The following is a 57671-nucleotide window of genomic DNA, read 5'->3' on the forward strand; positions in this document are numbered from 1 at the left end:
AGGTGTATAGCCAAATTTAAAGTGAGTTTAAAAAGTAACAACACTTGGTTTTTTGAATAAAAAGATCAAGAAAACACAGCTGCCTGCTTGACCGGAACTTTCTAATGGGTGACCCCATTTGGTTTTTTTAGATCACTATCAAAAACCTCAGTATATAGACTGTTCAATATCTGCTCTTCTGAGAAAAGCAAATTTAAGGAAACCTGAAACTCCCTTGCCTTCCCTTCTATGAGTCTGGTTACATCGTTGTATACCGGAGCATAATCTTCTAGAACCATCCGACGCATTATCGCTCGATGGACGGAGCTGTTTGCATTCTTCGCCCTTTCCTTTCTAGCACCAATAGTTTGCCTGTACCCGACCACAAATAGTATTAACGATACAAGTATTCCGAGTCCTGTCTGTAAGTAACCATCCATCGGCTAGATTCCTATATTATTCGTAACGCCCCAAGCAGGGGATTTTATGAGTATTTTTCAGCGAGTAAAATTCCCGCTGACTTGGTTTGTTATACATCCGCCTTACAACCTCTTTTGCCAACGAGTTGGGTAAACCCCTTTGAATACAATATTCATGAATTCATCTTTACTAATAAGTTCTTTCTTGAGTTTAAAGCCATAATAAATAGCGCCTGATACTAGACAAAATATATACAGCGAGACTGCCAAAGCCAATATACACAAAGCGAATGCGGCCGACATTAAACCACCACTATAGCTACGAATAGGCACATCAGCCTCAATACCTAAGCTGGAAGCTATTACAAAGAACAAGTTGTACGCAATGATAATTCCTAAGGTGCAACCAACAGAACCTACTTTCACAGTCTGCGAATAAAAATAAGGCTTTAACTTCCTCTGACTATTTATAGCTCGGATTAAAATGTGACGTACCTCAAGGATGTATAACAACTTTATCTACGACATCTGTCGCTTTATAAAACCGACAAATGTCTATATATTACATTGCATTTATCTTAGCCCTCAAATAAACATCTGTAAACAACTAGTTAGCTTCGGCTCATACTTCATAAATGCAGAAATACCCCAAAATGGTGGAGATCAGTAATATTAGATAAAACACCAACACTGTACAAATAAACAGTATCGCTAAATATGCCATTTTTTTGCTTATAAAACATTCAGCTCACTGGCTGGTAATTTAGCTCGGTGGTTTTAATTTTTGCTGCTGTTGATTATGATGAGCGCACACCCTGCCTTTTTAAATCCATTAAGGATTATTTCATGTCTAGCTATAACGAATCTCCAGAGCAAATTACACAGGCCACTGAGGGCTATGTGATGCAGCAAACTATGTTGCGTATTAAAGATCCAAAACCGTCGCTGGCATTTTATGAAAACGTATTGGGCATGAAGTTGTTAGGTAAGTACGACTTTCCTGGTATGGAGTTTACCTTGTACTTTTTAGGCTATGAGCAAGATATGCCTAAAGGCGATGATAAACAAAAAACCCAGTGGGTGTTTCGCCGCCCTGCACTGATTGAGCTTACCCATAACTGGGGTACTGAAAACGACGACAGCTTTAGCGGTTATCACAGTGGTAATGAAGAACCAAAAGGCTTTGGCCATATTGGTATTAGCGTGCCAGATGTATATGCAGCGTGCGAACGCTTTGCTAAATACGATGTGGAGTTTGTAAAACAGCCAGATGGCGGCTCAATGAAAGGCCTTGCCTTTATTAAAGACCCAGACGGTTACTGGATTGAAATACTCTCGCCAGAGGGCATTACTGACATTATTCAATCGCAATAAAAAACATTAAACATAAAAAAGCCTGCAAATGCAGGCTTTTTGTTTACAAGTACTGTGAAAAACTTGAATTTTTTTAACGACGTAGTGCGTCTATTCGTGCGTCAAGCGGTGGGTGAGATGAAAACAACTCAGCCATGCCTTTACCACTGGCAATACCAAAGGCCATCATTGAGCCTTCTAATTGCGATGGGTGGTTTTGCTTTAATCGCTCAAGGGCTGAACGCATTTTATCTGCGCCTACCAACTGAGCTGCGCCGTTATCGGCTGCAAATTCACGTTTTCGGCTGTAATGGGCAACCACTATGCTTGCCAATACACCAAATAATACTTGGAATAACATATCGAATAAGAAGTAAGTCCAGCTGCTGCCGCCCTCTTCTTCATCGCTATTGATAAAGTTATCTACAATGCCAGCCAGCACTTTCGCGGCAAAAATAACAAAAGTATTAACCACACCTTGAATAAGCGTTAGCGTTACCATGTCGCCATTAGCAACATGCGATACTTCGTGCGCCAGTACGGCTTCTGCTTGATCTTGGCTCATGTTATGTAATAAACCCGTACTTACCGCCACCAACGAATTATTTTTACTTGGGCCGGTTGCAAAGGCGTTCATTTCTGGGCTGTCGTAAATCGCCACTTCTGGCATGTTAATGCCGGCTTTTTTAGCTTGAGCAGCCACAGTGTTTACCAGCCATTGTTCGGTTTCGGTACGAGGTTGGGTGATCACTTGCGCACCGGTTGATTTTTTTGCGATCCATTTCGACATAAATAACGAAATAAACGATCCACCAAAACCAAATACAGTCGCAATTAGTAAAATTCCGCCAAGGCTACGATGGCTTAAGCCCAGCGCACTCATTATGATTGAAAGCACCACACCTAATACCAACATAACCGCGAGGTTAGTTAATAAAAACAAAAATACACGTTTCATACGAGTTCTCCAAAAATAACATTTATTGCTGAGCGATTTACTATGTTTGATCGGCATTGAGCAATCACTGCGTTATGACACACTATGTCATAACGTCAGCGCTATTCTGTGACAAACTATGTCACAACACAAGGGTTATTTATGGATTTATTGATAATTTTTCAAGCAGGGTTTTATAAATTTGTAATTTAGGGGTTTGCTCTGTGTATGGGCTAATGGCAAGCAGTGGAAATGGTAAACGTGTTTTCAGTGAATCTAGGTTTGCTTGGTATTCATCCATAGTGGCATCAACTTGGTTAGCAATCCAGCCAATGCAATTAACACCCATACTTTGCATATGTGCTGCCGTGAGTAATGCATGATTTATACAGCCTAGTTTCATCCCGACCACTAATATTACTGGCAGTTGCTCTGCTTTTACCCAGTCGTATAAATACTCGTTATTATTAATAGGTAAAGCCCAACCACCCGCGCCTTCTGTTAACAGGTAATCTGCGCCTTGTTGCTTAACATGTTGATAAGCCATGCTCAGCTTTTCTACTGTTATGTTTATACCCGCTTGCTCTGCAGCTATGTGGGGAGCTATTGGCGGCGCAAATGCAAATGGGTTAATTATGTCGTATTTAGCGCTGACTGTGGCACTTTCCATTAGCATTAGCGCATCGGCGTTTACGAGCTGCTCAAACGCCATTTCACACCCAGAGGCAATCGGCTTAAAACCTATTGCGCGCTTTTTATGTTGTGCGAGTAACTTTAGCAGCAAACTGGTTACATGAGTTTTACCGGCGTCGGTATCGGTACCGGTAATAAAAAACTGGTTCATGGCATGGCCTTATTATTTTTACTGGGCTTTTTCTAATGATAACAATACTACATGGTAAGATACATGGGCTTTATTGTTTACAAGCGGATAGGCATCACAGACTTTTTTTAGTGCTGATTTAGTTAATAAACCACGACGACTTGTTGCATGATTTTGTGTGGTGGCACCAATGGCTTTAATCGATTTTATAGCCGCTAATGCACTGCTGTGTTGATCGGTATAAATGACTTTTTTTGAGGTATTGATCTTAAACCCTGCCTTTTCGACCGATTGGTTTATATTATTATGGCTTGCAAACTGATTAATATGATTATGTGAATCAAGCGCTGCAAAGGCGGTTTTTATCTCGTTTAATGACCCTGCAACAACCGTACAAATGTAAGCTTGCCCGCCTGGTTTTAATGCTTGGTAAAGCGAGTGCATTAAGGTTTCAAAATTAGCAGACCACTGCAGCGCAAAATTACTAAATAGCACATCAATACTATTAGCTTGCAGCGGTAAGTTATCCATATCGGCGCACAGTTTAGGGGTGTTTAAGGCACTGCTTTTTAGCATGTTAAAACTTAAATCTATGGCAACAACTTGGCCAAATAATGCCCTTAAAGCCTGAGTATTAACAAGCGGCCCTGCGCCTAGGTCAACACAGAGCTTTTTAGGGTTTGCACTAATGAGTTTAAATAAATCATTCGCCGCTTGTTTTTGCACATTAGCATGCAGGCTGTAACTGTTTGCTGCTTTTGAAAAGTTATGTGCTGTGGTTTTTTTTAAAGCCTGAGTAGCTAAATACACTGTAGTGGGGCTAAGTGGCTTAGTTTTAATTGCCTGCGGGCTTATCATGAAATGACCTTTTGTAAACTACCAACGAGTTGTTTTATATCGTCATGGGTGTGGGCTGCACTTAAGGTAATACGCAAACGCGAGGTATTGTGTAAAACAGTTGGCGGGCGAATAGCCGTTAGCCAAATGCCCTGCTGCTTTAGTTGCTCACTGGCTTTTAACGTTTGCTCAGCGCAGCCTAAAACAATCGGTTGAATCGCGGTGTTTGATTCCATTAACGCAATGTGCTGCTCTTTAGCTAGGCGTTTAAACAGCGCAATATTAGCATTTAATTTGGCTCGCCTGTCGTTGGCGTCTCTTATGCTGTTAATACGTGCCAAAGTATGAGCGGCAATAAACGGTGACATAGCGGTTGAGTAGGTATAATCACGATTAAACTGCAGCATGTAATCTATAAAATGCTGCGAACCTAATACGCACGCCCCACTACTCGCAACCGCTTTACCAAAGGTGATCACTAAAATATCGGGCAAGGTGTCGGCTGCAATTAAGGCTTCACAACTGCCAAGCCCCGATTTTCCTAAAACACCAAAACCATGGGCGTCGTCTATCATTAACCAGGCGTTATGCTGCTTTGCTAAGGTAAATAGCGCTTTAATTGGCGCGGTATCACCATCCATTGAGAACACACCTTCAGACACGATGAGCTTATTGCGCGCTTTTGATTTTTCTAGCCGTGAGCGTAAATGGTTTATATCGTTATGGTTAAAGCGTACTAACGCGGCGTTAGCGTGTAATGCGCCATCAATTAAACTGGCATGATTGAGTTTATCTTGAAAAATCGCACTGTGTTGCGCTGTCGCTTTATCTTGAAACAAGGCTTTAATAACACTGCTATTTGCGCTAAAGCCCGAATTAAACAACATGCCTGCCTCATAACCCAAAGCACTACATAAAGCTTGCTCAAGCGCTTGCTGTGGTTGTTGATAACCCGTTACTAATGCTGAGCTGTGGCTACCTAGTAATGGCGCGCTGGTTAACTCCACCGGCGAATCGCCAAACCCTAAATAATCGTTACTCGCAAAGTTAAGGTAGGTTTTATCATTAACCGTAATAGTACGCGCCGTTGCGCTTTGTACTACATAGCGTTTACGCAAGAGCTGCTGCGCTTTGCGTTCATCTAAATGGGTGTTTATAAATTCAAATGACATAAATGCTTTAACCTTCAACGCGATACTTTAAACCATTACCATAGTACTGAGCACTTTACGCTTCGTAAAACAATTCTGCGGTTGCTTTATCGGCCACTTGCGATGACAAAGACGCAGCAACGGCTTCATCAGAATAGTCTTCGGCTGTTTCAGGGTTCATCCCGAGCTTTTTAATTAATTGCATGTCGGCATCGGCTTCTGGATTTTCTGTTGTTAATAGTTTATCGCCATAAAATATAGAGTTTGCGCCTGCAAAAAAGCACATTGATTGCATTTGCTCATTCATCGCATTACGTCCTGCTGATAAACGTACATAACTGTGTGGCATCATAATACGTGCTGTGGCAATGGTACGAATAAACTCAAACTGATCTAAGTCATCAACATTTTCAAGCGGTGTCCCTTTTACCTTTACTAGCATATTAATTGGCACGCTTTCGGGCTGCTGGGGTAAATTAGCTAACTGCATTAATAACCCATAACGATCGCTTGCCTGCTCCCCCATACCCACAATACCGCCCGAGCAGACTTTCATACCAGCGTCTCGTACATTACCTATAGTATCAAGACGGTCTTGAAAGGTGCGAGTTGATATAATTTGCTCATAGTACTCAGGTGAGGTGTCGAGGTTGTGGTTATAGTAATCAAGCCCTGCACTGCGCAGTTCATGGGCTTTTTCGTTATTTAACATGCCTAAAGTCATACAGGTTTCAAGGCCAAGGGCTTTTACTTCTTTTACCATTTGCGAAATGTATGGCATGTCTCTGTCTTTTGGATCTGACCATGCGGCCCCCATACAAAAACGAGTGGCGCCTTTTTGTTTTGCTAACCGCGCTTGCTCTACCACTTTTTCTACTTCTAGCAGGCGTTCGCGCTCTAAATCAGTTTTATAATGCCCCGATTGCGGGCAATATTTACAGTCTTCTGGGCAAGCACCGGTTTTAATAGATAACAACGTAGAAATTTGTACTTCGTTTGGATTAAAATTAGCGCGATGAACAGAGGCGGCTTTAAACAATAAATCGTTAAATGGCATTTCAAATAAGGCTTTCACCTCACTGTGGGTCCAATCGTGTCGAACTGTTGCAAGCTCCATAATACTCTCTTTTATTTTTTGATCTTGGTGTTATTGGCTTAGAATACGTATTGCCGTACCATTGTCAACGAAGCTCACTTAGTTAAAGTTTACATATGAACATAAAACAAACAATAGACCTTGATTTTGATCGTCAGCACATTTGGCACCCCTACACATCAATGACTCAACCTATTCCGGTTTACCCCGTTACGCATGCAAATCACAATATTATTCACTTAGAAACGGGGGAGCAACTTATTGACGGTATGGCCTCATGGTGGAGTGCTATTCACGGCTATAATCATCCGGTTTTAAATGAAGCGATGCACGCCCAAATAAATAAAATGAGCCATGTAATGTTTGGTGGCATAACCCACCAGCCAGCAGTAGAGCTCTGTAAAAAGCTGGTTGCAATAACCCCGAGTAAGTTGCAAAAAGTATTTTTAGCCGACAGCGGCTCGGTAAGTGTTGAAGTGGCGATAAAAATGGCTTTGCAATATTGGCTTAGTCAAGGAGTAACCAGCAAACAAAAACTGATGACGCCTTATAAAGGCTATCATGGCGATACCTTCGCTGCGATGAGCGTATGTGATCCTATTAATTCTATGCACTCTTTATATCAAGGCTTTTTACCTGAGCATGTATTTGTGCCTGCACCAAAGACTCAGTTTGGACAACAGTTCGATAAACAAGAAGCACACCACCTTGCACAGTATTTCGAAGAACATCATCAGCATGTTGCAGCTTTTATCATCGAGCCAATTGTACAAAATGCAGGGGGAATGAACTTCTATCATCCTGAGTATTTAAGAACCGTGCGTGAACTATGCGATCGTTACGGTGTATTATTAATTTGTGATGAAATAGCCACAGGGTTTGGCCGCACAGGTAAGCTATTTGCCGTAGAACATGCTGATATTGAGCCAGATATTTTATGCATAGGTAAAGCACTCACAGGTGGCATGATGACGTTATCTGCAACATTAACCACAGATAAAATTGCCATTGGTATCAGCGAAGGTGAAGCTGGGGTATTAATGCATGGCCCAACATTTATGGGCAATCCATTGGCCTGCGCAGTGGCTTGTGCGAGTATTGATTTATTACTTGAGCAAGACTGGCAAGCACAAATAGCCCACCTAAACGATGCGCTGCAAGCATTACACCGTTGTAATGATCTTGAGCATGTTGTTGATGTAAGAACGTTAGGAGCAATTGGTGTGGTTGAACTCGATACTGTTATCGATGTAGCAAAGATACAAGCTTTCTTTGTTAGTAAAAATGTATGGATCCGCCCTTTTGGTAAGCTTATCTATTTAATGCCACCGTATATTAGTTGTTCAGGCGATATCACCACATTAGCTAACGCCATTTACGCCGCAATTGCCGGAAAACATTATTAGCATATCATCAAGACCCCAAATAATTACCCAACCTAATCGTAATTTGGGTAATTATTACCACTCAAACATATAAGCCATTTTGCTGATCATTTTCAGTGGAATGTTATGGCTATTACGTTTGGCGTACAGGTGTTGCATTGATTTGTCTTTTACTTCACCCACAATCACTTCTTTAACTTGGTAGCCTAGTGCAACAGCGGCTTGGCTATAAGCAATAAATTCCCATTTCTTGATGTTAGTATTATCAACAATAATAAGTGGGATTTCTTGCGCTAACGCATTTATAAAACGAGCTAAATTTAAATTGTGGTATTGCGACAGTTTGAACTTATCAAACTGATACTCCCCTTGCTCATTATAAAAATAATCATCGGTCGAACAAATTAAGTATTGGCTTTGATCGCCCGCTACCATTTCATCGGCTAGGTTTTGCGCATAATAAGACTTACCACACCCTGGTAAACCACGTAAAATAAAGACTTGTTTCATAATACCTATATGTTTAGCAAGTTAGTTTAAATATCGTAATTGCATATAATGCCACAAAACCCGTTTTTATCGCAGTGAAAATCGCCTTTAAATTTTGATCTAAGTTGTTTCTTATCACAAAAAATTAAAGTTCTAGGTTTTAAACGACAAAAAACCACAAAAATGCAAAAGAATAAGCAAAGAGTTACTTTTGAATGTTTTTTTATTTTACATTCAAAGGTAAGATACACCGTTCAAGTGCAATAGCGCACATATTAATGTAGGCAACTTATATCATTGGAGTGAAGATGAGCCACTTAGCGATTTCAGAGCTATTAAAAGGCAAGGTTGCGGTAGACAGCCAAGTAACAATTAAAGGCTGGATCCGTACACGCCGCGATTCAAAAGCAGGAATTTCATTTTTAGCCGTTCATGACGGTTCGTGTTTTGATCCTATTCAAGCGGTAGTACCTAATTCACTAAATAATTATGATGAAGTTACTAGCCTAACAGCCGGTTGCTCTGTGTCAGTTACTGGTGTTTTAGTACAATCAGCAGGCCAAGGTCAATCTTTCGAAATTCAAGCAAATAGCGTACAGGTACTTGGTTGGGTAGAAAACCCAGACTCATACCCAATGTCGGCAAAACGCCACAGCATTGAGTATTTACGTGAGCACGCTCACCTTCGCCCACGTACCAATATGATTGGTGCGGTAACACGTGTACGTAACTGTTTAGCGCAAGCTATTCACCGTTTCTACCATGAGCAAGGTTATTACTGGATCAGCACCCCTATCATCACCGCAAGTGACTGTGAAGGTGCAGGCGAAATGTTCCGCGTATCAACGCTTGATATGCAAAACTTGCCACGTACAGATAAAGGCGATGTTGATTACAGCGAAGACTTCTTCGGTAAAGAAGCATTCCTTACTGTATCAGGTCAGTTAAATGGTGAGACTTACGCCTCAGCGATGTCAAAAATTTATACTTTTGGCCCGACTTTCCGTGCAGAGAATTCAAATACTTCTCGCCACTTGGCAGAGTTTTGGATGGTCGAGCCAGAAGTTGCGTTTGCTGATTTAGAAGATATCGCCAAACTTGCTGAAAACATGCTTAAGTATGTGTTCAAAGCGGTGCTTGAAGAACGTCGTGATGATATGGAGTTTTTTGCTCAACGTGTTGAGAAAACAGCTATCACGCGCCTAGAAGAATTTGTTGAGAAAGATTTTGCACAAGTTGATTACACTGATGCAGTAGAAATTCTTAAAAGCTGTGGTAAGAAATTTGAATACGCCGTTGAATGGGGTGTTGACTTACAATCTGAGCACGAGCGTTACTTAGCAGAAGAGCACTTTAAAGCACCAGTGGTTATTAAAAACTACCCACGTGATATTAAAGCATTCTACATGCGCCAAAATGAAGACGGCAAAACCGTTGCTGCAATGGACGTTGTAGCACCAGGTATTGGCGAGATCATTGGTGGTTCACAGCGTGAAGAACGTCTTGATGTACTTGATGCACGTTTAGAAGAAATGGGCTTAAACAAAGAAGACTACAGCTGGTATCGCGACCTACGTAAATACGGTTCAGTACCACACTCTGGTTTTGGCTTAGGTTTCGAACGTTTAGTTGCCTATGTAACTGGTATGGGCAACGTACGTGACGTTATTGCCTTCCCACGTACCAAAGGCAGTGCAACTTACTAAAATGAGTTGATGCTCATTACTGCAATAGATTACTGCAAAAGCCAACCTTAGGGTTGGCTTTTTTGTTTGCTAAGTCAATCAGTCGACTTCCCTATTAGACCTTTTATTAATTGATTTTCTGTGCTTTATATTTAAGACTGAAAATTACAACTCAACAAAGGTCAATGGAATGAATTTAAAATCGCTATGCTATACACTCTTCGCTGTCAGTATTGGTTTTCTATATTACTTCGAGCAACTATCGATAGTCGCGGCGCTAATCATTGCAATTTTTACTGCTCTATTCGCTTTTACAGCCAAGTTAACTGACAAAAAACCAAACCCTGCGTCAGACATTAATAAACAGCCCCAACTCAGCAATGTTGCTCAAAACATCACAGTGGCAACCTCTCAAAATGCAATTGGTGCAGCAGAAGTCGGATTCTATGTAGATAGCCTAACTAAAGAGATTGATGGTTGTTACAGTGAAAGCGAATCGGTTAGCGCTGCAACACAGGCGTTATCCCATAACAGTAGTGAACTCACTAATAGTATCACCATCGTAAATGCAGCAATGTTGCAAACATCTCAGGCATCAACATCAGCAGAGCAACGCTTGCAAATAGCCACACAACAAATTGATTCGTTGTCTAACTCAATTACTAACGTCGCAAGTAAGTTAGATTTATTGTTAAAAAGTGCAACTGATATTCAAAGCATTACCCAAGTTATTCAAACCATTGCTGAGCAAACTAATTTACTGGCATTAAATGCCGCCATAGAAGCAGCACGAGCGGGTGAACAAGGCAGAGGCTTTGCTGTAGTTGCCGATGAAGTACGTAATCTTGCCAATAAAACCAATCAAGCCACTAAACAAATTGCACAGATGCTAACTGAGATCAATACTAATAGCGTGCAAACAAATGATGATATGAAACAGGTTTCTTTACAAAGTGATGAAGTGAAAACCGAACTCGAAAATGTTACCCAAGCATTTTTAACAATAAATCATGATATTACAGACTCATCATCAACCTTAGAAAACATGCAGCAAGCAGTATCTGCTTTTCAACAAGCAACCACACAAATAAATACCTCTGTATCAAGTATCAGCCACTTGCTAGCTGAAATAGCAACCAAAGGTAACTCAATTTCATCACAAGCAGCTATGTTATCGATAGGATCTGAAACCATCTTTAGAGAGCTCAGTAAAGTTGAACACAATGCCTTTTTTAAGCCTATACTCAATGCCGCAACAACGGCAAGCAATGCAATCGCGGTAAAATTTAATGAGTTGCTAGAAACGAAGCAATTAACTGAAAAGCAGTTGTTCTCACAAGAATATCAAGCAATTAAAAATACTAACCCCACAAAATATACAACACCATACGATACTTTAACCGATAAAATTTTACCGCCAATTCAAGAGCCTACCCTTGAAAATGACAAAATTCTTTTTGCTGGTGCCGTAGACAAAAAAGGTTACTTCCCTACCCACAATAAGCGCTACAGCCAGCCATTAACTGGCAATTACCAACAAGATTTAGTGAATAACCGCACTAAACGTATTTTCAACGATGCCACCGGCAGCCGCTGTGGTAGCCACACTGAGAGCTTTTTATTGCAAACCTATAAACGTGATACCGGTGAAATTTTACATGACCTATCAGTACCCATTTATGTAAATGGCAAACACTGGGGCGGTTTTAGAATTGGTTTTAAAAGTAGCTAAAAAGAAGCTGTAAGCCGTCAGCTGTAAGCGATAAGTATTAAAAACAGCGTTAAACGTATCATCGTAGGTTGTGGTTGAGAGCAACGAAACCCAACCTTAAAAATATTAAAGCTGAATAACAGCTTTGAGCAATTACCGGTCATTGAGATTGGCTAAATATAATAGTTAATTGATTGGTCAAACTGCTCTTTGTGTATATATTCATGATAATGAGCGACGCGCGCATATTGCTCTATTAAACTTCAGTTTAAAGCTTTAAAAAACTTAGTGGTAGTAATGCTTTAGGTTATTTGTTAAAACTATATTAAGTAGATAAATGAGCGTTCAGTCGGCAAAAGGCAAGGATTCGGGATTTGATGAATGAGAGAAAATTGAGCTACATATACAGTTTCAAGTGTAAAGACGATCTTGAACACTTCGAAAAGTTGCCAGAAACGATGCAGGCTGATATAGAAAAATACATTGTTAAAGTCATCACCGATTCTTTCGTTAAACCCGCCGATGAGGACTACGTAACTGCTCGATTTTTAGCGCAAAAAGGTATGTATCGTGCGTTCTTCTGGGCTGCGTCTCAAGCGCTCGAAAAATACTTAAAGGCTTTTCTCCTTATGAGGGGAATCGCTGTTAATGAAAAGCGGTTCCGTGGCCATCCCATTGTTGCCCTGCACCAAGAAGCCTGCTCAGTAGATAAGCAACTCTCAAGCGTTAAAACGAAACCTAATGAAGCAGTCAAGATTCATTCAGCTGTTTCTGAGTCAGTTGATATTTTCTCAGTATCAGATTTCATCAGTAATATTGAAGCTTATGGACATCCTGATAATCGTTATAACTCTTTCGGCGTCAATTTTAATTCTGGCTACTTGTTTGCGCTAGACAGCTATGTTTTCGGATTAAGGCAGTTGATTGGTGTGCCTTCGATACAAGAAAGCCTCAGAAAGATGGATCAAAGCCTTATTGAGGCATTTTACGAATACAACCCATGGTTTGAATCGACGAACATAGATTTCGTAGAAATCCCCAATGAAAATTTCATTATAAGTACCTCTATGGCAGTTACGACCTTGGATTTCCTCATTGGGACACATGCTCCACATGGGTCAAGATTCGTGCTTCAATGGCTTGGGAAAAAAATGAAATTACCTACGAAGGTGAGTCAGCATTTGAAGAAAGCTTAATAGGCTAGATGCGAGAAACGCCTAATCGGATAGCCGGAGGCCTCCAGCCCCTACACCACCCACCATGCGCTTTTCAATGGGCGGTTCATCTCCCGTAATGAATATTGATCCAAATATCTCTCAATGACACTAAACCTTGTAAAGTTAAGTAGTTATTGCCTAGCGCAATGTTAATTCCTTTTTTTGAGCTTCGACAAGGGCTTTCGCTTCCAAGCGCCTACTTTTGGTACTGGTGATACCACATGCTATGGCGAGTCGCTCACTAACACCCAATTTCATTAAACTGCGTACTTTGGGGCTATTCCTTTGGAAAGAGCGCCATTGCCGCCAGTAGCACATTATTACCCTACAGCGGCCGTTAGATCACATGACTTCGCTATTTTGTATTAGCTCGTCTTCCGCCTATGCCTCATATGATGTTTTTGTTCATCAGCTCGCACTTACTTTTATAAAGAATGCTAGCGGCTTCCTTCAGACTATCTCTCGCGATTTAGCCCTTGCCATTCGCGAGTGTCTATCGTTTAATAACAGTGTGCTATTTAAACGGTGATCTTCCTACAGAGGACTTTCACCTCATAAGTCAATGCCCATGCCGGGCGTACTGGAACTTAAACAGTTGGTTAGGTTCCGCTTGATGCGGCGATACGTAAATATGGAGTACGTGTGAAACATCTACTATTTTTATCTTTATCACTAATCTTAGCTGGTTGCGGAGTTACAGGTACAGCAAGTAAAACTGAGTTTCCATTGTTAACAAACGCTCCAGTATTTAGTGCTAACGTCAATTCAGTTTCAATCATAACAGATGAAAATACAGCTGATAACGAATCATATGGGGCTTTTAATTGGGGAAGTTTTGATACAGCTGACAAAAATACAATTCAGCAATCAATCTTAAATACTCTAAACCAAAATACTTCAAACGTATTAACAAAAGCTAAAGTGCACGCCAAAATTCACCGTTATTCGCAAGTTATTACAAATGCCAGTTATGCAAGCTTTGTTATTGTTGATTGGTGTTTAGAAGTAAACGGTGAAATTATTCGCGACGAAGTATTTTATGCTGGCCACAGCGATGAACTTAATATATTTACTGGAAAAACGTTAGGCTGGGCAAAAGGTCAAACCCACAAAGCAATTTCAAGCCGTATCATCAACCAGTCTATACAATCTTTATCTGATCCGTCTCTTAAAAGCGCTTACCCCGAAAATAATGTATTTTTAAATGCTAAAGATGCAGTGGCTGCTTTACCCACACAGCTTACTTCGGTTGTTGGTGCAGGTTTCTCAGGTGGTATGTATTATTATGTTGGTCCGACTACTGGTAATACTAACTTCAATCAAAAATCAGTTTACCAAAAGGTTAATTGGCAGCAAGAAATTCAGTAAGCGCAGCTTGCGTATAATCGGGTAGCCGGAGGTATATAACCTCCAGACCCCACACCACCCATCATGAGTTTTTCATTAGCAGGAAGTGCAATGGGCGGTTCATCTCCCGTAATGAATATTGATCCAAATACCTCTCAATGACACTAAACCTTGTGAATCTAAGTCATTGCCTAGCGCAATGTTAATTCCTTTTGTTTTTGGGCTTCTACAAGGTCCTTCGCTTCCAAGCGCCTACTTTTGGTTCTGGTGATACCACAGGCTATGGCGAGCCGTTCGCTGACACCCAGTTTCATTAAACTGCGTACTTTAGTGCGTGCTATTTTTTATAAAGAGCGCCACTGCCGCCAGTAGCACATTCTTATCCTACGGCGGATCCAGTGATCTAAATCCACCGTTAGCTAAAATTAAAATAAAGGTCAAAATAGACAGTCCAATGGCGCGACGACAGGTTTTTCTTGAAGGAATGGCAAACAACGTGGTTTTATAGAGCCGCTTTACTGAGGTGAAAAGCGAAATTTTACGGTCAACAAAGGCATGAAAAAACTGATCTTACGGGTTCAAACGAAAGTAAACTCCCAATACAACTGTATTGCTTAGTTCATAATATAGAAAAGCTGCAAACAGGCTGCATTAAAACCACTTAAGCCGTAATATAGCCAGTAAACCAACTGTAATACCTTGCAAAATGCCAATTAAGCAACAGCAAATCCTTTTTTATATTTTATGTGAAAGTCAGTTGTCGATTGAATCGAAATAGGAACTCGGCTATGGTTAATGCATCAATAAAAATAAATTAAAAACGAGTTATTCTACAAGCTCGTTAGGTGAAAAAGGAAGTTCAGTGTCTGCCAAAAAAGTAATGTTCGCTTTAGATATCGAAAACGGTTGGCCACCAGTAAGTGCTGAAGGTGCTTGGTGCGAGCGAGTTAATGGTAACTATAAGTTAGTTAATGCCCCTTTCTTTGTTCCTGATTTGGCTTATGGCGATATTTTTTCTGCTACTCCTGATGAAGTAAATGAGCATATATTTGAATTTAAAGTTGTAAAAAAGTCAGGTCATTCTGTTATCTGGGTTATGAATAATGATGGTATAGATACCACTTTTTTCATAGATATGCTTAAACGACTAGGTTGTAAAGTTGAGACTCTCAACCAGTTTTCTTTAATGTCAGTCGATGTACCGCCAGGACTAGATCTTGATGAACTAGATCCACTATTAGATTTACATGAAGAACAAGGCTTAGAATATGCTTTTCCAGTCTGGAGGCACGGTGATTAATTTAACCTAATCGGGTAGCCGGAGGTCTCTAACCTCCAGTCCCCACACCACCCATCATGCACTTTTTATTAACAGGAAGTGCGATGGGCGGGTCATCTCCCGTAATGAATATGTATCCAAATATTTCTCAATGATACTAAACCTTGTGAATCTAAGTCATTGCCTAGCGCAATGTTAATTCCTTTTGTTTTCGAGCTTCAACGGTAAGCGTATAGCTAGCAACACCTAGTTTACTCAATGTTCCAAGGTAACAGCGGCTCAAGGTTATTAGGCTGCTCAGTAAGGTGCCCAAGCAAGTAGAAATATAGTGCTAAAAACTGGACTAACATTGGCACTAAACGATAGCTGAGGCAAAAGCTAAGAACCTTAATTAATTATTTATGAGCAACTGTTTAAAAAATCAATAACGTCCTCTTGTAAGTCACAATACTCATCATCATTCAAATGCAGTACATCTAAGACTTTTGATTCTATAATACCCCATTGTGGTATAGGCGAGCCTCGTCTGACCATAGTCACTAAGTTTTCAGACATTTTCAAAATAGCAAAGCAGATTTGCTCATCTGTATCTGTCACCTCAGCAAGAATAGCTGCATTGTGGTGGTTGAGGATTAACTGACATATCTCTTTTGGTAAATGCCAACTATTAGCAAAATAATAGCCAACAACTGCATGGTTTGTTTTATATAAACGCTCTTCAATCTCAATAATAGTTACTTTGTCTGTTTGATTAGCGCAGTGCAAAGCGGTTAAATAATTATCATATTTTATTGCCATAGGAGGCACACCACAATCATGAAAAAGCCCAAGCGTATACAAGGGCTCTATGGCTATCTGTTTTTTAAGACGCTGACCTATCATCATGTTTACATTAGCAATCTCTGTTGAAGTATCCCAAAATCTTTCTAAGCTAATACAGCTGTTATCGGTTGCAAACATTTCTTTTAATTTCAAGCCCTGTGCAAGCACATTGACTCCGTCCCAACCAAGAAACATCACGGCTTGTTTTATATCAGACACAGTACGAGATAAGCCATAAGCAGGAGAATTTATTATTTTTAGTATTGCTGATGAAATCGCTAAGTCTTTTACCACTACCTTAGCAGCATCAGCAATAGGCGCATCGCCAGTTGCTATTAAATTTTGTAACTCAGTTAATATTTCAGGTTTAGGAGGAATAATAAAATTTCTATTTATATCTTTCAGTATCTGTTCGTTTATCTCAATCATGTATGTTTGATCCCTGAAGGTGCTTATCATTATAAGAACAAATAGATAATTAATAGTAGAAGTTCATCGCAACTATGACAACTAAAATAGGAAGCGCTAAATGAATTACAGCCCAATTCGTTAAGCTATTACTGACAAATAAAAAACTGTATATACATACAGTGCCACTTAAGGTGCTACTTTATTAACCAATTAAGTTATAAACAAAAACAGCAAGCCGAGGCTTGCCGTTTTATTACACTTAAAAAAGGTTTACTTACAAACGAATACCGCCGTCAATCTCAACCACGCGACCGGTGAAGAAGTCGTTTTCGATAATATACTGTGCTGTATGTGCAATTTCATCCGCTTCACCAAAGCGCCCTACGGGTGTTACTGCTAGCATGCGCTGCTTGGCTTCTGGTTTCATAGCGTCGGTCATATTAGTACGAATAACGCCCGGTGCAATGGCACCTACACGAATACCAAAACGGCCAAGTTCTTTTGCCCAACCAGTGGTCATCGCTACCACACCCGCTTTCGACGCAGCGTAGTTAGTTTGACCAATGTTACCTGCACGAGCAACACTCGACATATTAACTATCACGCCACCTTTACCCGATTCAATCATATGGCACGCAGCTTCACGCCCCGCTAAAAACACGCCGGTTAAGTTTACATCAATCACTGACTTAAATTGATCAAGGGCCATTTTAGCAACCACTTTGCCTTCTTTGGCTTTGATAAACATACCATCGCGTAAAATACCGGCATTATTTATCAATACACCAATATGACCAAAATCTGTATTGATGGTATTAAATGTATTTACCACCGCATCTTCATCAGTCACATTGGCAACATAGGCTTTTACAGTTACACCATGTTGGCTAAGCTCAGCAACTGCATCATCTAACAACGCTTGTTGCATATCAATTAACGCAATATTAGCACCAAGCGACGCAAGTTTATGCGCCATTGCAAATCCTAAGCCTTGCGCGCCACCGGTGATCACCACGGTATTATTTTTAATTTCCACCTGTTACTCCTTCGAGAATAATTTAAATATGGCACTAAAGTCTTCGCTGCCCGCACCTTGGTGTTGCAACATGGTATAAAGGTTTTTAGCCATTGACCCCATCGGGGTTACTGAATTACTTTGCTGCGCGGCTTCCATCGCAAGACCGAGGTCTTTAGCCATTAAATCAACCATAAAGCCTGGTTTATAATCATTACTAGCCGGGGCTGTGGCCATCACACCTGGGCAAGGATTGTAAAGCTCAAGGGTCCAGTTACGACCAGAGCTGGCGGTCATAATGTCGCTCAGCACTTTTGCGTCAAGGCCATTATTTATACCCATTTGAATTGCTTCACTGGTTCCCGCCATTAAAATACTCAATAGCATGTTATTACAAATTTTTGCGACTTGTCCTGCGCCAATATCACCTGCATGAAAGATATTTTTACCCATATCAGCAAGCACCGGTTGGGCCTTAGCAAATTGCTCATCGCCACCACCGACGATAAAGGTCAGTGTACCTGCCGTTGCACCGGCAACACCACCGGATACCGGCGCGTCAACAAAGTCGATACCATGTTCACTAAGCTCAGCGCCTACGTCGCGTGCTGATGCTGCATCAATCGTTGAACAATCAATTACTAACGTTGACTTTGCTAAAATATGTACAAGTCCGGTATCACCTAAATAAAGTGACTTAACGTGCTTACTGGCCGGTAGCATGCTGATCAATACATCAACATCCGTTGCACAATGTTTAGCATCATCCGCGGCGATCGCGCCATTTTCAGCAAGTAGATTTACGACCGTTCGGTTTAAATCAAACACCTTAACCTGATGACCCGCTTTAACTAAGTTGGCAGCCATTGGGCCACCCATGTTACCTAAACCAATAAAACCAATAGAAAGTGACATAACATTATCCTTGTGTAAGTTGTTTTAGTGGATGTGAGTCGTGATCCCAACGTTGAACAAAAAAACTCTCGACTAATTCATCAGGGATCTGTTCAATCGTTTTAAACTGCCAATTAGGCGCGCCGTCTTTATCAATCAGTAACGCACGAATACCTTCTTGAAACTCGCCGACTTCACCACAGCGAACCGACATACCCAGTTCCATTTGAAAGCATTCGCCTAAACTTTTACCTTTTGAACTAGCAAGTTGACGCTCAACTAAGGCGCAACTGAGCGGGCAACCATGCTTTAATGCTTTTTGCGCTCGGGTAAGCCACGTATCGTCAGTTTCTAGATTTAAGATATAATTTACTTTATCGCGTAGATCAGTAAGCTCACCCAATTTTTGAATGGTGGCTAAATGCGCCTTTACATTGCCTTTTGGCATACGCCCAGAAACATTATCAAGTTCGGTAAGTAAACTGGTCAGCTTCTCGTGATTCAATGAAGCCGTTTTACCCCACTTAATGCTGCACAATTGCTCAATCAGAGTGTCGTATTTATCCGCTTTGAGGTAGTGATCAGCTAATGCCACATACATTGCATCGTCACAATTAATAGACGCTGCAGTTAACCCCAAAAATAAGCCGACATGTTCAGGCATTTTATGTAGAAAATAACTACCGCCTACATCTGGGTATAAACCAATTGTTAGCTCAGGCATAGCAATCCGTGAGTTCTCAGTTACCACACGATGACTTGCACCCGCCATTAAGCCTAAACCGCCGCCCATCACAATACCATTACCCCAAACAAGGATCGGTTTATCATAACAATGAATGAGGTGGTCAAGGCGATATTCGTGAGCAAAGTAATCTTCTATTAGATTTGCCGGTTCACCACTGTTCATAGCATTATGCAGGCTGACTACATCACCACCGGCACAAAATGCTTTATCCCCTGCCCCTTTAAGTATCACCATCGCAACATTACTGTCAGCCGCCCATGCGTTAAGTTGCGGCGCTAATAATTTGATCATCTCAAAATTAAGTGCATTTAACGATTTAGGGGAGTTGAGCGTGGCAAAACCAATGAGTGAGCCGTTTGCAGCGCTCGCAGTTTCAAACACCACGGGCGCATCTGGTGAATTTAATTGCGTTAACTCAATCATTAGCCATTCACCCAATTTGCTTTGCGTTTTTCTAGGAAGGCATTCACCCCTTCTTGTTGATCTTGTGTATCAAACAAACCAACAAATAACTCACGTTCAAGCGGTAAGACATGCGCCATTGGCTGAGTGCGGCCCTTTTGGATCAGGGTTTTACAGGCACTAACAGCAACAGGACTTTGATCTGCCACTTGAGTAGCTAATTTAAGTGCCACAGCAAGACTTTCGCCTTGTGGTACCACTTCTTCAACTAAGCCGATTTGTAGGGCTTTATCTGCTTTTAGACGCTCACCACATAAGATCATACGTTTAGCCCAGCCTTCACCAACTAACCATGCTAGGTTTTGCGTGCCACCCGCACACGGTAGTAAACCTACTTTGGCTTCTGGTAGTGCCATTTGTGCTTGCTCTTCTGCAATGCGAATATCACATGCTAACGCCACTTCTAGACCACCACCCATGGCATAGCCATTGATCGCGGCAATGGATACACCTCTAAATGCAGTTAATGCTTCAAATGCGTCACCAAATACTTGCGACATAGTCGCTGCTACGCCTTTATCGCCACCAGCAAATACATTTAAATCAGCACCAGCACTGAAGAATTTTTCACCTTCACCGGTGATCACTAAGGAGTAAACATTTTTATTGTCATTGAGCTCATTTACCATATTTTTTAAGGCAATTAACGTGTCTTTAGTCCAGGTATTCGCTGGCGGATTAGACATGGTTAAAATCGCTACGTGACCTTCAATGGTTAATTCAATACTTGGGTTTGACATTTCGCGCTCCTTATAGAATATCGGCTGCTGATTCAGCTAAAATACGGCGTGCAATAATCACCCGCATGATCTCGTTAGTACCTTCAAGAATTTGATGAACGCGCACATCACGTACGTGGCGCTCCAGTGGGTATTCTTTGATATAACCATAACCACCATGAATTTGTAGTGCGTCATTACACACAGTAAAACCTACATCAGTGGCAAAACGCTTTGCCATGGCGCAATAAGTGGTTTTTTCGCTGTCATTATTATCAAGTTTAAAAGCCGCTAAACGCACCATTTGACGCGCCGCAACAAGCTCGGTATTCATATCGGCAATTTTAAATTGCAGCGCTTGAAAAGCAGCCAACGGTTTACCAAATTGTGTGCGTTCTTTTAAGTATTCACGGGCTGTTTCAAGTGCCGCTTGGGCAGTGCCAATTGAACAAGTTGCAATATTAATACGCCCGCCATCAAGGCCTTGCATTGCAAACTTAAAGCCTTCACCTTCTTGACCTAATAAATTATGAGCAGGTATGCGTACATCTTCAAAACTAATTAGTCGTGTTGGCTGCGCATTCCAGCCCATTTTTTCTTCTGCTTTACCGTATTCAACGCCTTTGGCATCAGCCGGTACTACAAACGCAGAAATACCCGCCGCACCTTCACCGCCAGTACGCGCCATAACTACTAACACTTCGGTCTCGCCTGCGCCTGAGATAAACATTTTTGAGCCATTGATCACGTAATCATCGCCATCACGAACCGCTTTTGTTTTCAATGAGGCTGCATCGGAGCCTGAACCAGGCTCTGTTAAACAATAAGAAGCTAGTAGTTCACCCATAACAAGTTGGTCACAATATTTAGCTTTTGTTTGCTCAGTACCAAAACTTGCAATCATCCAGGTCGCCATATTGTGAATGGTCAACATTGCGGTTGTAGCTGTACAACCCATCGCCAACTGTTCAAAAATAATACTTGAATCTAAGCGCGACAGGCCTAAACCGCCTGCTTCCTCTGGCGTATACAAACCACAGAAACCCAGTTCACCTGCAGCTTTAATGGTATCTTTTGGAAAAATATGTTCGCGGTCCCATTTTGCTGCATAAGGAGCCAGTGCTGATTCTGCGAATTGACGAGCTGTTTGAGCAAATGCTTGCTGATCTTCAGTTAAATTAAAGTCCATTGGAGACCTCTTGTTTATAATTGCGTTGTCAAATTAGATATTCGTGAAGAGCAACGAAGGCAATATTGTGTGTGAAATCGCCTTCGTGCCCCTCTTTTTTATTATGTGGAGTAAGTTAAATTAGTTATTTAAGATTAATGCTCATGTTTGGACCAGAGGCAATCTCGTCTTCAAACCAACGTGAAGTAATTGTTTTGGTCTCAGTATAAAAACGAATACCTTGCTTACCGTACGTATGCGTATCGCCATAGAATGAACCTTTCCAACCGGTGAACGAAAAGAATGGCAGTGGCACAGGAATTGGTACGTTAATACCCACTTGACCAACTTCAATCTCATGTTGGAACTTACGCGCAACCGCACCACTTGAAGTGAATAACGACGTGCCATTACCAAATGGAGAATCATTTATAAGCGCGATTGCTTCATCAAGCGAATCAACAAACATACACGCCAGTACTGGGCCAAAAATTTCTTCTTTGTATAAATCCATCTCAGTGGTGACGTCAGTAAATAAGGTAGGTCCTACCCAGTTACCTTTTTCATAGCCTGCAACAGTAAAATCAGAGCCATCAATTAAACACGTTGCACCTTGCTCTTTACCTTGTGCAATCAGTGACAAAATACGCGCTTTGGCTGCGGTCGATGTTTGCGGACCATAGGCTGCATCTTTGTCATCCCACACACCCGGGCGCACATTGGCAAAACCGGCTTTGATGTCTTCAACCCAGTCTTTCGCTTGGCCAACAAACACCGCCACTGAAATACCCATACAACGCTGACCCGCAGCACCAACAGAGGCACCAACAAGGTTATTAACTACATGTGAGCGACTTGCATCAGGCATGATCACCATGTGGTTTTTAGCACCGACACAGGCTTGTACACGTTTTAAATTAGCCGTGCCTTTAGAGTAAATGTATTCACCTACGCCGCACGAGCCAACAAACGAAATTGCGCGTACTGCGGGATCTTCTAATAAGCGGTCAACTTGTACTTTAGTGCCATGAACAACTTGTAGTACACCTGCAGGTGCGCCGGCTTCAATGAACAGTTCAGCGAGTCGCATTGGCGTCAGCGGATCTTGCTCAGAGGGTTTTAAAATAAAGGTGTTACCACAGACAATCGCCAGTGGGAACATCCATAGTGGGATCATCGCTGGAAAGTTAAACGGCGTAATACCCGCGCACACACCCAGTGGTTGCATGTATGAGTAAGTATCGATTTTACGGGCCACGTTTTCCATGGTTTCGCCCATCATTAAAGATGGCGCATTAGCTGCTTGCTCAACCACTTCAATACCACGCCAAACATCGCCTTTGGCATCTTCAAAGGTTTTGCCTAATTCATGGCAAATAATGGTGGCTAGTTCATCGTGGTGCTCTTTTAAAAGTGCTGCATACTTCATCATAATGCGCGCACGTTCAGTAATTGGCACGTCTTTCCAGCTTTTAAAGGTGTCTTTGGCAGATGCGATAGCCGCATCCATTTCAGCGTCGGTAGCACACGGTACTTGTGCTAACACTTCTTGGTTTGCTGGATTAATAACGTCAATCAGTTGATCTGATGTTGATTGAACAAATTCGCCGTTGATCAGTAATGGTACTTGGTGCATAACGCACTCCTCCCCAGAGGGTAATAAATTAAGCCGCAGTAGTTATTGTTAAAAGAGCCTACGGCTGTAAGAGTTTAAATTTAACTAATTTATAGTGCTTCAACCGCCAGTGCGACCGCCTCGCCACCGCCAATACATAAAGACGCTACGCCTTTTTTCAGGCCACGATTTTTAAGAGCATGGATAAGTGTCACTAAAATACGTGCGCCGCTAGCACCAATTGGGTGGCCAAGTGCACAAGCACCACCATTAACATTCACTTTGCTGGCATCAAGTTTTAATTCATTAATCGCCAACATTGTTACCATGGCGAATGCTTCGTTAATTTCCCATAAGTCAACGTCGTCAGTTGTCCAGCCTGCTTTTGCAAGCAAACTATTCATTGCGCCAACAGGAGCAAGAGTAAACTCACTTGGTTTTTGAGAATGGGTACTGTGCGCAACAATACGACACAGTGGCGTAAGCCCTTGTGCTTTGGCGTGCGATTCACTCATTAAAATAAGGGCTGCGCCACCGTCTGAAATTGACGATGAATTAGCCGCAGTGATGGTGCCGTCTTTTTTAAACGCAGCACGCAAACCGGGAATTTTTTCTGGGCGTGCATTACCTGGTTGCTCGTCAATGCTGATGGTTACATCGCCCTTGCGAGAGCTAATAGTGTGCGGCGCAATTTCATTTACAAAATCGCCATTTGCAATCGCTGCATTGGCTTTGGTCAGTGAATTAAGTGCAAATTCATCCATTTGCTTGCGGCCAATACCGTATTCATCAGCCGTATCTTGAGCAAAACAGCCCATCGCTTTATTATCGTATGCGTCTTCTAGGCCATCACTCATCATGTGATCTTTAATTTCGCCATGGCCCATACGCATACCGCCACGCGCTTTAGGAATAAAATATGGCGAGTTAGTCATGCTTTCCATGCCACCTGCAACCGCGCTGTTAATTGAACCGGCTTTAATTAAATCATGTGCAAGCATGGCGGCCTTTAAACCTGAACCACATACTTTGTTGATGGTCGTAGCGCCAGTACTGCGCGCAAGACCTGCTTTTAACATTGCTTGACGTGCTGGCGCTTGACCTAAACCTGCCGGTAATACACAGCCCATGATCACTTCATCAATAGCTGTATCGCTTAATCCGGTGTCAGCAAGCGCACTGGCAATGGCTGTTGCACCTAACTCAGTGGCGGCTGCATCACTAAGGGCTCCCATAAAACCACCCATTGGGGTGCGTTTTGCTGCTACAATAACAACGGCTTCGGTAGTCATAAAAAAGGCTCCATTTTATAATTGGCTATATTCATATGCAGAGATTAGCCAAACACTGTAATTTATAATCTGCTTATGAGCATACATAATATTTACGTTTACGCCAACGTAAATCTAAAATCAAGATTTTTGCGCCCAACGAAAGTGTAAACATATCTTTATTTTGCTGTAGCCTAATACAAACAGCGCCCCTGCAAGCTGCATTAATACAGGTTACACCTGCTATTTATGGCTTTAGGTTATTAGTCTAAAGTATAAGTTCTACAATCCACTTTACCTTTACGTAAACTTCACTTATATTGGAGTTATTCGAATGAGGTAAAAACACTATGAATCAAGATAATCAAACAAACTTTGCAAGTTCAGCCGCCGAACCGGCAAGCAATGAACAAACCTTTAGTATCAGTGAACTGGCTAAAGAGTTTGATATAACCACCCGCTCAATTCGCTTTTACGAAGATCAGGGCTTAATTTCACCTGAGCGTAATGGCCAAACCCGTATTTATTCAAAACGCGATAAAGTGCGTTTAAAACTTATTTTACGTGGCAAGCGGTTAGGTTTTACCTTAGCTGAAACAGGCCGTTTGTTTGAACTTTATGATGCCGATAAATCCAGCGCTAAACAGTTAGTGACTATGCTTGACTTAATTTCAGATAAAAAAGCTGATCTAAGCCAACAAATGGATGACATTAAAGTTGTCTTGATGGAATTAGTAACCGCAGAGCGTCGTTGTCGCGACACCTTAAATCAATTAGATGAATAACTAGTTTTAAACAATAACGATTAAATGACTATTCATTAACAGTCTCTCACACAGGAATGAATCATGAGCACTATTTCACTATATAAAGAAATGAACTTTGGCCTTGGCGAAACCGCAGATATGATCCGCGATCATGTAAACAGTTTTGCTAGCCAAGAAATTGCCCCTTTAGCTGAAAAAACCGATCTTGATAATGCGTTTCCTAATCAGCTTTGGCCACAACTTGGCGAAATGGGCTTACTAGGTATGACCGTACCCGAAGAGCTCGGTGGTGCCGGTCTTGGTTACCTTGAACACGTAATCGCAATGGAAGAAATTAGCCGAGCGAGTGCCTCTATCGGCCTAAGTTACGGTGCTCATTCTAACCTGTGTGTTAATCAAATTAATCGCAATGGCACGCAAGCACAAAAAGAAAAATACTTACCTAAATTAATTAGTGGTGAGCACATTGGTGCCCTTGCCATGAGTGAGCCAAACGCAGGCTCTGACGTAGTATCAATGAAACTTAAAGCCGAGAAAAAAGGCGATAAGTACATTTTAAACGGTAATAAAATGTGGATCACCAATGGTCCAGATGCGCATACTTTAGTGATCTATGCTAAAACTGATTTAACCGCTGGCGCTAAAGGCATCACCGCATTTATTGTTGAGAGTAATTTCCCTGGTTTTTCTACCGCCCAAAAACTCGACAAACTCGGGATGCGCGGCTCAAATACCTGTGAATTAGTGTTCGAAAACTGTGAAGTACCAGAAGAGAATATTCTTGGCAATTTAAACGAAGGCGTTAAGGTACTAATGAGTGGCCTTGATTATGAACGTGTTGTGCTAGCGGCAGGCCCGCTGGGGATCATGCAAGCCTGTATGGATATTGTAGTACCGTATATTCATGAACGTAAGCAGTTTGATACACCGATTGGTCAATTTCAGCTGATACAAGGCAAAGTAGCCGACATGTATACACAAATGAATGCAGCTCGCTCTTATGTATACACTGTTGCGCGTTCATGTGATCGCGGTGAAACGACCCGTAAAGATGCCGCAGGCGCAATTTTATATGCGGCAGAGCTGGCAACTAAAATGGCACTTGATGCTATTCAAATTCTCGGTGGTAACGGTTATATCAACGAATACGCCACTGGCCGCCTATTGCGTGACGCTAAGCTTTATGAAATTGGTGCCGGTACCTCGGAAATTCGTCGCATGCTAATTGGTCGCGAATTATTTACTGAAAGCCGTTAAGGATAAGCGCTATGACTATTTTAAAATCAAGCGTCAACCCTCACGACCCGCAGTTTTTGCAAAATCATAAAAATATGGCGGCACTGGTTGATGATTTACGCGATAAAGTAAGCGAGATCAGCCAAGGTGGTGGCGTAGCGTTAATAGAACGCCATGAAAGCCGTGGTAAAATGTTCGTGCGTGAACGCATTAGTACCTTACTTGACGAAGGTTCACCATTTTTAGAGATTTCACAATTTGCAGCCTTTGGTGTTTATGAGCAAGCGATTCCTTGTGCCGGTGTAGTTGCTGGTATTGGCCGTGTTAAAGGCGTTGAATGTATGATCATCGCCAATGATGCGACAGTTAAGGGCGGCACCTATTTTCCACTAACCGTTAAAAAACATTTACGCGCACAAGATATTGCCGAGCGGTGTCACCTACCGTGTATATATTTGGTTGATTCAGGTGGTGCCAACCTACCTGAGCAAGATGATGTATTTCCTGACAAACTGCACTTTGGTCGTATTTTTTATAATCAAGCGCGTATGTCGGGCAAAGGCATTCCACAAATTGCAGTCGTTATGGGTTTATGTACCGCAGGTGGCGCGTACGTGCCTGCAATGGCCGACGAAAGCATCATTGTAAAAGAGCAAGGCACAATATTTTTAGCCGGCCCACCGCTGGTAAAAGCGGCTACAGGTGAAGAGGTAACCGCAGAAGAACTTGGCGGCGCTGATGTCCACTGTAAAACATCAGGGGTTGCCGATCATTACGCTGAAAATGACGCTCATGCGTTATCAATTGCTCGCCAATGTATTGAACGAATTAATTATCAACGCCCTACTTCGCCAATATTAGAGCAAGTAAAAGCACCGCGTTATGATATTAACGAATTATACGGCATTGTTGGCACCGATCTTAAAAAGCCATTTGATGTTCGCGAAGTGATTGCACGTACCGTGGATGACTCTTCGTTTGATGAGTTTAAACGTTACTTTGGCGATACTTTAGTGACTGGGTTTGCGAAAATCTATGGTCATCCGGTTGGGATTGTTGCTAACAATGGCATTTTGTTTAGTGAGTCAGCTCAAAAAGGCGCGCACTTTATACAGCTGTGCGCACAACGAAATATTCCACTGGTGTTTTTACAAAATATTACCGGCTTTATGGTAGGTAAAAAATACGAAGCCGAAGGCATTGCTAAACACGGCGCTAAAATGGTGATGGCTGTTTCGTGTGCTGATGTTCCAAAATTTACCGTATTAATTGGCGGCTCTTATGGCGCAGGTAACTATGGCATGTGTGGTCGTGCGTTTGAACCGACTATGATGTGGATGTGGCCTAATGCGCGTATTTCTGTGATGGGCGGCGAACAAGCAGCAGGCGTTATGGCGCAAGTTAAGCAAGATGGTTTAGCCCGCAAAGGCCAAAGCATGACTGATCAGCAAATCAGCGAGTTTAAACAGCCGATTATCGAGCAATATGAGCAACAAGGTCATCCATACTATGCCAGCGCCCGTTTGTGGGATGACGGTATCATCGATCCAGCAGATACCCGAAGTGTGCTAGGTTTAGCTCTCAGTGCTGCAGCCAATGCACCAAAACGTGATTCGCAATTCGGCGTATTTAGAATGTAAGGACGTGAGTATGTCAGTAACACTACAAATAACTAAATCAAATGTGGCTGTACTCGTTTTAAGTCGCCCTGAAAAGCGCAATGCCTTTAACGAGCAAGTGATCCAAGAACTTATTCAATGTATAGAGCATGCTAATAGCTTAAATGTACGCGCCCTTGTTTTAAAAACTGAGGGAGAGCATTTCTCTGCAGGGGCTGATCTTAATTGGATGAAGTCCATGGCAAACAATGACTTCAGTGAGAATCTTGCGGATTCAAAACAACTTGCCAAATTAATGCATGTATTAGCCAGCAGCCCACTGCCAACGGTATGTGCTGTGCAAGGCGCGGCATTTGGCGGCGCACTGGGCTTAATTGCCTGTTGTGACATAGCCATATGCCAAGACAATGCACAGTTTTGTTTAAGCGAAGTAAAACTTGGCCTTATTCCAGCTGTAATCAGCCCGTATGTGATCAGAGCCATTGGCGAGCGCGCTGCACGTCGTTATTTTTTAACCGCTGAGATTTTTGATGCCCACACAGCCAAGCAATTAGGCTTAATTCATCAAGTAACCGGTAAACTTGAATGCGCGCTTGATCAACTACTCGAAACACTGATCAACAACGGCCCTGTCGCGGTTCGCGCAGCAAAACAATTGATCAACGATGTAGCTGGCCATGATATTAATGAACAAATCATAAATTTAACCGCAGAGCGTATCGCCAAAATTCGCGTATCTGAAGAAGGTCAAGAAGGGTTATCTGCCTTTTTTGAAAAACGCCCACCAAATTGGCAAAAATAGGGATCACCATGAGCACACAATCATTACAAAAAATTCTTATTGCTAATCGCGGCGAAATTGCCTGTCGGGTTATGCGTACCGCAAAGCAAATGGGCTTAACCACTGTGGCGGTTTACTCTGATGCAGATAAAAATTCACAACATGTAAAACTCGCCGATGAAGCCTACCATATTGGCGCAGCGCCGAGTAAAGACTCCTATTTGGTAGCTGATAAAATTATCCAAGTAGCACTGGATGCAGGTGCAGATTGCATTCACCCAGGTTACGGCTTTTTATCTGAGAACAGTGAATTTGCAAAGGCCTGTGAAGCCAATAATATTGCGTTTATAGGCCCACCAGCGAGCAGTATCGAAGCAATGGGCTCAAAAACCCGCGCCAAAGAAATAATGGCAGCCGCGAATGTACCATTAGTACCTGGTTATTATGGTGACAAACAAGATCCTGCGTTTTTACAAGCTGAAGCTGAAAAAATTGGTTACCCAGTGCTTATCAAAGCAGCCTTTGGTGGCGGTGGTAAAGGCATGCGCGTGGTTGAACATGCAAAAGACTTTATCAGTGCTCTACAAGGTGCACAGCGTGAGGCAATCGCCGGTTTTGGTAACGACTTAGTACTACTTGAGCGCTATGTTAATAAACCACGCCATGTTGAAGTGCAAGTGTTTGCTGATAATCACGGTAACTGTGTGTACTTAGGTGATCGTGATTGTTCATTACAACGCCGCCATCAAAAGGTGATTGAAGAAGCCCCCGCGCCTGGTTTATCTGACGAACTACGCAAAGAAATGGGCGAAGCCGCAGTACGCTGTGCACTTGCGATCAATTACCGAGGTGCAGGCACGGTGGAGTTTTTACTGTGTGGCGATGAATTCTTCTTTATGGAAATGAACACCCGGCTGCAAGTTGAGCACCCTGTTACTGAAATGGTGACTGGTGTCGATTTAGTTAATTGGCAAATTAACGTCGCCGCAGGTAACCCATTACCCATGCAACAAAGTGATATCCAATTACAGGGCCACAGCTTTGAAGCGCGTATTTACGCCGAAGATCCAAGCAATGACTTTATTCCTTGCTCTGGTACCATCAATGGCTTGTATATACCAGTTCAATCTGAGTATGTACGCATTGATACTGGGATCATGCAAGGGGATGAGATCAGTCCATTTTACGATCCTATGATCGCTAAATTGATCGTTCATGATGACTCGCGCGAGCAAGCTTTAGCACGATTAAGCACAGCCCTTGAACAATTTCATTTAGCGGGCTTTAGTTGTAATGTGAGCTTCTTACACACCCTTGCTAACCATGCAACCTTTAAGCAAGGCGCTCCTGATACTCACTTTATTGAAGAGCAAGGCGATGCGTTGCTTAAAGTTTATCAACAACACGCTGTTAGCAGCCGCATTATAGCTGCATTTAGCTATTTAACTGGGCTTAATCGTCAAGGAACTCAGAACGCATGGGACAGTCTAGCTGGTTTTAAACTCAATGCAGAAGCATCAATCAAGGTGCCATTCGTTGATAATGCGATCACTGCAACAGCTCATCAAGCGGGGTACACAGTCCGCATCGATGAGGTTGACTATACAACCTCTGGCAGTATCGACAATAACCTGTGTAGTGTATTTATCAATGGCAATAAACATATCGCCCATGTGGTTACTGCAGACAATACCATCACAGTAATGTACAAAGCATTGCAAACTACCTTTGATATTTTTGATAAACACTATATCAGTGATCACGAAAGCGATGCCCTACCGCTTGCAGCACCACTTAACGGTACCGTTGTAAAACACCTTATTGACGTTGGCAGCACCATCACAAAAGGTGATGCTGTGGTGATCATTGAAGCCATGAAAATGGAATATACGCTCACCGCCCCCCATGATGGTGTATTGCAAAGCTATTGTTTTGCAGAAGGTGCTCTGGTGAGTCATGGTGCCCTATTAGCAATTGTCAGCGATGAGAGCGCAGCAGATGAATAGTACACTACCAAGCCATGTTCGCATTGTTGAAGTGGGTGCCCGTGATGGCTTACAAAACGAGCGTGCAGTAACTACTCAAGATAAGGTAACCTTAATTAACGCTCTTGCTGATGCAGGTATTAAAGACATTGAAGCAGGCGCATTTGTATCACCGAAATGGGTACCACAAATGGCCGATTCCAGCAATGTGATCAGTGCGCTTGATTTACCTACGACTAATTTAACGGCACTTACGCCTAACTTAAAAGGTGCAGAAGCAGCCCATGCTGTAGGTATTAAAGAATTTGCTATTTTTACTGCTGCCAGTGAAGCCTTTTGTCAGAAAAATATTAACTGCTCAATTGACCAAAGCATAGCCCGCTTTACTGATGTAATGGCCTTTGCTAAATCACATAATATTCGTGTTCGTGGTTATGTTAGTTGTGTGCTTGGCTGCCCATACGAAGGCGATATCGATCCGCAGCGCGTACTACAAGTATGTCAAAAGTTATTAGACCTTGGTTGTTACGAAGTAAGCCTAGGTGACACTATTGGCGTAGGTACCGCAAAAAAGGTCGATGAGCTGTTGGACGTGCTACTAGCTGAAATTGATAAGTCATTGTTAGCTGTTCATTTTCACGACACTTATGGTCAAGCGCTCACAAATATTTACACTGCCTTAAAGCGAGGTATAGCAACGGTTGACAGTGCGGTTGCAGGCCTTGGTGGCTGCCCTTATGCAAAGGGTGCGTCAGGAAATGTTGCCACTGAAGATGTAGTTTACTTACTACAAGGACTTGGCATAGAGCATGGAATTGATTTAGAAAGACTGGCTAAAGCTGGTTGGGCAATTTGCACGGCATTAAATAAACAACCTGTGAGCAAGGTATCCTTGGCACTTAAAAATCAAACTACTGATCAATAGTCTATATTTAGCCTTAAATTAGTAGTCATATAATTACAAATAAGGAGTGGGCCCATGGCCGGTTTCGATAAAGTGGTTTCAAGTTATGAAGCTGCAATGGAAGGCTTAAAAGATGGCGATACCATTATCGCTGGTGGTTTTGGTTTATGCGGTATCCCTGAGGGGTTGATCAGCGAAATCAAACGTAAACAAACCAAAGAACTTACTGTGGTATCGAATAACTGCGGTGTAGATGATTTTGGTTTAGGTATTTTATTGCACGACAAGCAAATTAAAAAAATTATTGCCTCCTACGTGGGTGAAAATGCCCTATTCGAACAGCAATTGTTGAGCGGCGAAATTGATGTAGAGCTTACTCCGCAAGGTACGCTGGCTGAAAAAATGCGTGCCGGTGGTGCTGGAATTCCTGCTTTTTATACAGCAACAGGTTACGGTACGCCTGTGGCAGAAGGTAAAGATGTAAAAGAATTTAACGGACGCCCTTATATCTTAGAAGAATCAATCACTGGTGAGTTTGCCATTGTAAAAGCATGGAAAGCGGACCGTTATGGTAATTTAGTGTTTCGACACACGGCGATGAACTTCAACCCAATGGCCGCAACAGCAGGTAAAATTACCGTTGCTGAAGTTGAAGAAATTGTTGAACCAGGCGAACTTGAGCCAAGCCAAATTCACACCCCTGGTATTTTTGTTAATCGCGTGATCAAAGGTAACTTTGAAAAACGCATTGAACGTGTAACCACTCGCGATTAAGGAGCAATAATTATGGCATTATCACGTGAACAAGTCGCAATGCGCGTTGCACAAGAACTACAAGACGGTTATTACGTTAACCTCGGTATCGGTATTCCTACGTTAGTGGCAAACTACGTACCTGATAACATTGAGGTGATGTTACAGTCTGAAAATGGCTTACTAGGCATGGGGCAATACCCTACTAAAGCAGAGCTTGATGCAGATATGATCAACGCAGGTAAAGAAACCGTGACAGCAGCTAAAGGCGCAGCCATATTTAATAGTGCAGATAGTTTTGCAATGATCCGTGGAGGTCATGTAGACTTAACTGTTCTAGGTGCATTTGAAGTTGACCAAAACGGTAGTATCGCATCGTGGATGATCCCTAAAAAGTTGATCAAAGGCATGGGCGGCGCGATGGACCTTGTCGCTGGTGCAAAAAATATTATCGTTACTATGACCCATGCAAGTAAACATGGTGACTCGAAACTGCTAGAAAGTTGCTCTTTACCTTTAACTGGTGTTAACTGTGTGAAGAAAATAGTAACAGATTTAGCCGTGTTAGAAGTCAAAGACGGCGCATTTCATCTTTTAGAACGCGCACCGGGCGTGTCAGTTGATGAAATTATTAGTAAAACAGCAGGTAAATTACTTGTTGATGGTGAAATCCCTGAGATGGTTTTTTAATTTAACGCTCAGGTCCACCTTGTACCGACCTCATTCCCAGTGCCAATGGCGCTGAGTTACCCAAAATCCCTCGCAAGAGGGATTTTTTTTGGCTGCACCAATTTGTCACACAAATAGCGTATAATGCCCCATGATTGTGAAAATCACTGAAATTGCTTAAACATATAATTTAATAAGTAACGGAAATAACTTAATATATTAGCTATTTAAATACTTATAGCAGATTAAACAATCCAATAAAGTCTATTTATTAGGCATTCTGGCAAATATTACCTATTCCCATACTTTAAGCAGAGGTTTTTTGCAAATTGGGATAATAATTGCTTAACTAACGTTATTGAGAATTACTAGCAACGACTATGCAAACACCTATCAGAGGATTGCGTTCATTTTGTTTTGCGGCAAGAACGCTAAGCTTTAAAGAAGCCGCCAATCAGCTTTATTTGACTCCATCTGCTGTTAGTCATCAAATAAAGCAACTAGAAGAACAGTTAGGGATTGAGTTGTTTGAGCGCCAAACACGCTCGATCAGACTTACAGCTGCGGGGAAAAACTTTTATGACTCGGTATCACCACTTATAAAAGCACTCGAAAAAACCATTAACGAATTTAGTCAGCTGCAAGAAAATATAACCATCAGCATTACTTTGCCAGAGTTTTTTGCCAGTGAGTTATTAATGCCGAAACTGAGCGAGTGGACTGTTGAGCACCCTAAAACCAATTTACAACTAAACACCATGAAAACGCGTAAAGAGTTAACTAAACAAAGTGATTTATCTATTGTGCTGTCGTCTTCGAAGCCAATTGAAGGCGTTGTCCACGAGCTGTTTTCATTACAATACACACCGGCTTGTAATAAAGAAAATTGGCAACAGTGGCACAAAAAGCCACTTGAAGCATTACAACAAGTGCCGTTAATTTTGCACAAAGCGCGTCCTTGGGCTTGGCATCAATGGGCTGAACATGCAGGCCTTGATGACTTTTCACCCAAGCAAATTATACAAGTAGATAGTATGTTTGGTGTTGCCCGTGCAGCGCAACAAGGTATGGGTATAGCGCTAATTCCTTTGCCTATTAGTCAAACATGGTTTGACGAAGGCTGGTTGTGCAACTTTACTGATGAACCATTAGTAACCAAGGATAAATACTATTTAGTACAGCACTACCCTGGCGAGGCAAATGCACAGCTTGAGCTATTTATAAAATGGCTGCTAGACACATTTAAACACTTAAAATAAAGCGAATAACAGTGATGATCCGACATTAATTGTACTCTTATAATTTGATATACAACTCATTAAATACGATAAACCCAGCTCAATGGGTTTATCGTAAAAATAGTTTATTTTGAAGCCTTACTCTGCAATTTCCTCAGCCATTATTCTAAACTGTTAGGTGTCTTTGCGAGCGACAAAATCTAACACAGTTGCATTGATACAATAACGATCTTCACCTTTTGGGCCTTCACCTGGGAACAAATGCCCTAAATGAATACCCGTAGATTTAGATTTAATTTCAATACGTTGCATACCGTAACTATTGTCTTCATGCATGGTCACACTGTCTTTGATAGGGTGAGTAAATGACAGCCACCCGGTGCCCGATTTGAACCGATCCCGAGTATCAAACAGTGGTACACCACTGAGTTTGTCTATAAAAATACCATCCGGGGTATTTTTAAAAATATCGTACTGTTTACAAAACGGACTATCTGTACGGGCCTTAAATGCCACTGTATATGCTTCACTATCCCCTAATTTAAATGCGCCAAGTGCTTTATAAAACTCTTCGCTAGACACATAACCTTGGCGACCATAAACCTCTTTACCATCTTCTAAAAATAAGATTGTTGGGGTGGCCCAGGTCGCTGATTTAATCGTTAAACCATCAAGTTGATCGGCTTTACGATAAGTGACGGCAATGGTTCCTTGATAATCATTTAACACATCTTTTTTGAGTTTTTCACAATAAGGGCAGTAATCTCGTGAATCAATGATCACTATCTGCTTTCCTGCGAGTAAAGCCGTATTATCAACTTTATCATCACTGCGTTTTTCAAAAACAACGCCTGTTGAATGATCAGGGCAATAGCCATTAGGATTTTTAACTAAGTAGTCTTGGTGATATTCCTCAGCCGGAAAAAATACCGTTAATGGTTTTATAATGGTTTTTATAGAGCCATAACCAGCTTGGGTTAGTTTATCTTGATACTGCTGTTTTAATTCTTCAGCCAGTGCAGCTTGTTGCTCAGTAGTAGTTAAAATAATTGAACGGTACTGCGTGCCAATATCATTTCCTTGGCGATTTTTTTGCGTTGGATCATGACTTTCAAAGTAACTTTTTAATAACGTTGCAGCACTGATTATATTGCTATTGTAAGTAACCTGAACAACTTCAGCGTAATTATTTTCATCGAACTTGCGCGATGATTGGGTAATATTACGATAAGTTGCTTTAAAACCCTTACCATCTGCATAGCCTGACTTTGCATCAATTACACCAGGAAGCGCTTCATAACGTTTTTCTGCCCCCCAAAAGCAACCAGAACCAAGTACCATGGTTTCTAAATGCATTGTTGCTTGAATATCATTATCTTTTTCATTGTTAAGGGAAACACCATAACTTGCCGCACTGAACAAAATTGTTAAAGTGGTTAATTTAAGCCAATTCTTTGCTGCCAACATACTCTACCTCTTTCTATTTGTTGCTTCATTTTAGTAGACCTTGAAGCAGAACATATTATTTCAGGAATGTGGGTTATTTTATCGCTCATTATTGCGGCTTTACCGAATCCGACTTAACCTATGCGAATAAATGAGGTAAAACGTGTTTATTTAATAAAGGTACAAACATGAAAAACCTTATTGCTTTTTCTGCATTATCAATTGCCCTTGCACTTAGTACGCAAAGCCATGCTGCAGAGTTTAATTTTTCTTCCAAGCTTGATAGTAATGCACAAGCATTAGTGTTGTTTTACAGTGAGGATGGGAGCAATACCGCATTTAACTCAATCAATAAAAAGTTCAATGCTCAATTACAGCACGCTATTGAAAATGAAAGTTTTAGTGGCAAATACGCCAGTACTGTTGAATTAATTGCACCTTATAATAGTGACTATAAACGCGTGCTAATTGTTGGTACCGGTAAGCAAGATAAGCTTGATAGAGCGTTAATGACCAAACTAGGTGGTAATATTCATGCGCGATTAATGAGCAGTAAAACAACAACTGCTGCGGTTGCATTCGATGACGTTGAAGGCGTAAACAATAACAGTGTACTTAGTGCTCACTTTGCACACGGTGCAAATTTACGCGACCATCGTTTTGAAAAATATAAACAAACTCCGAACACTCACACTGTCAGTTATCATTTTGACGTTAGTAATTCCAAGCAAACAAAACGTAACTATTCTGAACTTGAAAGCATTCAAGCAGGAGTGTTTTTAGCACGTGATTTAACCTCAGAAGTGGCCAGCGAAATGACTCCTGTTGACTTTGCTAGTGCGGCAAAAGAGCTTGAGTCTCTAGGTGTAGAAATCACTATTTTAGAGCCTAAGCAATTAATAGAACTAGGTATGGGGGCACTTGAAGCTGTCGGGCGTGGCAGCGAACAAGGCGCTCGCTTAGTCGTTGCACATTACAAAGGCTCAAACGCGACCCCTATTGCTCTGGTTGGTAAAGGGATCACCTTTGACTCTGGTGGTTATAGTATCAAAACAGGCGCATCAATTGCGCGTATGAAATCTGATATGGCTGGCGCCGCCGCTGTACTTGGGACTATCAAAGCAATGGCGCTTGCAAAAGCTGACAAAAACATTGTTGTCGTTATGGGTATGGCTGCCAATATGGTGTCGCAATACGCTGTTGCCCCTGGTGATGTGGTTCGCACCGCAGAAGGTTTAAGCGTTGAGATTGTTAATACTGATGCAGAAGGACGCTTAGTATTAAGTGATGCAATGTGGTATGCACGTGAATATTTCAAGCCGGAGATCATGATAGACGTTGCCACCCTTACCGGCTCTAAAATCAAAGCCGTAGGTAACGATTATGCGGCGGTGTTTTCTGATGACGATACGCTTGTTACGCAACTCACTTTAGCTGGAATGCAAGTAAACGAAAACCTATGGCGCTTACCGCTGGGATATAAAGAAACCTTAAGTTCAGACATTGCCGATCTTAAAAACCTAGGCTCAAGTGGCCCCGGAGCAACAACGGCCGCCAGCTTTTTGCAACATTTTGCTGGTGAAACTCGTTGGGTACACATAGATATTGCAGGTAATGCACTAGCAACTAAAGGAAAAGATGAAATTTCACCAGGCGGCACAGGTTATGGTGTGCGCTTGCTCAGTGAGTGGCTGTTAAGTAATTAGCAGTAAGCTATTATAACTTAATGCATTCTACTAACATCATTAGTTGTTATAACAACTGTGGCATTATCAAACACCTACTCTAAGCAATAGTGAGTGATATGCCACAGTTTTTTATAGTCTGACTCACATATCTAGTTTACGTGTATTAGTCCAGAACATTCCATAACCAAACTAATGTGTTTGCGCTACACTGGGTAATGTTAATATTGCAAGGTTGTTAACTAGTCGCATCGCTATAAACATTTCATACGTTATATGCTAGTTTGAGGTATTCAAGAATAATAAATACATTTGGCTATGGATCAACAAACTATCTCTCCAACTATTAGTGTCCTCAGTAATAACAGCATATTGCTTGATGCCACTGCCCTAAACGATGACAGTCTGAGCATTCAAAAAAAAATCTGGGCACTAGTGCAACAATGCAACACCAGCGACGCCTTTATAGATGTAGTACCCGCAATGAACTCGCTGACAGTTTATTTAATAGACCCTACTTCGCTTGCTCACTGGCAAGCTCAGTTAGCACTTTGGTGGGCAAATATAAATCCGCACTACTATCAGGGTAAGCATCATAAAATTATTACCCAATACGGTGGTGACTATGGCCCAGATCTAGACTATGTAGCTGAGTATCACAATTTATCGCCACAACAAGTAATTGATATACATAGCCAAGGGCATTATCAAGTATTGTTTTTAGGCTTTCAGCCAGGCTTTGCATATTTGCACGGTCTGAATAGTCAATTACATACTCCGCGCAGAGCACAGCCGCGAACTCGAGTGCCCAAAGGTTCGGTTGCCATTGGCGCTAATCAAACCGCGATTTACCCAGCTGATTCGCCCGGTGGGTGGCATATTATCGGCCACAGTGATTTTGCATTATTTGACAGTGAAAATACTCCACCATGCGCAATACAACCGGGCGATACGCTGCAATTTGTTACTAAGGAGTCGGTATTATGATCACCGTAATAAAGCCCGGAATGCAAATGACGATTCAAGATCTCGGCCGTCATGGCTATCGTCATTTAGGAATTGCCCAATCTGGTGCGCTTGACCCTTATGCAATGATCATTGCCAATCGTTTAGTGGGCAATGATGACAATCAAAGTGTTATTGAGATCACTTTAGGCTTAGCGCAATTACAGTTTAAATGTGCCACTGTTATTGCGCTGCATGGCGCTGATATGCAAGCAAAGCTTGATGGAGTAAGTATTTATCCCGGCTGGAGTTACCCAGTAGAGCAAGGACAAACACTGACATTTGCCACCGCTCGGCAAGGTTTTCGCAGCTACCTCGCAATTAAAGGCGGCATTGATTGTCATGCAGTGATGAATTCAACAGCCACCGATATTGCAGCAGGTTTTGGTGGCCTAACGGGCGCGCCTTTACAAGCCAATGATCAAGTCCCAATCACGCCATTTGATGGCAATTGGCCGCAACGTGGTGCGATTGCCCCCGCTAAGCGCAGTGTGATCCGCGTCCATTCAGGCCCACATCAACAATTACTATCACAACAATTTAGTGATTTTTTTGCCCAGACGAAATGGCAAGTCAGTCCGCAAAGTAATCGTATGGGAGTAAGGCTCAGTACTGAGCATAATCAATTAATGCATACACATTCATTGCCTTCTTTAGCTGTTAGCCCGGGCTCTATCCAACTACCCCCCAGTGGTGAGCCTATCGTATTGCTAAATGATGGCCAAACAACCGGAGGATACCCGCTACTTGGTACTATAATAAGTGCGGATCAACACCAATTTGCACAACTTAAACCTGGTGACTTTGTAATATTTGAATTCGTCAACCTAGCAGCTGCAAATACTGCGCAGCGAAAACTTGACGCTCACCTACAACAATTGACTATTGCACTAAAAAACTTGAGCATCAGATAACCAATCACTAAATAAAAGCTCAGCTTAATAAATAATAATAAACACAGCACAGTGTAGGAACTATGATGTTTGATCTTAATTATTGGCCATTAATTGGCATTCCAGTGGTTGTGCTAGGATTTGCCTTGCGCTTTAACCCACTGATTGTAGTAACCGTTGCTGGCCTTGCAACTGGTTGGGCGGTAAATTTAGATATCCTCACCCTTTTGCAAACCTTTGGCGAGAAGTTTATGAACTCTCGTCAACTGGCCAGCTTTATTCTTATTTTACCCGTTATCGCACTGCTAGAGCGCTATGGTTTACAACAGCATGCGAAAAACTGGATTGCACAAATTCAAAGTGCCACCAGCGCACGTATATTAGCCCTGTATTTTATTGTTCGAGAATGCTCAGCAGCCCTTGGGTTATTAAGCCTTGGCGGTCAAGCACAAACTGTTCGTCCATTATTAGCCCCCATGGCATTAGGTGCCGCGACCAATAAACACGGTGAGCTGCCAAAACCCATAAAAGACATGATCAGCGCCCATGCAGCTGCCGTTGATAATATTGCGATGTTCTTTGGAGAAGACATTTTCATTGCTTTTGGTGCTGTACTATTGATGGATGCCTTCTTAAAGGAAAACGGCATTGCCGGTATTGAACCGCTGCATATTGGTTTATGGGCTATTCCGACCGCCATTGCCGCACTCATTATTCATTTATTTAGATTATCTCGTTTAGAAGCAAAAATAGCTCTGGCTGTTGCTCACTACAAACAGCAGGAAGTGTGATGAGTAAAGTACTAACAACCGATGTAACTAACTCAAACGCTACAATTATCACCATTGAGAACATTTATTTATTAATTGGTCTCGTTGTGATGTTTTTAGTTGTTCGAACGCTGCAAGACACAAACCATCCAAAAAGGCTCACCACAGCATTATTTTGGTTGTTATTTGGTAGCAGTTTTTTATTTGGTGATGTATCTATTGCCTTGTTCGGCAAAGCCAACACTTATTTATGGGTTGGTGTGAGCGTAGTATTAATTGCCCTGTTAGCGGGCTTAAACCTAGTGAACATGGGCAGTTATCAACCACTCACTGAGCAGCAACAAACACAATCGGCCTCTCGCCTAGGCAATAAATTATTTGTTCCCGCATTAATGATACTCGTGATCACGGTATTACTGACTGTTTCTTTTGATGGTATCGCAATTGGTGATTATTACTTACTTGATCAACGTCATTTAACTCTCGCATCGCTCACTATAGCGTGTGTGTCTGCGCTACTTATTGGCTGGAAAATTACTGGGGGAAATCCGATTGAAGCTGTCACTGAATCCCGTCGGCTGCTAGATTCTATCGGTTGGGCAGCAATACTGCCACAAATGCTAGCAATGCTTGGTGGCGTGTTTATTGTGGCGCAAACAGGAGACTCAATTAAAGAGTTGGTTACTTTATTTATAGCGCCAGAGAATCGTTTTATGCTGGTGGTGCTGTATTGTGTTGGCATGGCGTTATTTACCATGGTGATGGGAAATGCGTTTGCTGCATTTCCGGTAATGACTGCGGGTATTGCTATGCCTTTTTTAATCGAAGGTCATGGCGCCAGCGCCGCACCACTGGTAGCAATTGGGATGTACAGTGGTTACTGTGGAACGTTAATGACGCCAATGGCAGCAAACTTTAATATCATTCCAGCGGCATTACTCGACCTAAAAGACAAATACCATGTTATAAAGGTGCAAATACCTACTGCGCTGGCCTTATTAACGGTCAATATTATTTTAATGTATATGGTGGTTTTTAATGACTAAACTGACATCAAGCATGCCCTGCGTATTGATAACTGGGTTTGCACCATTTGGCGGCGAATCGCTCAATCCGTCGTGGCAAGCGGTAAGCAAACTCGACGAACATTTAATCGCTAAGCACCGAGTAATAGCCCTTGAGCTACCGTGTGAGTTTAATACCTCATTAGAGGTGCTTTATAAAGCCATAGAGCAGCATCATCCGGTTCTAGTATTATGTATCGGCCAAGCCGGTGGCCGCAGTGAAATAAGCATAGAGCGTATCGCGATTAATATTGATGATGCCCGAATTAAAGACAACGCAGGAAAGCAACCCATTGATCACCCCGTCGTCAATAATGCCCCTGCTGCTTATTTTGCACAATTACCTATCAAACGCATGTTATTAGCACTGCAACAAAGTGAGATCCCAGCCGCCATTTCTAATACAGCGGGTACATATGTGTGTAATCACGTTATGTATGGTCTATTACATCATATCAATGAGCATGAACCACACATCAAAGGGGGCTTTGTACATATCCCTTATTTACCAAGCCAAGCTGTGCACCATAATGGCGCACCGAGTATGAGCGAAGAAACCGTGCTAAGCGCGTTAAAAGTAATGATCAACGAAGCTATTGTTGCAAAACAAGATGTAAAAGTCGCGGCTGGCACCACCCACTGACCAATTTGGTGCATCAGCGGCCATGCTGGTGCATAAATTATTCTGAAAATATTGTAAAAGCTATGTGACTTAGTTAATTATTTCTGTTAAAACAAACGTGAATGGTTAGGTATTATGACCTAACTAACACACATGATAGGAATGAGGAGTTACTATGTGTTCAATTTTTGGTGTATTAGATATAAAGTCTGATCCCGCTCCATTGCGTACGCAAGCAATTGAAATGTCAAAATTATTACGTCACCGCGGACCTGATTGGTCTGGTGTATATTCATCAGATAAAGCGATTTTAGTGCATGAACGTTTAGCCATTGTTGGTGTCTCAAGCGGTGCACAGCCTTTATACAACCCTGAAAAAACTCATATTCTAGCGGTTAATGGCGAAATTTATAATCACAAAGAACTTGCCGCTAACCTTGAAACCGATTTCACTTTTCAAACTCAATCAGATTGTGAAGTTATCTTAGCGTTATACAAACAGAAAGGGCCTGAATTTTTAGATGATCTGAACGGTATTTTTGCTTTTTGTTTATATGACGAAGAACAAGACGCTTATTTAATTGGCCGTGATCATATTGGTATTATTCCACTTTATACAGGCCACGATGAGCACGGTAACTTTTATGTTGCCTCAGAGCTAAAAGCACTTTCACCAATCTGTAAGCATATTGAAGAATTTCCTCCTGGACATTTTTTATGGAGTAAAGATGGTCAATTGCGCCCATATTATGCCCGTGATTGGCAAAGCTTCGATGCAGTTAAAGATAACAGCGCAAAAGCCGAAGACGTCAAAGATGCACTTGAAGCCGCCGTTAAACGTCAATTAATGTGTGACGTACCTTATGGCGTGTTGTTGTCAGGTGGTTTAGATTCATCCGTTATTTCAGCTATTACCCAACGTTTTGCAGCAAAACGTATTGAAGATAATGATGAAAGCGATGCATGGTGGCCTAAGCTGCACTCTTTCTCGGTTGGCCTTGAGGGCTCCCCAGATCTAGCGGCTGCACAAAAAGTAGCTGATATGATAGGAACTGTTCATCACCCGATTATATTTACGATTCAAGAAGGGATTGATGCCCTACGTGAAGTTATTTATCACATTGAAACCTACGATGTAACTACGATCCGTGCTTCTACTCCGATGTACTTAATGGCTCGCCAAATCAAAGCGATGGGTATTAAAATGGTGCTCTCTGGTGAAGGCGCTGATGAGCTATTTGGTGGTTACTTGTACTTTCATAAAGCACCAAATGCACAAGAGTTTCATGAAGAATTAAACCGTAAAGTATCTAAACTGCACATGTTTGATTGCTTACGCGCAAATAAATCAATGGCGGCATGGGGTGTAGAAGCCCGCGTTCCCTTCCTTGATAAAGAGTTTGTTGATGTTGCTATGCGTATCAACCCTGAAGCTAAAATGTGTAAAGATGGCAAAATTGAAAAGCATATTTTACGTGAAGGCTTTGACGGCTACTTACCTGATGAAGTGTTATGGCGTCAAAAAGAGCAGTTTTCGGATGGTGTAGGCTACAGCTGGATTGATACATTAAAAGAGTTTGTAAACGAGCAAGTAACCGATCAAGAGCTTGAAAACGCAAAATTTAAATACCCTATTAACACACCTGATTCAAAAGAAGCGTATTACTACCGTACTATTTTTGAATCTCACTTCCCAGGTGATGCAGCCGCTAAATGTGTACCACACGGTAAGTCAGTCGCCTGTTCAACGCCTGAAGCGTTATTATGGGATGCATCATTTCAAAATAATGCCGATCCATCAGGTCGTGCCGCAGGTATTCATAACGACGCCTATGCACAAAAGAAATAATAAGCCTAGTCGCTTATTAAATCTGGCAATAACTCACAGACTGCACAAAGCCCCGCGCTTTGTGCAGTCTTTTGCTATTGAGCAAGTTTTTAACGATACAGCGAGACGCTGTAAAGGTTCGTCTGCGTTAATTGTTATTTATAAAACAGGGTTAACAACTCGACTAATGCAGCGCATTGCAAAAAACACCGCTCAGCCCGCCACCGTATTTTTAAATCAAGCCAATATCAAAAAAAATCGATGCCCTATTCGTTGGTTTAATCACAGCCATGAGATCAGCCGCTGTGGTCATGGGACACTCGCCGCTGCACTGTTTTTAAAAAAATGGCAAGGGTTTAGCCCAAACACTTTTTATACAAATACAGGGGAAGTATTTAAAATCAGAATACATCAACGCGCACTGCAACTACAATTAGCCACCATTGATAGCACCGAGGTACAAACAGAGGTTCTGCTGCAACAAGCCATTCCTACCTCAATAGTGCAAAGCTATAAAACAGCAAAAATTAACGGCTACAGTACTGTGATGATTAACAGTGATCAGCCTTTAAAAACACTCGCGATAAATACAGCACAATTACAATACTACCCAAATGCAGTGATTGTATTGCAACAACGCCAAACAGCTAATCAAACCACACAGTGGCATTTTCGATATTTTGCTCCTTATTATGGCGTTGATGAAGATAGCGCTACAGGTTCAGCCATCAGCATTATTGCCCCCATAATCAAACAATACACTGAACAAACACATGGCCAGCTTTTCCAAGATTCTGTTTTCGGAGCAACCATTAATTACCGTTTAAAAGATAACAGCGTCATTATCAGTTAAGCCACTAAATTTGACGGTGTATTTTCCAAGCCCTGCATAGTCAATTTCAGTATCAACATCAGTGTCTAACTCAATAACACCACAATATGAGCCTGTTATGAGAATTTGGCCAGCAGCGAGCGTGATCCCACACTTAGCCAGATAATTTACTGCCCAATAGATTGGTGTTTGTGCCAGACCACATGGATGCTTGCCAAGATAGCTATGACACTGATTATTTTGTGTTATCGCGATAGTAATATGTGCCGCATCATAAGCTGCTTGCTTATTAATTTTAGGACCAAGTAACACCCCTTGGTTACTTAAACCATCCGCTAACTTTGCAAAGTGATTTGCTTGATACGCTGTAGAGAAACGGTTTTGGATCAGCTCAAGTGCCATATGCGTGTCACTCACCGCGTGGTCAATTTCAGCTTCGCTATAGCTGGCCTGCTTTGGCATATTTTGCGCAAACACAAAAGCAATTTCAGGCTCTATCCGTGCCTTGTTTTGTTCAGTATATAATGTGCAGATTTGTGCAAATGATTGCGGCGGCTTTAATATTGGAGCCAAAATAATCGCACCGTTATCAAGTGGTAATAGGCATTTCCAACCAAATACTTGGCCCTTGTTTAATGCAATCATCAATTGTTGAACAGCTAAACTATCTTCAGTGCTTGTTAATGCTAATTGTGGCGGTAAATCTGATTGTGGCGCTGCACTTGTGCGTTGTGCAAATAAATGTGCTGCAATCGTTTTTAATTTAGTAGAACTGTCCACACTAACCTCTTCGTAATAAGGTTTTATAATGGCTACACCAGCAGCCGTAGGTTTAATGTAGTATTTATACTATTAAAAAATCAATTTGCGCAGCATTTTTAGCTAAGTACAGTTAAATAATAAATTATGGACTGTGCATTGTTTAAATTGGCCTTAATAAACACAATGCAAAATACCCCTGCTCGTCTTGCCACGTTTGCTCTAAACGTAATCCAGCTTGGGCGCTAAGTTCAGTAAATGCCTGTAGTGCGTATTTATGGGAGTTTTCTGTATGGATACTCTCACCTTGAGAAAAGCTAAATGATTCGCCATTGACGGTGACTGTTTGATCACAGTTACTGATCAAATGCATTTCAATACGGCTTAGTTTTTCATTAAACCGTGATTGGTGATTAAACTGGCTAAGATCAAAATCAGCATTTAACTCAGCATTAATACGCTGGAGCAAGTTTTTATTAAATGCCGCGGTGACGCCTTGTTTATCGTCATAAGCATCAAGTAATACTTGACGGTCTTTGAGCAAATCAATGCCAATCAATACATAACCGTTAATACCACATAACCGATGGAAATTTTTCATGATCTCAATGGCTTTTAGCGGTGAAAAATTGCCTATTGTTGAGCCTGGAAAATACACGAGGTTCGTTTGGCTATCCAATTGTGTTTCACGGCTTAACTGCTTTACCATTTGGCTATGAGTAAAATCCCCCAACAACGGCGAAATAGCTAACTCAGGAAATAATGGAGATAAATGAGCCAATGAGTAATTAAGCATTTCATTAGAGATCTCAAATGGCACAAAACTTTTCACATTCACTAAGTGCGCTAACAAATAAGCAATTTTTTTACCCGAGCCACAGCCCGGCTCTATGATTGATAAGTTATCAGGAAGCAACTTGGCAATTGCTTGGCTGTGCTTGGTTAAAATGCTCAGCTCTGTGCGTGTCACGTAGTACTCATCAAGCTCAGTGATCTGCTCAAACAAAGCGGCCCCGTTATCATCATAAAAATATTTACAGGGTAGATTCTTTTGTTGCTGTGACAGTCCCGCAATAACATCGTTTAAAAAGCGGTTATCAATGTCGGTTGTCATTAATGTTGTTACTTGGCTCATGCTCAATCCTTAGCGAGTCTAATACCACTGCGCATCCACGCTTGGTGTGGGTAATAGAAATTGCGATAAGTTAGTCTTAAATGATTTTGTGGGGTAAGTTTACAGCCACCGCGCAGTACCATTTGGTTCGCCATAAATTTACCATTGTATTCCCCTGCCACGCCTGCTATTGGCTTAAAGCCTGGGTACGGTAAATAGGCACTGTTTGTCCACTGCCAACAGTTGTCGGTCAGCTGGGTGATAGTTTGCGCCGCATTACTGTTAGCAACGCTTTCCCATTCAAATTCGGTTGGGAGGCGTGCTTGTGAGTAATGTGCAAAAGCGTTTGCTTCGTAAAAGGTAACATGGCTTAGCGGCTCATTTAGCGCCAAAGGCTGTAATCCAGCTAATGTAAATTCAAACCACTCATTATTTACTTTATGCCAATAGAGTGGCGCAGTTTGCCGAGCATTATTTATCTGCGCCCAACCGTCACTGAGCCAATGCTCTGGATTTTGATAACCACCGTCTTGTATAAACGCTAAATACTCACCATTGGTAGTTAACCGGTTAGCAAATTTAAATGGCTGAATAAGCACTTGATGAGTTGGCCGTTCATTGTCGTAGCTGAACGTTTGCTCAGTTGCACCAATATGTGCAGTATGCTTTGAGAATGCCACAAAGCTAAGAGGACTGGCTTGCGTAACAGGATTTTCTATACGGATATTGTTAGTGTCACAATAAGCAGGAAACAACGGATTAACTGAAAAGTTATATTGAATGTCCATCAGCATTAGTTCTTGGTGCTGTTGTTCATGGTTAAGTCCTAATTCAATAACTTGCTTTATTGACTCGCTACACGGTGCACTCAGTAATTCAATCACCGCCCGGTCAACATATTCTCTATAGGTAATCACGTCATCTAAACTAGGCCGCGATAAACTCCCTCTGCAGGCACGCTTAAATTGTTCACCTATACCGTTATAATATGAGTTAAATAAAGTTTTAAATTTAGGATTAAATACTGTGTAGTGAGAGCTATGTGCAATTAGCAAAAAAGTTTCAAAGAACCACGTTGTGTGCGCAAGGTGCCATTTACTAGGGCTTACATCTGCCATAGCTTGTAATTGGCAGTCTTCTGCTGATAACGAGTTTATTAACGTCACGCTGTGGTGTCGAACGCGATGATAATGCTGAGCTAATTGATGCTCATCAGCCGTGTTTTTAGTGTTCTCTTTGCCATGGTTACTCATAGTAATGACTAAATTCCTTATCGCTACTGATCAATGATATAGCTCATCTAATGTTAAATCATATTCATATTACGCTTTCATTACTGCGACTATAAAACGTCAATCTCGTGCAACTGCCTTTTACAACTACAAAAAATAATAGCTCAATTAACCACAAAAAACAGCCGCGATTACTTTAACAATCAAACTAATTTTTGACCTTTTGCGAATTATGTACTTTTATATAAAAACATAAAAATGGTTACAATGGCCATATAAGCCGCTATTTAACAACAAAATCATTTACATTTGGTATTTAACTCATACACTAGTAGCTGTATGATCATCTTTTAAATTAGTTAGTCTTCAAATAAATTAAAGTATCAATTATTACCTAACCTGAACTTTGCTTTAAAAATTTACTAACGTAGTGATTTATTATCCGAAGCTTCAAGTTACTTAGACTAATTAAATTAGGTATGTTGCTGGTAACAAGCAGCTTGTTAGGACAACAAAAGAGGTATTGCATGAGCGAAAATCATGACAAATATAGTATCGACAATACGGATTACACCGTAGGTCAGGATAACGTGCAAAAATGGGGATTTGATATACACAACCCTGTTTTTGGCATCAGTGCGGGCCTGATTGTCATCTTTTTAATCGCCATTCTCGCTACCGATCCACAAACTGCAAAAGCAGCACTTGATGGTGTGAAACTCGATATAATTAATAATTTTGATGCCTTGTTTATGTGGGCTGCAAACTTCTTCGTTATTTTTTGTTTAGCACTGATTGTTTCTCCTTACGGAAAGATCCGTTTAGGAGGCAGTGATGCTAAGCCTTCATATACTCGTGTTTCATGGCTCGCTATGTTATTCGCCGCAGGCATGGGTATTGGCTTAATGTTTTGGGGGGTAGCTGAACCGGTTGCATATTTTACTGGTTGGTATGAAACACCACTGAATGTAACAGCCAACACCCCAGAAGCTGCAAAACTGGCAATGGGGGCAACTATGTTCCATTGGGGCCTGCACCCTTGGGCTATTTATGCTGTAGTTGGCTTATCACTATCATTCTTTACATATAACAAAGGTTTACCACTGTCTATCCGGTCAATTTTTTACCCTATATTGGGCGATAAAGCATGGGGCTGGCCTGGTCATATCATTGATATTTTAGCAGTACTGGCAACTTTATTTGGCTTGGCAACATCATTGGGGTTAGGCGCTCAGCAAGCGTCTGCGGGGATAAACCACGTGTTTGGTCTCGAAGGTGGCATTGGCTCACAAATACTCGTTATTGTTGGCGTTACCCTACTGGCTATTATTTCCGTTGTGCGCGGCATTGATGGCGGTGTAAAACTCCTTAGTAATATCAACATGCTAATTGCTTTTGCCCTATTGGTATTTGTTTGCTTAGTTGGCTTTGCTGTTGCGATGGGTAATATTCCTACCACCTTTATGGGTTATGTAGAAAATATCATTCCATTAAGTAATCCACATGGCCGTGAAGACGAAACATGGATGCATGGCTGGACTGTATTTTACTGGGCTTGGTGGATTTCGTGGTCACCGTTTGTAGGCATGTTTATCGCTCGCGTATCACGCGGTCGTACTATTCGTGAATTTTTGATTGCGGTATTACTTATTCCAACATTGGTTACAGTTTTATGGATGTCAATTTACGGCGGTATTGCAATTGATCAAGTAGTCAATGGTGTTGGCGCACTTGGTTTAAATGGTTTAACCGATGTCCCTATGGCTATGTTTCAAATGCTAGATGAATTACCTATGTCTAATATTTTGTCTGTAATTGCTGTGCTATTAGTTTTAGTGTTTTTTATCACTTCATCTGATTCAGGGTCATTAGTAATAGACTCCATCACTGCTGGCGGGAAAATTGATGCGCCAGTACCACAACGCATATTTTGGGCATCTATTGAAGGTGCTATCGCAGCCGCGCTACTGTGGATTGGTGGTACACAAGCAATCGAAGCACTGCAAGCAGGTGCGGTCTCTACCGGCTTACCATTTACAATCGTCTTGCTGTTTATGTGTTTAAGCCTTATTTTAGGTCTGAGAACTGAGCCGTTACCGGCTAAATAAACGCTATATAAAACCACAAACGCCGCAAATTTGCGGCGTTTTTTTATTTAAGCTTGTTAGCCAAAGTTCAGGTTAAGAAATTTTTAACTCCATAATTGCGAGATCGGTGTATCTTCTCGGTAATGGTGACTCAATTGTGCTTGTAACAGTTCAGCCGTTGCTAAAGCGTCAGTTAAAGCGTTATGGTTTTTATACACAGGTAACGAATAGCGCTGGCGACAATCACCTAATCTAAGCGATCCTAACTTAGAATTAAATAACCAACCTAGCAAACCCTGCCTGGCTTTTAAGGCTTTTCGTTCAATTTCCATGGTATCAACCAAAGCAAAGTTGATCCCCTCGTTAAGCCTAAGTAACAGTGCAGTATTTAAGAAGTGCCGCTCAATCGCGCCATAGTGTACAACAACCACTTTACCACTGAGTGCTTGCAATAATGGCTCAATAATATGATTAAAATCCGGGGCATCGTCAATTTCTGAATGCGTTATGCCATGTATTACAATGGATCCCTCGTTGAAATTACGCCTAGGGCGCACCACCCAATGGCGACTATCTTTGCAATATATACGCTGTAAATTAAAAGGAATTAAACCAACGCTGACAATATCATCACTAGTGCTATCTAAACCGGTTGTTTCAAAGTCCATTGCAACAAATGGCACATCTTTAATTGCTGCGAATTTATCGCTAAAAGCAGCTCCATAAAAACGTTTGATAGTGTCATTTTGAGCGCCGCTTAATAAATTTTTATAGCGTGTTGCCCAGTCAATCATTGCTTGCTTTTTGAAAGCCATAAATTACTTCACCCCAGAGTTTGCTGAGTAACTAAATTTCAAATAGCTTTGTGCTTTTTCTAAAATTGCAAAAGCTTCTTTTAAGTTACGCTGCTCAAAAGGCGATAATAAATGAGGGTCTAAATCGTTGTCGGGTTCTTCCCCTTGTTCAATTTGCCATGCTTGGTGACGGATCCGCATCATGGCAATATATTCTAGCGCATCTCGCAAATCTTGTGCTTTGCCTTGCGGTAGGAGCTTGGCTTCAATAATATCTTCTAAGCGTTCGAACGAGTTTTGCTTACGTGATCCAACCGCCAATGCGTGAACACGAATAACATCTGAAAGCGGCGCTGTGCCTCTGCGCTTTAAATTCATAGAACGTTTATGCTGACCGTTGTGCTCCATAACAAAGCCTTTAAAAAACCCCAATGGTGGGGTTCTGTTGCGAGCATTTGCAGCCATATTAGCTAAAAATACGCGATTAACTTTACTTTGTTTGGCAATAAATATTTTAAGCTCATCGGCCCATTTGGTTTTACCCCACACCCCGTCTAAATCAAAAAATATGGAGCTATTTAGTAAGGCTTGCGGTTTAGGCAGCTCTATCCACTGAGCAAATTGCTCAAACCATTGTGCACGTGTTTTTCGCCATTTTTTAAATGACGCCATTATTTCGCCATCACAATAGGTATAACCGCATTGAGCTAAACCATCACAAACAAAATCGGCAATATTTTGAAAATACGTATCATGAAGTTCATCATCATAATCATCATCTAGAATGAGCGCGTTATCTTGATCAGTAACAATGAGTTGCTCATCCCGCGCCATTGAACCTAATGCGATAAAACAGTATGCAACCGGCGGCGGCCCATACTTTTCTTCGGCTAATACCAGTAACCTTTGTTTAAAAGTGCGGCCAATCACAGCCATTGCCGTGCCAATCATATGCGAGTTTGCATCTTCATTTACCATCCGTACAAACACATTCGGCAGCTGGCGTGCATAGTGGGTTAAATCTTCAATCGATTGCTGCGCAAGTATTCCACGTACCAATAGCAAGCTGCTTTGTGATTCATAGCGTAAAATATCAGAAAGAGAAATAACCCCAATTGGACGGCGTTTTTGCACCACCGGTAAGTGATGTAAGTTATCACGTAGCATCGCAAGTACAGCTTCGAAAACATAGGCATTGGCATCTAATAAAACCAAGTTTGTAGACATTATTGTATGCGCGGGTGTGTCAAATGCCAGCCCATGAGCAATGACTTTGGTACGTAAATCTTTGTCTGTGATAATACCAACAACTTGACCATCATCTTCCTCTGGGTCGTCGTTAATAGGTTTAGTACTATCAGTCACTAAAACCGATGACACCGATTCATCAGTCATAAGCTGGGCAACTTGTTGCACCGTCGAATCAGTATTAACTGTTACCACATCACGGTGGATCAGCGATTTTACTTTTGCCGTGGTTAAATCATTACCATCGGCTTGTTCAACAATTGCCTGATGTAAACGAACATTACCATCCGTTTCAAAATAGTCAGCAAATGAATCAAATTCGTCGCAATAGCGGTTAAATAGTTCAACATTAATGCAATACACTAGCGTATCTTCAAGTGCTTTAGCTGGAAAGCGAACCTTGCGATTCATCAGTAAACCCATCTGCCCAAATATACCGGCAGTGGTTAAACGATTATCCAGTTCCCCATTACGTCGATACATTTCAACAGAGCCGCTTCTGATCACATAAAGATCGGCGATATCTTGACCAAATAATAAAATATCGGTGTGCGCTCTAAAGTAGGCGACTTCAACCTGTTGCGCGAGCTCATTGATTGCTTTACTCGGTAGGCTGTCAAAAGGCGGGTGTTGTGCTAAAAACTGCGCGATTTCTACTTGTTCGGCTTGCATAAAAAAAACCTGTTGGGGATAGCTTTCCCAAGTGTGAGCCTAATTAACTTATTTTTCAAAGATAAATAGTTAATTAGGCTATTTTAATTGTGATTTACTCTACCTTATCAAGCTCCTGCGCAAGTTGCTTACTTTCATCACCACGGGGGGTAGTAAAGCGCGCTAAGCCCAAGTAAATTACCGGTGTTAAATACAACGTAAATAGCACCGCTAAAGACAAGCCACCAAACACGACCCAGCCAATCGCATTACGTGCCTCAGCCCCCGCTCCGGTTGATAATATCAGCGGCAGTGCACCTAGTAAGGTTGATATCAAGGTCATAGTAATTGGTCTTAAACGTACTAATGCTGCTTGCTCTACAGCTTTACGAACTGTTAAACCTTGGTCGCGCAATTGGTCAGCAAATTCAACTAACAAAATCGCGTTTTTCGCGATTAAGCCAATTAACATCACCAAACCTATTTGCGAGTAAATATTTAACGAAGTACCAGTTAAATACAGCGCTAAAATTGCTGATGTAATACCAAACGGTACTGTTACCATCACCACCACAGCACTATTAACATTTTCAAACTGTGCGGCTAATACTAAAAATACGATTAAAAATGCCAGTATGTAAGTGATAAATACTTCATTAGAAGTTTCTTCAAAGGTTAAAGCTTCACCTTTAAATGCCAAGCTAATGCCACTTGGTAGCGTTTGCTCTGAAATATCACGTAATTGCGATACCAGCTGTGCAATACTCATGTCCGCCGGCAGTTCCATATCAAGCTCGATAGCACGACGCTGTGCGTGGCGTTCAAGCTCGGCGGCAACACCTTCTTCTGTAATGGTTGCAACGCTACTCAGTGGTACTAACTGACCGTTATTTGCACTGATATATAAATTAGCGAGATCACTGGGATCTTTAATGGTTTGATTTTGTGCTTGCAGAATAATCGGTACCGATTGGTCACCAATATTTAAATCTGCAATATCATCGCCATTTATCGCAGCACGCAAGGTGATTGATATATCACTCAGTGACACTCCTAATTCCTCTGCACGACGTCTATCAATATTAACGCGCAATTGCGGCTGTGATGGCTGATATGAAATACGCACGTTGTCAATCGACGGGATAGTCTGCTCAACCTGGGCAGCAAAATCTTGTGCGGCCTTATAAATCTGCAGGTAATCTTGCCCTAATAGTGCCAGCTCAATACCGCCACCTTGACCGCGTAAATTTAAACTATTTGACCCAGACGGATAACCTGCCGCCCCAGGAATATTACCCAGCGGACCTCGAATTTTATTAATGATCTCTTGCTGTGAAAAATGACGCTCATCCCAGTGTTTTAAAGGCACGGTAATAAACACAATATTTGGATCCCACTGCCCTACAACAGTATAAATAGATTCAATTTCGCCGCTTTGCACATACGGCAGCAAAATATCTTCCATTTGCATTGCTTGACGGTCCATAAAATTCAAACCAACACCGTCAGGGCCCCGAGCAAAGATACGTATTTTTCCGCGATCTTCTGAAGGCAGTAATTCATTATCTAAATTGAGATACAAAGCCCCCGAACCCGCAGCGACTAATATACTAGCTATAAACGTAAGCCACGCATGATCAAGCACCCAATGAATGGTTTTAGTATAAATATTAGCAAGCCAATGACCTATTTTAGCAAATGGGTGTTTACCACCTTGTTTGAGTTTTAGCTTTGAGGTGAGCGCTGGCACTAATGAAAGCGCTACAAAGCTTGAAATGATCACCGCTCCCGCAAGTACCCCACCAAACTCTCTAAATAATCGCCCTGCTGTTGAGGGTAAAAATGCGATAGGAACAAATACCGCCGCTAACACCGCTGTCGTTGCGACAACAGCAAAAAACACTTCTCGCGTGCCAATTACCGCAGCAGCACGGCGGCCAAGGCCTAAACCGCGTTGACGTTGAATGTTTTCGCTGACCACAATCGCATCATCAACAATCAACCCCGTTGCTAACACTAATGCCAGCAAAGTAAGTATATTGATTGAAAAACCCAGTGCCCATATCAACGCTAATGAACCAACCAAGGCAACAGGAATTGCAAATGCAGGCACTAAAGTCGCGCGCCAAGAGCCGATAAATACCCATAATGTAATGATCACCAGCAGCACAGTTAACACCAGTGAGTAAATCACCTCATCAACTGAGCTCCTGATAAATTGGGCATCATCAGAAGTTAAAGTAAATTTCAGCTCCGGAAAACGCGTTTGCATTTTTGCTAATAAACTTAATACTTCGTCAGATATTTCAATGGTATTTGACTGTGCTTGACGTATAACTTCCATGCCAATCACTGGCTGGCCGTTTAAGCGCACCATAGAGCGAGGATCCGCAGGACCAAAATACACCGCCGCAATATCACCAATACGCGTACCATCACGAATAATAATATCGGCCACTTGCTCAGCGGTAATTGAGGTTGCATCTGCGCGCACTATAATTTGTTGATCCGTCGATTTCAAACTACCGGCAGGTACGTCAAATGGCGCTTGGCGCAGTACTTGGGCTACATCAGGAACGGTTAAATTAAAACTGGTTAATTTAAGTGGATCAAGACGCACCCGTAAAACACGTTTTCGGTCACCATTTAAACGTACATCGGCCACACCTGGAATGGTTAAAAACTGCGGTGCTAAATCAACCTCAACCAGTTCAGTCAACGCTTCAAGGGCTATGGTATCGCTTGATACGGTTAGCGATACCACCGCCTCAGCATCATTATCAGCCTTGATAATAGAAACGCGCTCAACTTCTTCTGGCAACTCCCGTTGTACACGTGCTACCGACTCACGGGTTTCATTCGCAGCATCATCAAGGTCAACACCAGCACGAAACTCAACAACAATCCGTGCATTGCCTTCTTCACTTTGTGCGCGAATAGTTTTTACACCACTTACGCGGGCTACCGCCCCTTCAAGTTTACTGGTTACTTCGGTATCAACAGTCTCTGGAGAGCCCCCAGGAAATGAAGCCGACACCGTGATCCTTGGCGTATCAACATCAGGCAGTTCACGAACTTCAACCCCAGCAATGGCTGCAATACCCGCAATAATGATCAGTAAATTAAGTACTACAATAAGCACTGGGCGGCGAATGGCCATTGAAGGGAGATCTTGCATCATAGGTTGTTGTTTCATACCTACTCCTGCGCTGCTGCAAGCGGCTTGATATAATTAAGCTCTTGCGCTGGGCGTAAACGTTGTACGCCTTCAACTACCAAAATATCGCCTTCGTTTAAAGGCCCAGATACGAGCAAACGACCCGCTAAACGTTGCTGGATTTTAACATCAACTCGAGTTGCCTTTTGCTCAACACTTTTCCATACATAGGGGCCGGTTGCCCCCCATAAAAGCGCAGCTTCAGGCACTGCAGCTAAACTCTGCCCTAATACCTCAATATGTACTCTAAAACTCATACCCGGTAAAAATTGTGCTTGTGCATTATCCAGTTTTGCTTTGACACGCAGCGTACGTGTTTGTGGATCAATGCGTGAGTCAAGATAAGCGACTTGCGCATTTATCGCATCGCTTCCTTGCCACGGCATCACAGTCACGTTACCGCTAGTTCTGAGCATTGAAATAGCTGACTCTGGTGCATTAAAATTAATGTATAACGAACGAGTATCATCAATACTGGCGATGGCTGTTTGAGTGGTAATTCGATCGCCAACTTCGACATCCGTTAACCCCATGGTGCCACTAAAAGGCGCTCGTACTTGGCGATCTTCTAATTCGGTTTCGGCTTTAGTCACCGCAACCTTAGCTAACTCATACACAGTTTTTGCATCATCTAGATCGCTTTTTGGCACCGCGCCTTTAGCATGACTTTGCTGTAAACGTGTTTGTATTCGTTCACTATCTGCAAGCTTTATTTTCGCTTCATTAAGCGCCGCTTTTTGTCTGCGCGAATCGAGCTCTAACAAAATAGTACCTGCGGTTACCTGATCACCGGGTTTAAAATGCACAGCCGTCACTTTATCCCCCACTGCAGGATAGAGGATAACAGAGCGAATCGCTTCAGCATTACCAACCGCTTGAACTTGCTCTTTTGCACGTTCCATCGCAACAGGTTCAACAATTACGTTAGCAGCAAATGCCGATGGCATTACCGCTGAACAAGTAATAAAAACACTGACTAAAAGAACTCGTAATTTCAAAAAGATCACCTAATTAATTATTATTTCCATTATGGTACGCAGTGTAACAGTGTTTTGATCAATAAAAAGTCTAGTTCGATTAACTGTCAAAACAATACGTTGAAATACCTTTATAGGGGAAAGTAACTATAGCCGTGTATTTAATACTAAGAGGCTAACTAGCTATAAAGACCCTATACATAAACAGCCTAATTGGTCAGAATAAGGTATTGTCTTAAATTTACTCATAATGATAGTTTGAGCTTTTAGAACTAAAAATTGTTGAATTTACGGATTAATAAACCCTGAAAGTGGTCCAAAATATCTAATTTATTGCTAAGTACTTTTGAGTAAGTGGGCAAACAGGTATAGTATGCAACAATAGTTTTTATTAGGGTCGCCCCTGCTAGTTTATATTTAAAAGGACAATTATGTTTAAGCAAAAATTTACCGATATACATGGTATTACACACCAAGAAGCCGTATTTTTGGTCAACCTGATCAACATTAGTGAACAGCTTTCTAAACAACTACAATTCGATCACAGCGGAGAAGTTAGCGTTGAGTCTTACGAACATGGCAATGTTGAATTTTCAGCCGTTTATTGGACATCAGCAAAAGCTAAAGAGGACGGTTGTGAGCCGCTGATTTTTATGTATAAA

At 41.8% G+C, this 57671-nt stretch carries 49 protein-coding genes and 1 pseudogene (1 of these 50 running past the window's edge); 26 read left to right on the top strand and 24 right to left on the bottom strand.

Annotation, left to right across the window (positions count from 1 at the left end; translation table 11 throughout):
* Nucleotides 1-521: 521 nt before the first annotated feature.
* Complete coding sequence (locus H5158_RS12255; RefSeq protein ID WP_310736220.1) at nt 522-824, bottom strand: hypothetical protein; 303 nt, start codon at nt 822-824, stop codon at nt 522-524.
* Between the two features lie 420 nt (nt 825-1244).
* Between H5158_RS12255 and gloA the strand changes: the two genes are divergently transcribed.
* Nucleotides 1245-1772 carry a lactoylglutathione lyase gene (gene gloA / locus H5158_RS12260; RefSeq protein WP_182718867.1) on the top strand — a complete coding sequence of 176 codons (528 nt, stop codon included), beginning with the start codon at nt 1245-1247 and terminating at the stop codon, nt 1770-1772.
* A 73-nt stretch (nt 1773-1845) separates the two neighbouring features.
* Here gloA and htpX read toward each other — a convergent pair whose 3' ends face one another.
* From htpX to bioB, 5 genes are all read right to left on the bottom strand, one after another.
* Nucleotides 1846-2709 (bottom strand): protease HtpX, encoded by an 864-nt coding sequence (gene htpX, locus H5158_RS12265; protein ID WP_064666216.1) that lies wholly within the window; start codon nt 2707-2709, stop codon nt 1846-1848.
* A gap of 139 nt (nt 2710-2848) precedes the next feature.
* Complete coding sequence (gene bioD, locus H5158_RS12270) at nt 2849-3532, bottom strand: dethiobiotin synthase (RefSeq protein ID WP_064666215.1); 684 nt, start codon at nt 3530-3532, stop codon at nt 2849-2851.
* Between the two features lie 18 nt (nt 3533-3550).
* Nucleotides 3551-4369, bottom strand: coding sequence for a methyltransferase domain-containing protein (locus H5158_RS12275; RefSeq protein WP_182718868.1), 819 nt, complete (start codon nt 4367-4369; stop codon nt 3551-3553).
* Nucleotides 4366-5520, bottom strand: coding sequence for an 8-amino-7-oxononanoate synthase (locus H5158_RS12280; protein WP_182718869.1), 1155 nt, complete (start codon nt 5518-5520; stop codon nt 4366-4368). Before H5158_RS12280 ends, H5158_RS12275 begins: the two co-directional genes overlap by 4 nt.
* A 55-nt stretch (nt 5521-5575) precedes the next feature.
* The gene (gene bioB / locus H5158_RS12285) at nt 5576-6616 is read right to left on the bottom strand and encodes a biotin synthase BioB (protein ID WP_182718870.1); all 1041 of its coding nucleotides are present in this window, start codon (nt 6614-6616) and stop codon (nt 5576-5578) included.
* Between the two features lie 95 nt (nt 6617-6711).
* Between bioB and bioA the strand changes: the two genes are divergently transcribed.
* Complete coding sequence (bioA, locus tag H5158_RS12290; protein WP_182718871.1) at nt 6712-8001, top strand: adenosylmethionine--8-amino-7-oxononanoate transaminase; 1290 nt, start codon at nt 6712-6714, stop codon at nt 7999-8001.
* A gap of 54 nt (nt 8002-8055) precedes the next feature.
* Here bioA and H5158_RS12295 read toward each other — a convergent pair whose 3' ends face one another.
* A complete protein-coding gene (locus tag H5158_RS12295; protein ID WP_145233300.1) occupies nt 8056-8490 on the bottom strand; it encodes an AAA family ATPase in 435 nt (144 codons plus the stop codon).
* 287 nt (nt 8491-8777) lie between these two features.
* Here H5158_RS12295 and asnS point away from each other — a divergent pair, with 287 nt between their 5' ends.
* The 4 genes from asnS to H5158_RS12315 all read left to right on the top strand — a co-directional run bounded on the left by asnS (nt 8778) and on the right by H5158_RS12315 (nt 14450).
* Nucleotides 8778-10175 (top strand): asparagine--tRNA ligase, encoded by a 1398-nt coding sequence (gene asnS / locus H5158_RS12300; RefSeq protein WP_182718872.1) that lies wholly within the window; start codon nt 8778-8780, stop codon nt 10173-10175.
* A 169-nt stretch (nt 10176-10344) separates the two neighbouring features.
* Nucleotides 10345-11886 carry a methyl-accepting chemotaxis protein gene (locus H5158_RS12305; RefSeq protein ID WP_182718873.1) on the top strand — a complete coding sequence of 514 codons (1542 nt, stop codon included), beginning with the start codon at nt 10345-10347 and terminating at the stop codon, nt 11884-11886.
* A gap of 356 nt (nt 11887-12242) precedes the next feature.
* The gene (locus tag H5158_RS12310) at nt 12243-13061 is read left to right on the top strand and encodes a HEPN domain-containing protein (protein ID WP_182718874.1); all 819 of its coding nucleotides are present in this window, start codon (nt 12243-12245) and stop codon (nt 13059-13061) included.
* Nucleotides 13062-13724: 663 nt separating this feature from the next.
* Nucleotides 13725-14450 (top strand): hypothetical protein, encoded by a 726-nt coding sequence (locus H5158_RS12315; RefSeq protein WP_182740119.1) that lies wholly within the window; start codon nt 13725-13727, stop codon nt 14448-14450.
* A 99-nt stretch (nt 14451-14549) separates the two neighbouring features.
* Here H5158_RS12315 and H5158_RS23385 read toward each other — a convergent pair.
* A pseudogene (locus H5158_RS23385) lies at nt 14550-14842 on the bottom strand (hypothetical protein); the annotation flags it as partial.
* 449 nt (nt 14843-15291) lie between these two features.
* On the opposite strand from H5158_RS23385, the gene H5158_RS12320 reads away from it, so the two are divergent.
* Nucleotides 15292-15729 carry a DUF4265 domain-containing protein gene (locus H5158_RS12320; RefSeq protein ID WP_182740120.1) on the top strand — a complete coding sequence of 146 codons (438 nt, stop codon included), beginning with the start codon at nt 15292-15294 and terminating at the stop codon, nt 15727-15729.
* Nucleotides 15730-16107: 378 nt separating this feature from the next.
* Here H5158_RS12320 and H5158_RS12325 read toward each other — a convergent pair whose 3' ends face one another.
* The 8 genes from H5158_RS12325 to H5158_RS12360 all read right to left on the bottom strand — a co-directional run bounded on the left by H5158_RS12325 (nt 16108) and on the right by H5158_RS12360 (nt 24854).
* Nucleotides 16108-16959, bottom strand: coding sequence for an HDOD domain-containing protein (locus H5158_RS12325; protein WP_182740121.1), 852 nt, complete (start codon nt 16957-16959; stop codon nt 16108-16110).
* 256 nt (nt 16960-17215) lie between these two features.
* Complete coding sequence (locus H5158_RS12330) at nt 17216-17977, bottom strand: SDR family oxidoreductase (RefSeq protein ID WP_145233291.1); 762 nt, start codon at nt 17975-17977, stop codon at nt 17216-17218.
* 3 nt (nt 17978-17980) lie between these two features.
* Nucleotides 17981-18871, bottom strand: coding sequence for a 3-hydroxyisobutyrate dehydrogenase (mmsB, locus tag H5158_RS12335; protein WP_182730582.1), 891 nt, complete (start codon nt 18869-18871; stop codon nt 17981-17983).
* A gap of 4 nt (nt 18872-18875) precedes the next feature.
* A complete protein-coding gene (locus tag H5158_RS12340) occupies nt 18876-20021 on the bottom strand; it encodes an enoyl-CoA hydratase/isomerase family protein (RefSeq protein WP_182740122.1) in 1146 nt (381 codons plus the stop codon).
* Nucleotides 20021-20800 (bottom strand): enoyl-CoA hydratase, encoded by a 780-nt coding sequence (locus H5158_RS12345; protein ID WP_145233284.1) that lies wholly within the window; start codon nt 20798-20800, stop codon nt 20021-20023. Before H5158_RS12345 ends, H5158_RS12340 begins: the two co-directional genes overlap by 1 nt.
* A gap of 10 nt (nt 20801-20810) precedes the next feature.
* Nucleotides 20811-21968, bottom strand: coding sequence for an acyl-CoA dehydrogenase family protein (locus H5158_RS12350; RefSeq protein ID WP_182718997.1), 1158 nt, complete (start codon nt 21966-21968; stop codon nt 20811-20813).
* A gap of 124 nt (nt 21969-22092) precedes the next feature.
* Nucleotides 22093-23583 carry a CoA-acylating methylmalonate-semialdehyde dehydrogenase gene (locus H5158_RS12355; RefSeq protein ID WP_145233279.1) on the bottom strand — a complete coding sequence of 497 codons (1491 nt, stop codon included), beginning with the start codon at nt 23581-23583 and terminating at the stop codon, nt 22093-22095.
* A gap of 89 nt (nt 23584-23672) precedes the next feature.
* Nucleotides 23673-24854: an acetyl-CoA C-acyltransferase gene (locus tag H5158_RS12360; protein ID WP_182740123.1), complete on the bottom strand. Its 1182-nt coding sequence runs from the start codon at nt 24852-24854 to the stop codon at nt 23673-23675.
* A gap of 329 nt (nt 24855-25183) precedes the next feature.
* Here H5158_RS12360 and H5158_RS12365 point away from each other — a divergent pair, with 329 nt between their 5' ends.
* From H5158_RS12365 to H5158_RS12405, 9 genes are all read left to right on the top strand, one after another.
* Nucleotides 25184-25618 (top strand): MerR family DNA-binding transcriptional regulator, encoded by a 435-nt coding sequence (locus tag H5158_RS12365; RefSeq protein ID WP_145233276.1) that lies wholly within the window; start codon nt 25184-25186, stop codon nt 25616-25618.
* A gap of 63 nt (nt 25619-25681) precedes the next feature.
* Complete coding sequence (locus H5158_RS12370; protein WP_145233275.1) at nt 25682-26857, top strand: isovaleryl-CoA dehydrogenase; 1176 nt, start codon at nt 25682-25684, stop codon at nt 26855-26857.
* An 11-nt stretch (nt 26858-26868) separates the two neighbouring features.
* Nucleotides 26869-28476, top strand: coding sequence for a carboxyl transferase domain-containing protein (locus H5158_RS12375; protein WP_145233274.1), 1608 nt, complete (start codon nt 26869-26871; stop codon nt 28474-28476).
* Between the two features lie 10 nt (nt 28477-28486).
* Entirely contained in the window at nt 28487-29257 is a 771-nt protein-coding gene (locus tag H5158_RS12380; RefSeq protein ID WP_145233273.1) for an enoyl-CoA hydratase/isomerase family protein, read from the top strand.
* A gap of 8 nt (nt 29258-29265) precedes the next feature.
* Complete coding sequence (locus tag H5158_RS12385; protein WP_182719000.1) at nt 29266-31242, top strand: acetyl/propionyl/methylcrotonyl-CoA carboxylase subunit alpha; 1977 nt, start codon at nt 29266-29268, stop codon at nt 31240-31242.
* On the top strand, nt 31235-32146 hold the full coding sequence (locus H5158_RS12390; protein WP_149982466.1) for a hydroxymethylglutaryl-CoA lyase: 912 nt from the start codon (nt 31235-31237) through the stop codon (nt 32144-32146). Before H5158_RS12385 ends, H5158_RS12390 begins: the two co-directional genes overlap by 8 nt.
* Before the next feature lie 54 nt (nt 32147-32200).
* On the top strand, nt 32201-32899 hold the full coding sequence (locus H5158_RS12395) for a CoA transferase subunit A (protein ID WP_145233270.1): 699 nt from the start codon (nt 32201-32203) through the stop codon (nt 32897-32899).
* Between the two features lie 12 nt (nt 32900-32911).
* The gene (locus H5158_RS12400) at nt 32912-33568 is read left to right on the top strand and encodes a 3-oxoacid CoA-transferase subunit B (RefSeq protein ID WP_145233269.1); all 657 of its coding nucleotides are present in this window, start codon (nt 32912-32914) and stop codon (nt 33566-33568) included.
* Between the two features lie 359 nt (nt 33569-33927).
* On the top strand, nt 33928-34806 hold the full coding sequence (locus H5158_RS12405) for a LysR family transcriptional regulator (protein ID WP_145233266.1): 879 nt from the start codon (nt 33928-33930) through the stop codon (nt 34804-34806).
* A gap of 153 nt (nt 34807-34959) precedes the next feature.
* On the opposite strand, the gene msrA is transcribed toward H5158_RS12405, so the two are convergent.
* On the bottom strand, nt 34960-36252 hold the full coding sequence (msrA, locus tag H5158_RS12410) for a peptide-methionine (S)-S-oxide reductase MsrA (RefSeq protein ID WP_182719001.1): 1293 nt from the start codon (nt 36250-36252) through the stop codon (nt 34960-34962).
* A 167-nt stretch (nt 36253-36419) separates the two neighbouring features.
* Between msrA and H5158_RS12415 the strand changes: the two genes are divergently transcribed.
* From H5158_RS12415 to H5158_RS12450, 8 genes are all read left to right on the top strand, one after another.
* Nucleotides 36420-37937, top strand: a complete 1518-nt coding sequence (locus H5158_RS12415) for a leucyl aminopeptidase (RefSeq protein WP_182740124.1) — start codon at nt 36420-36422, stop codon at nt 37935-37937.
* A gap of 297 nt (nt 37938-38234) precedes the next feature.
* Entirely contained in the window at nt 38235-38903 is a 669-nt protein-coding gene (gene pxpB / locus H5158_RS12420) for a 5-oxoprolinase subunit PxpB (RefSeq protein WP_182740125.1), read from the top strand.
* Nucleotides 38900-39835: a biotin-dependent carboxyltransferase family protein gene (locus tag H5158_RS12425; RefSeq protein WP_182740126.1), complete on the top strand. Its 936-nt coding sequence runs from the start codon at nt 38900-38902 to the stop codon at nt 39833-39835. Before pxpB ends, H5158_RS12425 begins: the two co-directional genes overlap by 4 nt.
* Before the next feature lie 65 nt (nt 39836-39900).
* A complete protein-coding gene (locus H5158_RS12430) occupies nt 39901-40605 on the top strand; it encodes a DUF969 domain-containing protein (protein ID WP_145233413.1) in 705 nt (234 codons plus the stop codon).
* Nucleotides 40605-41630, top strand: coding sequence for a DUF979 domain-containing protein (locus H5158_RS12435; protein ID WP_182740127.1), 1026 nt, complete (start codon nt 40605-40607; stop codon nt 41628-41630). Before H5158_RS12430 ends, H5158_RS12435 begins: the two co-directional genes overlap by 1 nt.
* Nucleotides 41623-42291 (top strand): pyroglutamyl-peptidase I, encoded by a 669-nt coding sequence (gene pcp, locus H5158_RS12440; protein WP_220491294.1) that lies wholly within the window; start codon nt 41623-41625, stop codon nt 42289-42291. The genes H5158_RS12435 and pcp overlap by 8 nt, the downstream gene beginning before the upstream one ends.
* Nucleotides 42292-42445: 154 nt before the next feature.
* The gene (gene asnB, locus H5158_RS12445) at nt 42446-44119 is read left to right on the top strand and encodes an asparagine synthase B (RefSeq protein WP_182719005.1); all 1674 of its coding nucleotides are present in this window, start codon (nt 42446-42448) and stop codon (nt 44117-44119) included.
* Entirely contained in the window at nt 44103-44951 is an 849-nt protein-coding gene (locus H5158_RS12450; protein ID WP_182719006.1) for a PhzF family phenazine biosynthesis protein, read from the top strand. Before asnB ends, H5158_RS12450 begins: the two co-directional genes overlap by 17 nt.
* Here H5158_RS12450 and H5158_RS12455 read toward each other — a convergent pair.
* The 3 genes from H5158_RS12455 to egtB all read right to left on the bottom strand — a co-directional run bounded on the left by H5158_RS12455 (nt 44922) and on the right by egtB (nt 48056).
* A complete protein-coding gene (locus H5158_RS12455) occupies nt 44922-45710 on the bottom strand; it encodes a 2-keto-4-pentenoate hydratase (RefSeq protein WP_220491295.1) in 789 nt (262 codons plus the stop codon). The genes H5158_RS12450 and H5158_RS12455 overlap by 30 nt on opposite strands.
* A 142-nt stretch (nt 45711-45852) precedes the next feature.
* Nucleotides 45853-46824: an L-histidine N(alpha)-methyltransferase gene (egtD, locus tag H5158_RS12460; RefSeq protein ID WP_145233249.1), complete on the bottom strand. Its 972-nt coding sequence runs from the start codon at nt 46822-46824 to the stop codon at nt 45853-45855.
* A 2-nt stretch (nt 46825-46826) separates the two neighbouring features.
* Complete coding sequence (egtB, locus tag H5158_RS12465; RefSeq protein WP_182740128.1) at nt 46827-48056, bottom strand: ergothioneine biosynthesis protein EgtB; 1230 nt, start codon at nt 48054-48056, stop codon at nt 46827-46829.
* Between the two features lie 506 nt (nt 48057-48562).
* Here egtB and H5158_RS12470 point away from each other — a divergent pair.
* Nucleotides 48563-50143: a BCCT family transporter gene (locus H5158_RS12470; protein WP_145233245.1), complete on the top strand. Its 1581-nt coding sequence runs from the start codon at nt 48563-48565 to the stop codon at nt 50141-50143.
* Nucleotides 50144-50226: 83 nt separating this feature from the next.
* Here H5158_RS12470 and H5158_RS12475 read toward each other — a convergent pair whose 3' ends face one another.
* From H5158_RS12475 to H5158_RS12490, 4 genes are all read right to left on the bottom strand, one after another.
* Nucleotides 50227-50937, bottom strand: coding sequence for a 3'-5' exonuclease (locus tag H5158_RS12475; RefSeq protein WP_145233243.1), 711 nt, complete (start codon nt 50935-50937; stop codon nt 50227-50229).
* Nucleotides 50938-50940: 3 nt separating this feature from the next.
* Nucleotides 50941-52836, bottom strand: a complete 1896-nt coding sequence (locus tag H5158_RS12480) for a DUF294 nucleotidyltransferase-like domain-containing protein (protein WP_145233241.1) — start codon at nt 52834-52836, stop codon at nt 50941-50943.
* Nucleotides 52837-52930: 94 nt separating this feature from the next.
* A complete protein-coding gene (locus tag H5158_RS12485) occupies nt 52931-56011 on the bottom strand; it encodes an efflux RND transporter permease subunit (RefSeq protein WP_182719009.1) in 3081 nt (1026 codons plus the stop codon).
* 2 nt (nt 56012-56013) lie between these two features.
* Nucleotides 56014-57030 (bottom strand): efflux RND transporter periplasmic adaptor subunit, encoded by a 1017-nt coding sequence (locus tag H5158_RS12490; RefSeq protein ID WP_182740129.1) that lies wholly within the window; start codon nt 57028-57030, stop codon nt 56014-56016.
* 410 nt (nt 57031-57440) lie between these two features.
* On the opposite strand from H5158_RS12490, the gene H5158_RS12495 reads away from it, so the two are divergent.
* Nucleotides 57441-57671 carry the 5' portion of a hypothetical protein gene (locus tag H5158_RS12495; protein WP_149982479.1) on the top strand. It continues 111 nt past the right edge of the window, so the window shows 231 of its 342 coding nt (coding positions 1-231); the start codon lies at nt 57441-57443; the stop codon falls past the right edge of the window.

Origin of the sequence: Pseudoalteromonas sp. SR45-6 (assembly GCF_014163545.1) — a bacterium.
Lineage (GTDB): Bacteria > Pseudomonadota > Gammaproteobacteria > Enterobacterales > Alteromonadaceae > Pseudoalteromonas > Pseudoalteromonas rhizosphaerae.

Bases quoted from the DNA above. Each gene is read 5' to 3' on its own strand.
- gloA (WP_182718867.1), top strand. From the start codon at position 1,245: ATGTCTAGCTATAACGAATCTCCAGAGCAAATTACACAGGCCACTGAG.
- htpX (WP_064666216.1), bottom strand. From the start codon at position 2,709: ATGAAACGTGTATTTTTGTTTTTATTAACTAACCTCGCGGTTATGTTG.
- bioD (WP_064666215.1), bottom strand. From the start codon at position 3,532: ATGAACCAGTTTTTTATTACCGGTACCGATACCGACGCCGGTAAAACT.
- H5158_RS12275 (WP_182718868.1), bottom strand. From the start codon at position 4,369: ATGATAAGCCCGCAGGCAATTAAAACTAAGCCACTTAGCCCCACTACA.
- H5158_RS12280 (WP_182718869.1), bottom strand. From the start codon at position 5,520: ATGTCATTTGAATTTATAAACACCCATTTAGATGAACGCAAAGCGCAG.
- bioB (WP_182718870.1), bottom strand. From the start codon at position 6,616: ATGGAGCTTGCAACAGTTCGACACGATTGGACCCACAGTGAGGTGAAA.
- bioA (WP_182718871.1), top strand. From the start codon at position 6,712: ATGAACATAAAACAAACAATAGACCTTGATTTTGATCGTCAGCACATT.
- H5158_RS12295 (WP_145233300.1), bottom strand. From the start codon at position 8,490: ATGAAACAAGTCTTTATTTTACGTGGTTTACCAGGGTGTGGTAAGTCT.
- asnS (WP_182718872.1), top strand. From the start codon at position 8,778: ATGAGCCACTTAGCGATTTCAGAGCTATTAAAAGGCAAGGTTGCGGTA.
- H5158_RS12305 (WP_182718873.1), top strand. From the start codon at position 10,345: ATGAATTTAAAATCGCTATGCTATACACTCTTCGCTGTCAGTATTGGT.
- H5158_RS12310 (WP_182718874.1), top strand. From the start codon at position 12,243: ATGAATGAGAGAAAATTGAGCTACATATACAGTTTCAAGTGTAAAGAC.
- H5158_RS12325 (WP_182740121.1), bottom strand. From the start codon at position 16,959: ATGATTGAGATAAACGAACAGATACTGAAAGATATAAATAGAAATTTT.
- mmsB (WP_182730582.1), bottom strand. From the start codon at position 18,871: ATGTCACTTTCTATTGGTTTTATTGGTTTAGGTAACATGGGTGGCCCA.
- H5158_RS12340 (WP_182740122.1), bottom strand. From the start codon at position 20,021: ATGATTGAGTTAACGCAATTAAATTCACCAGATGCGCCCGTGGTGTTT.
- H5158_RS12345 (WP_145233284.1), bottom strand. From the start codon at position 20,800: ATGTCAAACCCAAGTATTGAATTAACCATTGAAGGTCACGTAGCGATT.
- H5158_RS12350 (WP_182718997.1), bottom strand. From the start codon at position 21,968: ATGGACTTTAATTTAACTGAAGATCAGCAAGCATTTGCTCAAACAGCT.
- H5158_RS12355 (WP_145233279.1), bottom strand. From the start codon at position 23,583: ATGCACCAAGTACCATTACTGATCAACGGCGAATTTGTTCAATCAACA.
- H5158_RS12360 (WP_182740123.1), bottom strand. From the start codon at position 24,854: ATGACTACCGAAGCCGTTGTTATTGTAGCAGCAAAACGCACCCCAATG.
- H5158_RS12365 (WP_145233276.1), top strand. From the start codon at position 25,184: ATGAATCAAGATAATCAAACAAACTTTGCAAGTTCAGCCGCCGAACCG.
- H5158_RS12370 (WP_145233275.1), top strand. From the start codon at position 25,682: ATGAGCACTATTTCACTATATAAAGAAATGAACTTTGGCCTTGGCGAA.
- H5158_RS12375 (WP_145233274.1), top strand. From the start codon at position 26,869: ATGACTATTTTAAAATCAAGCGTCAACCCTCACGACCCGCAGTTTTTG.
- H5158_RS12380 (WP_145233273.1), top strand. From the start codon at position 28,487: ATGTCAGTAACACTACAAATAACTAAATCAAATGTGGCTGTACTCGTT.
- H5158_RS12385 (WP_182719000.1), top strand. From the start codon at position 29,266: ATGAGCACACAATCATTACAAAAAATTCTTATTGCTAATCGCGGCGAA.
- H5158_RS12390 (WP_149982466.1), top strand. From the start codon at position 31,235: ATGAATAGTACACTACCAAGCCATGTTCGCATTGTTGAAGTGGGTGCC.
- H5158_RS12395 (WP_145233270.1), top strand. From the start codon at position 32,201: ATGGCCGGTTTCGATAAAGTGGTTTCAAGTTATGAAGCTGCAATGGAA.
- H5158_RS12400 (WP_145233269.1), top strand. From the start codon at position 32,912: ATGGCATTATCACGTGAACAAGTCGCAATGCGCGTTGCACAAGAACTA.
- H5158_RS12405 (WP_145233266.1), top strand. From the start codon at position 33,928: ATGCAAACACCTATCAGAGGATTGCGTTCATTTTGTTTTGCGGCAAGA.
- msrA (WP_182719001.1), bottom strand. From the start codon at position 36,252: ATGTTGGCAGCAAAGAATTGGCTTAAATTAACCACTTTAACAATTTTG.
- H5158_RS12415 (WP_182740124.1), top strand. From the start codon at position 36,420: ATGAAAAACCTTATTGCTTTTTCTGCATTATCAATTGCCCTTGCACTT.
- pxpB (WP_182740125.1), top strand. From the start codon at position 38,235: ATGGATCAACAAACTATCTCTCCAACTATTAGTGTCCTCAGTAATAAC.
- H5158_RS12425 (WP_182740126.1), top strand. From the start codon at position 38,900: ATGATCACCGTAATAAAGCCCGGAATGCAAATGACGATTCAAGATCTC.
- H5158_RS12430 (WP_145233413.1), top strand. From the start codon at position 39,901: ATGTTTGATCTTAATTATTGGCCATTAATTGGCATTCCAGTGGTTGTG.
- H5158_RS12435 (WP_182740127.1), top strand. From the start codon at position 40,605: ATGAGTAAAGTACTAACAACCGATGTAACTAACTCAAACGCTACAATT.
- pcp (WP_220491294.1), top strand. From the start codon at position 41,623: ATGACTAAACTGACATCAAGCATGCCCTGCGTATTGATAACTGGGTTT.
- asnB (WP_182719005.1), top strand. From the start codon at position 42,446: ATGTGTTCAATTTTTGGTGTATTAGATATAAAGTCTGATCCCGCTCCA.
- H5158_RS12450 (WP_182719006.1), top strand. From the start codon at position 44,103: ATGCACAAAAGAAATAATAAGCCTAGTCGCTTATTAAATCTGGCAATA.
- egtD (WP_145233249.1), bottom strand. From the start codon at position 46,824: ATGAGCCAAGTAACAACATTAATGACAACCGACATTGATAACCGCTTT.
- egtB (WP_182740128.1), bottom strand. From the start codon at position 48,056: ATGAGTAACCATGGCAAAGAGAACACTAAAAACACGGCTGATGAGCAT.
- H5158_RS12470 (WP_145233245.1), top strand. From the start codon at position 48,563: ATGAGCGAAAATCATGACAAATATAGTATCGACAATACGGATTACACC.
- H5158_RS12475 (WP_145233243.1), bottom strand. From the start codon at position 50,937: ATGGCTTTCAAAAAGCAAGCAATGATTGACTGGGCAACACGCTATAAA.
- H5158_RS12480 (WP_145233241.1), bottom strand. From the start codon at position 52,836: ATGCAAGCCGAACAAGTAGAAATCGCGCAGTTTTTAGCACAACACCCG.
- H5158_RS12485 (WP_182719009.1), bottom strand. From the start codon at position 56,011: ATGAAACAACAACCTATGATGCAAGATCTCCCTTCAATGGCCATTCGC.